We start from the raw sequence: 57,120 nt of genomic DNA on the forward strand, positions 1-57,120 counted from the left end.
CCGGCTGGACTCGGACGAAGACCTCAACGCCGAAGCATTCGAGGGGCACGCATGAGCTACGCCGGAGACCTGACCCCGCCGGATGCGTGGGCCAAGCTGGAGGAGGGCGCCATCCTGGTGGACGTCCGCACCGAGGGCGAGTGGGCGCACATCGGCATTCCGGACACCAAGGCCACGGAGAATGACCCGCTGTTCATCCAGTGGACCTTCCCCGGCGGCATCCCCAACCGCGACTTCATCGAGCAGCTGAAGCAGCAGGCCCCGGAGGACACCAGCGTGGAGCTCGTGTTCCTGTGCCGCTCGGGCCAGCGGTCCATTGCGGCCGCCATTGCCGCCACGCAGGCGGGCTTCACCGCCTACAACGTCCTCGAGGGCTTCGAGGGGGAGCCCGACCGCTACGGCGAGCGCACCGTCAACGGCTGGAAGAACCGCGGCCTGCCAACGAACCTGGGAAAGAACTAAGTGACCTTCAATCAAGACGCCGCAGGCTGGAGCCCGGAGACCCAGGCCGTCCGCGGCGGGCTGGACCGCACCAACTTCCAGGAAACCACGGAGCCCGTGTTCCTGAACTCCGGGTTCGTCTACGAATCCGCTGCCGCCGCCGAGCGTGCCTTCACCGGCGAGGACGAACGCTTTGTCTACTCCCGCTACGGCAACCCGTCCGTGGCCACCTTCCAGGAGCGGCTGCGCCTGCTCGAGGGCACCGAGGCGTGCTTCGCGACGGCGTCCGGCATGTCCGCCGTGTTCACCGCCCTCGGCGCGCTGCTCGCCGCCGGGGACCGCGTGGTTGCCGCCCGTTCCCTGTTCGGTTCCTGCTTCGTGATCCTCAACGAGATCCTGCCGCGCTGGGGCGTGGAGACGGTGTTCGTTGACGGACCGGACCTGGAGCAGTGGCGCGAGGCCCTGTCGGTGCCCACCACGGCGGTCTTCTTCGAGTCGCCGTCGAACCCCATGCAGGAGATCGTGGACATCGCCGCGGTCAGCGAACTGGCACATGCCGCGGGGGCCACTGTCGTCGTCGACAACGTCTTTGCCACCCCGCTGCTGCAGCGCTGCGGCGAGCTCGGCGCGGACGTGATCGTCTACTCCGGCACCAAGCACATCGACGGCCAGGGCCGGGTCTTGGGCGGGGCCATCCTGGGCACCAAGGAATTTATCGACGGGCCGGTCAGGCAGCTCATGCGCCACACGGGGCCGGCCCTGTCTGCGTTCAACGCCTGGGTGCTCACCAAGGGCCTGGAAACCATGGCCCTGCGCGTGAACCACTCGTCGGCCACGGCACTGCGCCTCGCCGAATGGCTTGAGAACCAGCCCGCCGTCAGCTGGGTCAAGTATCCGCTGCTGAAGTCCCACCCGCAGTACGAGCTGGCCGCGAAGCAGATGAAGGCCGGCGGCACCGTGCTCACCCTGGAACTCGCGACGACGGCCGGCCAGTCGGGCAAGGACGCCGCCTTTGCGCTGCTGGATGCCCTGAAGATCATCGACATCTCCAACAACCTGGGGGACGCCAAGTCCCTCATCACCCACCCCGCCACCACGACGCACCGCGCCATGGGCCCGGAAGGCCGTGCGGCCATCGGTCTCAGCGACGGCGTGGTGCGCCTGTCCGTGGGGCTCGAGGACGCCGAGGACCTGATCGGGGACCTGGAACAGGCGCTCAAGCAGATCTGATGTTTCCGGGCTGATTGTTCGGGGTGGCTGTCAGCCGTCATGTTGGAGGGACAATACGACCTCCACCTCATCGCCGGCGCTGATGCGTGCCGCGGTCCTGATGGCCTTCTTGACCGGGAGCACGTAGGACCGGCTCCTGCTCTCGGGGAACAGGGACGTCTGCCACTGGTGGCCGGCAATCGAGGCCGTGACTTTCACCGAGCCGAAGCCCCTCCGGAAGGCGGCCGACTCCTCGCGGATGTCGTCGGCGAGGTCCTCCGGCAGAGTGAGGAAGTGCCAGCCGGAGTCCCCCGGGTAGAGCCACAATTCGGCCCGGAACGCATACGACGTCGTCACGAAATGAGTATGGCACGGCGTAACACCGGGCCGGTCGGTTTTACTTAGGTAAGCCTTAACTAATAAAATCTCCCGGGTGACCACACAGCTTGATTTCGAGCGGGTGTCCTTTGCCTCGGATCTTGCGAGCCACGGGGACAGGCCCGCCATCCTTGCCGACGACTTCGCCCTGACCTACCGGGAACTTGCCGACCGCGTCGACGCCCTCGCGCTCCGGCTCGGCACCGAGCGGCGCCTGGTGGCGCTGGCCGCCGCCAACGACGTCGACTCCCTGGTTGCCTATCTGGCGGCCCTGGTCTCCGGCCACCCGCTGATCCTCGTCCCGGAGGACAAACCCGCCGCCCTGAACTCCATCGTGGCGGCCTACGACCCCGACGTCATTCTGCGCTCCGGGAACGGGCAGGCTGTGCTGGAGGAGCGCCGTCCCGGCACCCGGCACGAGCTGCATCCCGACCTTGCGCTCATGCTCAGCACCTCCGGCTCCACGGGATCCCCCAAGCTGGTGCGCCTGTCCCACGCCAACCTGCAGTCCAACGCCGAGTCCATCGCCGAGTACCTGGACATTGGCCCGGATGACCGCGCGGCCACGACCCTGCCGATGTCCTACTGCTACGGGCTGTCGGTGATCAACAGCCACCTGCTCCGCGGGGCCGGTCTGGTCCTCACCGACCTCTCCGTTGTTGATCCGTGCTTCTGGGAACTGTTCCGCAGCCGCGGGGCAACGGCATTCGCGGCCGTCCCCTACACCTTTGAGCTGCTGGAACGGGTGGGATTCGCGGACATGGAACTCCCCAGCCTGCGCTATGTGACCCAGGCCGGCGGCCGGCTCGCACCCGAGATGGTGCAAAGCTACGCCGGGCTCGGGCGCCGGCGCGGCTGGGAACTCTTTGTGATGTACGGCCAGACCGAGGCCACGGCGCGGATGGCGTACCTGCCGCCCGATCTGGCAGCCACCGTGCCCGGAACCATCGGCATTCCCGTGCCCGGCGGAGCGTTCCGCATCGACCCCGCGCCCGGCCTGGAGCACGGCGAACTGGTATACACGGGCCCCAACGTCATGCTCGGCTACGCCGACCGCCCGGCGGACCTCGCCGCGGGCAGGACCATCAGCGAACTCCGCACGGGCGACCTCGCCCGGAGGCATCCCGCCGGCGTCTACGAGGTGGTGGGCCGGCGCAGCCGGTTCGTCAAGATCGTGGGGCTACGGGTCGACCTCGGGCAGGTGGAACGGATCCTGGCCGACCTTGGCGTGCAGGCGGCGAGCGCCGGCACCGACCAGGGCGTCGTCGTCGCCGTCGAAGGCGACCACGACACGCAGCTGCTGGGCAAGGTCCTCGCGCAGGGAATCGGGCTGCCGCGGGCGGCCCTTGAGCTGCACGCCGTCGAGCATCTCCCCCGCATGGCCACCGGCAAACTGGACTATCCGGCGGTCCTTGCGCTGTCCGGAAACAGCACGTCCGGCCCTGAGGTGTCCGGCCCTCAGCCGGCGGACCGCCCGTCGGCGGACAGCTCTTCGGCGACTGCCGCCGGGCCTGACAACGTCCGCAGGATCTTCCGGGACACGCTGGAGCTCACGGACATCGCGGACGGCGACACGTTCGTCTCGCTGGGCGGGGACTCGCTGTCCTATGTGGCGGCGTCCGTGCGGCTGGAACAGGCCCTCGGCCACCTCCCGCCGGACTGGCACGTCACCCCCGTCCGGGACCTGGAACCGCGCAGGCGGGACGTGCCGGCGCGCAGGATGCGGCGCTTCTTCGCACCGCTCGAAACGAGCATCGTGCTGCGGGCCGTGTCGATCGTGCTGATCGTCAGCACGCACGTCGGGTTCTTCAGCTGGCAGGGCACCGCCCACGTGCTCATGGCGGTGGCCGGATACAATTTCGCCCGCTTCCAGCTCTCCGGGGAACGGCTCCCGAGGCTCCGGCGGCAGCTTGCCAGCCTGGCCAGGGTGGTGGTCCCCAGCATGGCGTTCATCGCGTTCGCCTACCTGATCACCGACAGATACAGCCTCGCCAACGTCGTGCTGCTCAACGCCGTCATCGGGCCTGAGGCGGTGACCACCCAGTGGCACTTCTGGTTCATTGAGGTGCTTGTCTACCTGCTCGTGGGCATGACCGCCCTGCTCGCGATTCCCTGGCTGCACCGCGCCGAGCGGCGCTTCCCGCTGCTCTTCCCGCTCGCCATCACCGGAGCGGGGCTGCTCACCCGCTACGACCTGGTCGATCCCGGCGTGCCGCACACCGCGCCCGCCCTGTGGCTCTTCGCCCTGGGCTGGGCCGTCGCGCGGTCCCGGACCGTGGCCCAGCGGTGCCTCGTGTCTGCCCTCGCCGCCGTGACGGTTCCGGGGTTCTTCGAGAACGCCGCCCGGGAACTGACGGTGGTCGCGGGGATCCTGCTGCTCATCTGGCTACCGACGCTGCCGGTGCCGAGGGTCTTCGGCCGCCTGACCGTGCTGCTGGCCAGCGCCTCGCTCTACGCATACCTGGTCCATTGGGTGGTCTACCCGCCGCTGGCCGGGATCAGCCCCGCGCTGGCCGTGGCGGGATCGCTTGCCGCAGGCATTGGCTACTGGGCGCTGTGCATGCGGGTGATGGGAACAGTGAGCCGGTGGAAGATTGGCCGACGGCGGGAACGTTCCGGCGGCATCCGGCCTCAGACTGCCTGAAGCTCCCGGGGCGCCGGCAGGCCACGCGATGCCACGGCCGAGACCAGCATGGACCCGGCAGCCATGACCGGGTCGATGACCGGAATCCCGAGCCTGCTCCGCAGAACGTCCGCCATGCCGATGCTCGTCAGCCCGGTGCTTGCCTCCACGATGACGTCCGCGCCGGCGTCCACCAGCATGTGGGCGGCGGCCAGGGCGTCGAAGATCCCCGTCGGCATGAGGAACCCCTCGGGGGTCTCCACGCTCTCCGGGCCGTCGATCAACAGCATCCGCTCGCCCAGGGCGTCGGAGATCGGGCCCGGCACCGAGTGCTTGAGGCCGAGCACACCCACGCGCCCTCCGAACGTGAGCGCGGCAGCAGCCGCCGCGGAACCAGCGCCTATCACCGGAATGTTCACGAGGCCGCGCACCTCGGCCAGGCCCGGATCGGCGGCGCAGCTGACGATCAGGGCATCAGCATCGACGGCCATTTCGAGCGCCAGTTCCACGACCTTCGGAACGGCGCGCCGCAGCGACTCCCCGTTGTAGACCCCGGACGGCTGGTCCGGGACGCACCGCGACGTCACGTCGAAGCCAAAGGTTTCCTGCAGCAGCCTTCCGTGGGAGTTCAGCAGACGCCGGTCCGTCGTCGTCAAAACCCGGATGATACCTACGCGCATGGTCCATGCCTTCCCCGAGCGGATCATTTGGTTCCAGAGTAGCCAGCCAATATTTCGGCCGGTTTACCGCCGAATGACCATCGGAAACATCCCCGTCCCTCAGCGCGAACGAACACTTGAGGCCCGCCTCTCCGCGGCACCGCCGCGCGAACTGTCAGATAATGCCCAATTTCCCGCAATTTGGGGGCGTTATCTGCCCGTTCGCGCTGCAGAGGAGGGCTTAAGTGTCAGTTCGCGCTTGCGGGGCGGCGATCAGGACTGGCGGACGCGCAGCAGCTCGGGCACAGGCACAGCGTCCGCGTCGTCCGTGTAGCCCACCGTCCCGCGCAGCGTGGCCCGCACGGCATGCGCGACGACGGCACCCAGCCCGCCGTCGTCGGGCGCCGCCTTTTCCATCACGGTTTCGCGGATGGTGCGCTGCTCGGCAGCGCCGGTACCGCGCGCAATGATCTCTTCGACGCCCTGCCTGGCGAGCTCGAGCTCACCGTTCTCGGCCAGGACCGGCTCGAGGAAGTCGACCAGCGAGCGTGCGACGTCGGCGGCGGGCGCGGGCCTGAAGCTGCCGAAATCCAGCAGTTCGCCGCGCAGGCCGAAGTTGCTCGCCTGCCATGCGGCCATGCGCAGCAGCACCGTGGGGACGGGCGCCGGCTCCACGTCGTCGCGCCATTCCCTGCCCGCGGACTCCACTAGCGCGCGCACCAGGACGGCGATCAGCGCGGCGTCCTCGGCGCGGAGGCAGACGTCCGCCACGCGCACCTCCACAGTCGGATGGTTGCGTGAGAGGCGGGCGTCAAAGTAGATCATGCCTTCGTCAAGCACCACGCCGCTGTCCAGGAGCCGGGTCACCACGCGCCGGTAGGAGGACAGGCTGCCGTAGATGGCGGACGGGCCCGACGACGGCCAGCGGTTCCACGCCTGCGTCCGGTAACTCTCGAACCCGGTCTGCACGCCGTTCCAGAACGGGGAGTTGGCGCTGAGCGCTATCAGGACGGCCAGCTTGTCCCGGATCCGGTCCAGGACCGCCACGCCTTCGTCCGGGGATTCGATGTAGGTGTGGACGTGGAATCCGCAGGTCAGCTGTTCCTGGGCTGTCAGTCCAAAGCGCTCCAGCATTCTGGCGTAGCGCGGGTCCGGTGTGGTGTGGCTGGAGAGGGCCAGCGGCGAGGTGGCCAGCGCGGCCACGCGTGCGCCCTGCCGCTGCGCGGCGTCATCCGCCATGGCCCGGCCCGCGCGGATCTGGCGGAGCAGTTCAGCCTGGTCCAGGCAGGGGCGCGTCTGGGTCTCAATCTGCTCAAGCTTGAGCTCGGCGCTTAAGCCCATTTCGTCGTCGTCGGCCGTTGCAGTGGCCTGCTTCTGCAGCAGGCGAGGTTTGTCCGGAGCGTCGTCGGCCGCGAGTTTGCGGCCGGCCAGCAGCGCATCAGCGAGCGCAAGCGGTTCGCCGCTGTCCGGATGCACGATCAGCAGTTCTTCCTCGACCCCAAAAGTCCGCATGCCTACATTGTGCGCCAGACCGGGCAAATCGTCCCCGACATGACGAAGCGCAAACTGGCAGATAACGCCCTCAAATCCGCCTGGAGGGGTTGTTATCTGCCAGTTCGCGCATCGAGGAGGGGGCTTAAGTGTCCGTTCGCGCTCCTGTTAAGTCCTGGAAGTTAGTCCTGGAAGTACTCGATCTTGGCGCCGATGGTGTTGAGGCGCTCCGCCAGGTCCTCGTAGCCGCGCTCAATCACATAGATGTTGCGCAGTTCGGACACTCCCCGCGCCGCGAGCATGGCCAGGAGCAGGCAGGCTGCCGGGCGGAGGGCCGGCGGGCAGCCCACCTCGGCGGCCCGCCACCGGGTGGGGCCGTTGACGTAGATCCGGTGCGGATCCAGCAGCTGCACGCGGGCGCCCAGCTTGTTCAGCTCCGTGAGGTAGATGGCGCGGTTCTCGTAGACCCAGTCGTGGATCATGGTCTGGCCCTCGGCGTTGCCCGCAATGACGGCGAAGAACGGCAGGTTGTCGATGTTCAGCCCCGGGAACGGCATGGGGTGGATCTTGTCCTCCGGCGCGCGCAGTTCGGAGGGCTTGGTGGTCACGTCCACCAGCCGGGTGCGTCCGTTGCGGGCCATATACTCCCCGGAAACCTCCAGCTGCTGGCCCATCTGCTCAAGGGTGGCGAGCTCGATCTCCATGAACTCGATGGGCACGCGGCGGATGGTCACCTCGGAATTGGTCACGATGCCGGCGGTGATGAGGCTCATCGCCTCGATCGGGTCCTCGGACGGGAAGTACTCGATGTCGACGTCGATGGACGGCTTGCCGGTGATCTTCAGCGTTGTGGTGCCCACGCCGTCGATCTCCACGCCCAGCCTCTGCAGGTAGAAGCAGAGGTCCTGCACCATGTAGTTGGGGCTGGCGTTCCGGATGATGGTGGTGCCGCAGCGGTGGGCGGCGGCCATGATGGCATTTTCCGTGACAGTGTCCCCGCGCTCGGTCAGCACGAAGGAACGGTCAAAGCTGTCCGACGGCGGCGCCTGCACCGTGTAGAAGCCGGCGGTGGCCTCCACCGACAGTCCGAACTGGCGCAGCGCCTGCATGTGCGGTTCCACCGTGCGGGTGCCCAGGTCACAGCCGCCGGCGTAGGGAAGCCGGTACTCGGCGGTCTCGTCCAGCAGCGGCCCAAGGAGCATGATCACGCTGCGGGTCCGGCGTGCGGCCTCGACGTCCATGGACGCGAGGTCCAGGACTGCGGGGCGGCGGAGCCGGAGATCGTTGTCGTTGAGCCAGGTGCATTCGACGCCGATGCTGGTGAGCACCTCGACGATCCGGTTGACTTCCTCAATCCGGGCCAGCCGGCGCAGCGTCGTGGTGCCGCGGTTGATGAGGCTGGCGCAGAGCAGCGCCACGCCGGCGTTCTTGCTCGTGTTGACGTCAACCGAGCCGGAAAGCGTCCGGCCGCCTTCCACGCGGAGGTGGGTCATCTGCGACTTGCCGAGTTGGACGATGCTCCGGCCAAAGATCGCCTCGAGGCGCTGGATCATTTTCAGGCTCAGATTCTGTTTGCCCTGCTCCATCCGGGCCACGGCGCTTTGGCTGGTCCCGAGCTCGGCGGCAAGCTGCCCCTGGGTCCACCCGTTCTGCCCGCGGGCGTCGCGGAGCATCAGGCCGACTTGTTCAGCAGTCTGTTGTGTCATGGTCAAAAAATATCACTAATGATGTATTGCCGCCGGGCGAAACGCCGGAAGTGCCTTAAATGTCACATTCATACCCGTTTCATGCGATAAAAGTGATCCTCTCGTTACCTCGCCCGCGCCGGCAGCAGCGCGCCCCGGCTCCTGTGTGCCCCGGGTTCGCCGCGCCGGAAGGCCTTGACCGGGGAAGGCATCGGGAGCAAGCTAGCGCTACCGGCTGGGGGGCGTTTATCGGAACGGGAGGCCGCATTGTCCATCTTCGGCTCGGCGGTGTTCAGCAGGAAACGCCCTCCCCGGCAGCAGGCGTCCGTGATGCTGTCCCTCGTGATTACGACCGTCCTGGGCCTGGTGCCCGGACCCCGCGTGGACGGCGCCCCGCCGCCGGAACCGGAGTCGTCCGCCGCCCAGCCCTCCCCGGCATCGACCGCCACATCCTCGCCTGGCGTCCCGCCGTCGTCATCTCGCTCCACCCTCGCCCAGCCGTCGGGCGCCCAGCCGGCCGGAGGCGGCGGGGTCCTGCTGGGCAACGACGTGTCCTGGCCGCAGTGCAACAAGGACCTGCCCGAGGACCCGGCGTTCGTAATCGTCGGCGTCAATAACGGTCTGGCCAACACCACCAACCCGTGCCTGCATCAAGAGCTCGACTGGGCGGAGGACTCGCTCGGCGGGACCGGCCAGCCCACTGTGGCCCTCTACGTCAACACCGCCAACCCCGGCACGGCCGGAACCTGGTGGCCTACGAGCAACGAGTATGGGGGCAAGACAGTAGCGAACCCGTACGGCGAGTGCAGGGAGGACCAGACGGACGCGCCCTGCGCCTACATGTACGGGTACGCCAAGGCCTTCGACGACGCCTACCTCCGCAGCATCACCGACCCCGACGACTACCTGTGGTGGCTGGACGTCGAAACCGGGAACACATGGTCCGGCGACAAAACCGCCAACCGGGCGGACCTCGAGGGCATGACAGATTTCTTCCACAGCATCGGGGCCAGGGTGGGCATCTACTCCACCGGCTCCCAGTGGGGACAGATCGTCGGCCAGGTGGACTCCGGCAGCAGCCTGTATGGCCTGCCGACCTGGCTCGCCGGCGCCCGCACGGTTACCGGGGCCAAGGACAACTGCGCCGCCGCGCCCCTCACCGCCGGCGGAAAAGTGGTCCTCACCCAGTTCGTCTCCAAGGGCTTTGACTACGACTACTCCTGCATCTAGCTGAGCACCGGCCGCTAGAATCTGGCCATGCATACCATCGACGCCCTGAAACCGCAGGGCAGGGCCTAGGACCCCTCGAGCCACACCATGTGCCACGTGCCCGCCCACAGCGCGGCGGCCACGGCTCCCCCGGCGATCAGGACGCCGCCCAGCAGCACCCAGATGTCCAGCGCGCTGTACGTCGATTCGCGGGCCCAGGTCCGGCTGGCGCCGCCGAAGCCGCGGGCCTCCATGGTGACGGCGAGGCGGGTTGCCCGGCGGATGGCCTGCACCAGCAGCCCGAAACTCTGCCCCAGGGTGGCGCGGAGCCGCTGCCACGGGTTGCCGCGGGATCCCACGCCGCGGGCGCGGCGGGCCATGCCGATGGTCTGCCATTCCTCCGCCATCAGCCCCACCAGCCGCATCGCGGCGAGCGTGCCGAGCACAAAGCGGTGCGGCAGCCTCGCCTTCTGCGCCAGCGCATCGGCGAGGTCGGTGGGATCGGTGCAGCTCATCAGCAGCACCGCCGGCAGCGCGATGGCAAGGCCCCGCAGCAGGAAACCCATCCCCAGCTCAAGGGAACCTTCGCTCATGGACCAGAGGCCGACGTCGAGCAGCACCTTGCCGCTGTCCGGCGCCAGGATGGAGGTGCTCCAGCCGCCCACTGCCGCGGCAAGGATCAGCGGCCAGCCGCGCTGCCAGAGCAGCGTAAAGGTCAGCCCGGCCAGCGGGAACAGCAGGAGCTCGCACACCAGGGCCACGGAGGCGGACATCCAGTCAATGGACAGCGCCAGGACCAGCGTGATGAGGAAGACGGCCGCGAATTTGGCCAGCGGGTTGGCCCGGGTCAGCACGGCCTGGTTGCCGGAGAGGGTCAGCGCGTCCCTCATGACGCGGCCTGCCCTGTTGCATCGAATCCGGGAACGGCCTGTCCGGAGGCGTCGAGGCCCGACGCATTGAGGCCCGACGCATTGAGTCCGGAAGCGTCACGTTCGGGAGCCCTGCGCTCACGGCTGCCCAGGCGGAGCTCGGTGCCGCCCAGGACGTGCGTGAACTCCTCGTCGTGCGTCACGGACACCACGGCGGTGCCGGCGTCGAGCAGTTCGGACAGGAAGGAGGCGAGCTCGGCCCAGGTGTTGGCGTCCTGGCCGAACGTCGGCTCGTCGAGGACCAGGACCTGCGGGTGCGCCGCCAGGACGGTGGCCACGGACAGCCGGCGCTTCTCCCCGCCGGAGAGGGTGTACGGGTTGGCGTCCACGAGCTCGGTCAGCCGGAGCCGTTCCAGCAGCTCGTCGACGCGTTCCTCGCCGTGGCCCAGGTGCTTCGGGCCGAACTGGAGTTCGTCCAGGACCCGGCCCGTGACGAACTGGTGCTCGGGTTCCTGGAACACCGTTCCGATCCTGGCAATCAGCTGCTCGGCCTTCCATTTGTAGGGGTCGATCCCGGCCCCGCGGCTCAGTTCCGGCGCGGCGGATACCTTGCCGTTCACGGGCGGAAGCAGTCCGGCGAGGGTCAGCGCGAACGTGGATTTGCCCACGCCGTTTGGTCCGGTGACGGTCAGCGCCTCGCCCGCCCGGACCTGTGCCGCGACGTCCCGCAGGACGGGGACGGGCGGGACGGACTTGAAGCCCCGGCGGCGGGGACGCTCGCGGGAAACCGCAAGTCCTTCGGCGGCGAGCAGCAGCTGGCCGGGGGCAAGAGCCGGCTCCCCGTTGGTGGCAGCCGCACGGTCCCCGGCTGGGGAAAAGCCGCCGACGGTCCGCCGCCGCGTGGCCGGCACGTAGCCCGGCACCCAGACGCCGGCGGCGGTGAGCATCCCGCGCGCCTGCTCCAGGACCTGGTCCGGGGGGCCGTCGATCAGCACGGCCGGCTGCGTGCCGGATCCCGGCTGGAGGACCACGATCCTGTCCACGAGGTCCTTCCACACCGCAACCCGGTGCTCCACGACCACCAGCGTGGCGCCCGTCTTGTCGAGGCAGCGCCCCACGGCGTCCCGGACTTCCAGCACGCCGGCCGGATCAAGGTTGGCCGTGGGCTCGTCCAGCAGGATCAGCCCGGGCCGCATCGCCAGGATGCCGGCCAGCGCAAGGCGCTGCTTCTGCCCGCCGGACAGCACCGACGTCGGGTGGTCCAGCGGAAGGTGCGCCAGCCCGACGTCGTCCAGCGCCTCGTGCACGCGCGCCCAGATCGCGTCGCGGGGAACGGAGAGGTTCTCCGCGCCGAAGGCGACGTCGTCGCCGAGGCGGGAGAGCACCACCTGGGTTTCGGGGTCCTGCTGCATGAGGCCGGCGCGGCCGCGCCGGGCGCGCGGCGGCTCACCGTCGATCAGGAGGCTGCCGGATTCGTCCGCGTCGTCGCTGTCGGGAGGGCCGCCGTCGCCCGCTGGACCGTTTCCCGAGGTGCTGTCGCCGAGCACGCCGGCGAGGGCGTGCAACAGCGTGGATTTACCGGCGCCAGAAGGCCCCAGGAGCAGCACGCGCTCCCCGGGACGGATGTCCAGGTCCAGCCCGTTGACCGCGGGTTTCGTGCGGCCGGCGTGGCGCCAGCCCCAGCCGCGGGCGGTGACCGCGGCGGGGCGGACACCGCCGTCGTGAGTTGTGGGCATCAGGAGAAGACGGGCTCCGTGGCTGCCTTGCGGGACGCGAACGAGCTCAGCACGCCGGTCTTGGCCAGGCCGCGGGTGGCGATCCAGGACAGGGCGCCGGCGATAATGGCGGCGGAGACGGACATGAAGATGATGTACGCGAGCTTGTCGACGGCTTCGTAGGCGATGTTCCAGCCCCACGGTGCAAAGGAGTCGTTCAGGGCGCCGAACAGTCCGGCGCCGGCTCCGGCCAGCAGCGATGCGGGCAGGTTGAATTTCTTGTACATGAAGGCGGCGAACACGAGCTCCGCACCGAGACCCTGCAGGACGCCTGAGATGAGCACCGTGGTGCCGTACTGGGATCCCATGATCAGTTCACCGGTGGCGGCAACGGTCTCGCAGAACAGCGCCGCGCCCGGCTTGCGGATGATGAGCATGCCCAGCACGGCCGGGATCATCCAGCCGCCGGCGTAGAGCCCGGAAAGGGGCGGGTAGACCGCGTTGACCGGGGCGGAAATGAGGTTGGCGCCCTGGGACCAGGCCCAGAAGATCACACCGCCGGCAACGGCGATCAGTGCCGCCACCACGATGTCCGCCACGCGCCAGTTGTAGCCGGTCTTCTTGAATGCTGCAGTTGTCATAATCGTCCTCCTGAGGAACAGGAGGGGAAAGCGCTCCCCGGCTGCGGGTGGTTGGGCCGCCAGCTGCCGGACACTTTGAGAACTCGACTCCCTTACGCCGGTACTAGCCGGATCAGGTTCGAGGGTCTGCGGCTGTCCGCACTCTCAGCGCCCATCCAAGGTTCGGCTGGCAGTTGCCAGTGATCCCCGACGGCGGCGCTCCCCTGTCGTAATAAATCTGCCCTTGTGGGCTGGTCCAGTTTACACCTGGACGGCCCCGGAAAACCGGGGCCCGCTGTCACAACCCGGGTGGTTTCCGGCGGCCTTCTGGCAGCGGTCCGGAGTACATTGGGGCCATGACGCATCAGGATTCCGGCAGCGGCGCCGCGACCGATTACGACCCCGACTCCCCCGACGAACAGCCCGCAGGTTCCCTGGAGGCACTGATCGCAGAGATCGAGACGCAGATCGCCGCGCTGCAGTTTCCCGCCTTCAGCAAGGACGACGCCCTCAACCTGGGCCTCCTGCTGGTTGAACTCGGCAAGAAGGGCAACCTGCCCATCGCCATCGACATCACCAAGGGCGAACAGGTCCTGTTCCACGTGGCGCTGGAAGGCGCCACGCCGGACAACGAGGGCTGGGTCAAGGCCAAGCAGCGGACCGCCGCACGCTATGAGGAACCGTCGCTGCTGGTGGGCCTGCGCGGCAAGGTGGGCGGCGGCCGGATCGAGGACAACGCCTGGTTCGACCAGTCCACCTATGCGGCCCACGGCGGCGCCTTCCCCGTCTATGTGCGCGGCGTGGGTGCGGTCGCCGTCGTCACGGTGTCCGGGCTGCCGCAGAAGGCCGACCACGACCTGGTGGTTCAGGCACTGACGGAAATCCACCAATCCATGCGGCTAGGCTAGGGGAAGTCCAGAATTCAACACGCAAGGAGTCCCGGAATGAGTTTCTTCATCAAGCTGCTTGGCACCGGCATCAGCCTGCTGGCCGGGTTCGCCGGCACCAAGGCCGTGGATACCATCTGGGAAAAGACCACCGGCCGCAAGCCGCCGAAGGGCGGGAAGGACGACGTCCCCACGACGCTGCGTTCGGCGCTGACGTTCGCGCTCATTTCCGCCTCCGTGAGCGCCGTCATCCAGGTGCTGACCAACCGCGGCACGCAGCGGGCCATCACGCGCTTCGCCAAGTCCCAGGACATCGTCTAGCCGGCCTGGGCCTGCCGCTGGTTGAGCCCGTCGAAACCTGCCGCCCGGCCTCGAACCACTCAGCGACCCGTGCTGCCGGATACTGGACGTTCCCGCTGGATCCGCCGATCATTCCTCGACCCACTCGAGCAGGTCACCGGGCTGGCATTCGAGTACCCGGCACATGGCCTCCAAGGTGCTAAAACGGACAGCCTTGGCGCGGCCATTTTTCAACACTGCCACGTTTGCCGGCGTGAGCCCGACCCGTTCGGCAAACTTCCCCACACTCATCTTGCGCTTAGCCAGCTCGACGTCGATCCGCACCACGATGGGCATCAGATCACCACCTCCATATCGGTCCGCAGCCCCGTGGCCTGCAGCAGCAGTGCGCGCATCACGAGCATCAACAGCCCCAGAACAGCGCCGCCCACCAGCATCAACAGCAGCAGTAGCGGCAACCCCGGATCACCAGAGTTGATAGCCAGATAGAGAAAGAGGCCGAGCAGCAGCACCCAAGCGGCAGCGATCGCCCACACGATCGCATCCACCCACGCCAACGCGGCCTTGCTGAAGATGCGGTCGTGGTTGACCATGGTGAGCAATTTCCAGGTGCTCACGATCACGACCTGGACGCACATCAGTTCCAGCACCGAGAGCGCCGTCAACGGCCACCGCAAATACGCCAGCTCCGGAGTCACCTCGGCCATGTGCGCAAACTGCCCGGGAAAGGACAGGGTCTGAAACACGATCAAGAGCGCGAAGGCCATCACCAACAGGATTCGGAGTGCCGTTACCGCCAGACGTGTCTTTTGCATGCATCGAGTGTCAATTGCATCCTATCGAATGTCAATATGCCTTTTACTCCCCGTCAGCCGCGCTCGGACGCTTCCCGGACCTTTTCATGCGTCATCGCGGCCTGTTGCCTGCAACATATCCGGAGCCTAGGCTTGATCTCGGGGGCCGCAGCGTAGCGGTGTTGGGATCGGAGAAGTATCGTGACAGCCAAGCTCAAAGTTCATCTCGATTGCGCGCAGGCGCAGGTCTCGGGCCATATCACAGCGCCAAGCGCCCAGGCTTGTACGCCGTAATGCACCGCGCTAACTCCCTTGTAAAGGCTTGGTCATGGAACTGGCTAGGAGCCACGCCAGGATCGGCCCGGGTGCCCCTGCACAACTCCAGCGGAGTGCCTGGTCCCACCAACTGCCGTCCGGCATCGATCCTCTTCAACGGGACTGAAGGTTCAGGAGCCTGAAGCCGCAAGGAACATTCCGCGCTACGCCGCGGACGCGGCCCTGACGAGGGCTGCGCCACGCGCATACTCCGGCAGACCCGGAAACCTACCGAGTTCAACTCACATCAGGAAGTTGATCAGAATGCACATCAAGGACTATTGGAACCGCATCGATCACACCACGCAGAAGTGGCTCATCGATAATCCCGGATGCCAGATCCTGCCCCGCACCATCACGGCTGTGATCCGCAAGGAGACCGGCGAGACCGATGAGGGGGACCAGCACGGCGAGGCCGCCCTGTCCCAGGAAGACCGCGACTTCATTCGCGCTAGGGCGAATGACCACCCGCCTTATGAATACCGGTTCTTTGACTCAACCCAACCCTGAGGGCGGCAGTCAGGCCTCAGTCAACGGTCGATCGTGTCTGATGCCCCGCCGTCGGGCTCGGCGTCCTTGGCCGCTTCGGCGGCCTTCAGCACCACGGCTTCCAGCTCATCGGTGCTGAGCAGCTCCTTGTGGAGGTGCTTGGTGCGGTAGCCGGCACGGCCCACCATATGTGCGGAAACCGGCACCGTCAGCAGCTGGAAGATCCAGGCCACCGCCAGCACCGGCCACACCCACCAGGTGCGCAGCTGCAGCCCCACCGCGGCCAGCAGCAGGAACAGTCCAAGCACCTGCGGCTTGGTGGCCGAGTGCATGCGGCTCATGAGGTCGGGGAAGCGCAGCAGGCCAATGGCTGCGCCCAGCGACATCACCGCCCCGACGATCATGAAGACGGACGACACCGCGTCGATCACGGTGTCCACGGTGCTGGCATCAGGATTCATTGGTCTGCCCCCGCCGGTCCGCCACGAAGCGGGCCACCGTGACCGAGCCGATGAAGCCGATGATGGACACGGCAACGAGCAGCATCAGGTTGTTGAGGTGCCGGTTCACGGCCATGTCGATGCTCAGCGCCGCTCCGAGGATGGCCAGCAGCACGTCGGCCGCCAGCACCCGGTCCAGGAGGGACGGGCCGCGGGCGATTCGCACGATCGCCCCTGCGGCGGCGAGGGACAGCACCACGGCCGTGACGGTCAGGACCAGCTCCATCATGCGCCAGCCTCCTGGTTCAGGGCGGCAAGTTCTTCCTTGGTTCCCATGACCCGGATGAGGCCTGCCTCGGTGTCCCGGACCTCCTTGCGGAGCTTCAGCACGTCGTCGGCGTTCCGGACGTTCAGCCCGTGGATGTACAGCGTGGAGGTGGACCTGTCCACCTCCACCACCAGTGATCCGGGGATCAGGGAGATGACGTGCCCGGTGGCGGTCACCATGAGGTCCGAATGGCTCCGCAACGGCACGGCGACGACGGCGTTGGTCACCTTGGGCCCTTGAGCCACCGCCAGGTAGAAGACCTGGAAACTGGCGGCCACCACCCTGCCGATGAACATGACGGTGAACGGAACCGCCCGGAGGACGTTGAACCGGCCGCTCAGCTCCACCGGCGGCAGGTAAAAGAGGCGCGCCACTGCGGCGGCCAGCAAGGCCCCGAACAGAAGGTTGCCGGGGCTGAAGTCCTGCCACAGGGCGCCCCAGACGATCACCAGCCAAAAGAGCAGCGGCAATTCCTGCCGCAGGGAGATCCGCTTCCGGCTCATTTCCCACCGCCGCCCAGGGCAAGTTCCGGAACAGGAACGTTCTCGCCCAGCACCGACTGAATGTAGGCGGACCGGTCCAGCATGACCGCGGCCGACTGGTTCGCCAGTGCAAAAAGCGGGCCGGCGAAGACGGTCAGCGCGACGCCGAGCACCACGAGGCCCAGGGTGGAGCCCACCATGGTCCGGGGCAGCAGGGTCACGTTCGCCTTGCCCGCCCGCTGGCCGGTCGCTGAGTCCTTGGGCTCGGAGAGCAGCACGGGGTCCGGGTGCTCGGCGTCCTCGGGTTTCCGCCAGAACGCGCGGTTCCACACGCGGGCCACCGCCAGCAGCGTCAGAAGGCTGGTCAGCACCCCTCCGATGACCAGAGTGTAGGCCAGCGGCGTGCCCAGCCCGATGCCTGCCTGCATCAGCCCGAGTTTGCCCAGGAATCCTGAGAACGGCGGAATGCCTGCCAGGTTCATGGCGGGCACGAAGAACAGGAGGCCCAGGAGCGGGGACAGCTTGGCCAACCCGGCCAGCCGGTCCACGGAGGAGCTGCCGCCGCGCCGTTCAATCAGGCCGGTGACGAGGAAGAGGCTGGTCTGGATGGTGATGTGGTGTGCCACGTAATACACGGCCGCACCGAGCCCGGCCACGGAGGACAGGGCCAGTCCGAACACCATGTAGCCGATGTGGCTGACCAGCGTGAACGAGAGCAGACGCTTGATGTCGCTCTGGGCGAGGGCGCCCAGGATTCCCACCACCATGGTGAGCAGCGCAGCCACCATGAGCGGCGAATTGAGGCTGTCTCCGGGGAAGAGGAGCGTCTCGGTGCGCACCATGGCATAGACGCCCACCTTGGTCAGCAGGCCCGCGAACACGGCGGTCACCGGTGCGGGCGCGGTGGGGTACGAGTCAGGCAGCCAGAAGGACAGCGGGAAGACGGCGGCCTTGATGCCGAAGGCGACCAGCAGCATGACGTGCAGGAGGGTCTTGGTGCCCTGGTCGAGCTCCGCGAGCTTAATGGCCAGATCGGCCATATTGATGGTGCCAGTGGCGCCGTAGACCATGGCAATGGCGATGAGGAACAGCACGGAGGAGACCACGGAGACCACCACATACGTGACGCCGGCGCGGATTCGCGGGCCTGTGCCGCCCAGGGTCATCAGCACATAACTTGCCGTCAGCAGGATCTCGAAGCCGACGTAAAGGTTGAACAGGTCGCCGGAGAGGAACGCGTTGGAGACGCCCGCCACGAGGATGAGGTAGGTGGGGTGGAAGATCGAGACGGGCGCATCCCGGTCGCCGTCGGCCATGCCCTGGCCGGTGGCGTACACCAGGACCGCAAGGCTCACCGCGGAGGAGACCACCAGCATGAGCGAGGAGAACTGGTCCACCACCAGGACGATTCCCCAGGGCGGCAGCCAGCCGCCGATGTTCACGGCCTCGGTGCCGCCGCCCCAGACGGACGCCAGCAGCCAGCACTCCAGCAGCAGTGTGAGTGACAAAAGGGCGATGCTGACGGCCCGCTGCGCGTGGGAATGCCGGATCAGGAGGAACGTCAGCGCCGCTCCCAGGATGGGAAGTACGACGGCGAGCGGGGCAAAGCTTGCGATGCTCACTTCACACCTCCTTCCGGGCCGGGGTGGACGTTGGCAGAGCCGGGTTTTTCCTCGAGGGCGGCGTCCTCGGCGAGCATGGTCTTCGCGCCCGCCTTGACCTTGGCTGCCGAGTCGGTGGCTGCCGCGTCGGTAACCGAATCTGTCACGTCGGTTCCGTCGGAGCCGAGCATGGTCAGCGGGAACTCCGAGGTTTCCACGGGGATGACGGCGTCGTCTTCCGCGTCGAAACTCGGCGTTTCCGCCACGCGGCGGTCCTCGACGTCGTCCTGGATCTCATCCTGGCGCGCCAGCACCCAGGCCCGGTAAATGATGCCGAGCATGAAGGCGGTGACGGCGAAGGAAATCACGATGGACGTCAGGATCAGGGCCTGCGGCAGGGGGTCGTTGTAGGCATGCGGGTCCGTGTCCTTGCTGAAGAACGGGGCCAGGCCCGCGTAGCCGCCGGTGGCGAGGATCAGCAGGTTGGTGGCGTTGGCCAGGAGCATCAGGCCCAGAAGCACACGCGTGAGGCTGCGTTCCAAAATGAGGTAGATGCCGCACGCGTAGAGCGCGCCCATGACCGTCAGCAGGGTCAGGTTGACGCTCATGCCTTGCCCCTTGCCGTGGTTTCGGCCGGGACGACGCCGAGCTCCCGGTCGTCGGACGGCTGGTCCTCTGGTTCCTCCGCCCGGCCGGGCTGGTCCTCTGGTTCCTCCGCCTGGCCGGGCTGGTGCGGCTGTCCCTCAAAGTGCTCGTCGATCTCCGCGCCCAGGCTCCGCAGCACGTCGAGCACCAGCCCGATCACCACGATGTAGACGCCGGTGTCGAAGATGGTGGACGTGACGAACTTGATGTCGCCGAAGACCGGCAGCCAGAACTGGAGGATGGCGCTCTGGAACACCTGGCCGCCCAGGAGGACCGGGGCCACGCCGGAGGCAGCCGCCGTCGCCAGGCCGATCCCCAGCAGCGTTCCCGCGCTGATGGGCGTGGCCTCCCGCAGCTCAAAGCGGCCGCCCGCGAGGTATCTCAGGGTCAGCGCCAGGCCCGCCATGAGTCCGCCGGCGAAGCCGCCGCCGGGAAGGTTGTGGCCCGCAAGCAGCAGGTACAGGGAAAAGATGATCATCGAGTGGAAGATCAGCCGCGTGACCACCTCGAAGATGATGGAGCGCCGCTCCGGCGCCAGGGTGCGGCCGGCAACCAGCCAGGCGTCCCGCGTGGAGGCGGCGAACTTCCGGGTCAGGGCCAGGGCCGCGCCGTCCCGGGACGATTTGTCGACGCCGGTCCGGCGGCCGACGGTGCCCTCGGCAACCGTCGACGAGGTGCGGATGCGATCGCCCCGGCCCTTGACGAAGATCAGGCTGGCGACGCCGGTGGCGGCCAGCGCCAGCACGGAAATTTCGCCGAACGTGTCCCACACCCGGATGTCGACGAGGGTGACGTTGACGATGTTCAGCCCGCCGCCGCCCTCATAGGCGAGTTTCGGGAACTCGAGGGAACCCGGAGCGGCGATACGGGCGCCCATGGCGTGGATGGCGACGAAGATCATGGTGACGCCGAAGGCGAGCCCGATGATCACGCGGACCACCCTGTACTTGCCGCCGGTGCGGTCCCGCAGTTCGGCAGGAAGGCTGCGCATGGCCAGCACGAAGGCCACGAGGATGATGGTTTCCACGAGCATCTGGGTCAGCGCGAGGTCCGGCGCACCCTGCAGCGCGAACATCAGGGCGATGCCGTAGCCGGTCACCGAGACCATGAGCACGGCAAGGAACCGCTTGTTGGCCCGGACGGCGGCCAGCGCCCCGATCACGATCCCGGCTCCCGCCACCAGCTGCAGCGGAGAGTTGGGGTCCACGAAGTACAGACCCTCCGGCAGCGGCTTGTTCGCGGCGATCAGGGCGGTCAGCGGCAGCACGAAGGCGACGCTGAGGATCACGGCGAGGTAGAAGTACAGCGAACCGCGCTGCGTGCGTCCGGTGATCCAGACGGCGACGTCGTCCAGGGCGCCGATGGTCATTTGGTAGCCGCGGTCGGCGTCGATCCACGCCGGGACGGCGCCCTGTGCGCGGTCCACCAGGCCGCGGCCGTAGAACATTGCCACGCCGAGCGCGAACGTCACGGCAGTCAGCCCCAGCGCGGGAGTGAGTCCGTGCCACGGCGCCAGGTGCCCCGCGGCGGCTGCCGCAGTGCCGGCGTCGGACGCTCCCTCGGCGAACAGGGCCGCATACGGCTGGACCCAGCCGTCCACCGGCGTGGGCCAGAAGCCGTAGACGATGGTGAGGACGCTCAGGAAGGCAGGCGCCGCCAGGAATGAGGGCTTGATGGCCTTGAATGGTGTGCGGTCCACTCCCGGCTTCACGGCGAAGGCACCCCACATGAACCGCGCGCTGTAGGCGAAAGTGAGCACCGAACCGGCCACCACGCCCGCGAGCACCACCGTGCCCCACGGCCCGTACTCCCGGTCGCCGGCGAAGTGGACGAACGCCTCGAGCACTGACTCCTTGGCCACGAAGCCGCCCAGCAAGGGTACGCCGGCCATGGACGCGGCACCGATCCCGGCCACCACGGCGAGGGCACGGGAGGACCGGAAAACACCCGAGAGCTCGCGGATGTCGCGCGTGCCCGCCTGGTGGTCGATGATTCCGACCACGAGGAACAGCGTGGCTTTGAAGAGTCCGTGGGCGAGCAGCATGGCGAGGCCGGCGAGCGCAGCGTCGGGTTTTCCGAGCCCGACGACCATGGTGAGGAAGCCTAGCTGGCTGACGGTGCCGTAGGCCAGGATCAGCTTGATGTCCGTCTGGCGCAGGGCCCTGTAGCCGCCCACCAGCATGGTGGCCAGGCCCAGCCCCAGGACCATGGGCAGCCAGTACGCGGTGTCGGTGAACCCCGGGGCCAGGCGCGCCACGATGTAGACGCCGGCTTTCACCATCGCGGCGGCGTGCAGGTAGGCGCTCACGGGTGTGGGTGCCGCCATGGCTCCCGGGAGCCAGAAGTGGAAGGGAACCAGCGCGGATTTGGTCACCGCACCGATCAGGATCAGTACGACGGCGGCGCCCACGGCTCCCGCTGCCTCCCCGGTCACGAGCTCCGGCGCCCGCGCCAGGATGGCCGAAATCCGGTAGGTCCCCGCGCTGGTGCCGAGCATGATCAGCCCGACGAGCATCGCCAGCCCGCCGGCAGTGGTGACCATGAGCGCCTGCAGGGCGGAGCGGCGGGCCGCCAGCCGCGTGCGTGCGTACCCGATCAGGAGGTAGGACAGGACGGTGGTGAGTTCCCAGAAGATGAAGAGCATCAGCAGGTCATCCGCCGTGACCAGCCCGAACATGGCGCCGGCGAAGGCCAGGAGCTGCGCGCCGAATCCGCCCAGGTAGCTGTCCTTGTTCTTGAAATAGCGGGCGCAGTACACCAGCACCAGGGCGCCCACGCCGAGCACCAGCAGGGACATGACCCAGGCGAGGGCGTCCATGCGGAAAGCGAACTCAATCCCGAGGCCCGGGATCCAGGGGACGGTTTCGGCAGACTGGCCCTGGCCCGCTCCGGCGGACTCCGCGGCGGGCCCGTAGACGGCGCCGTGCTGAAGAAGCAGCCACACGAACGAACCGGCAGGCACGGCGGCCAGCGCGTAAAACGAACTCCGGCGGAATTTCCGGAAGATGAACGGCGCCACAGCAGCCACTGCAAAGTGCACGGCAAGGACTGTGATCACTGGTGTCTCCGCAAAGTCAGAAATTCGATTGTCAAAAGTTGGAGCAGGCGGTCATTCGTTGGGTTCGGTCCCGACAGTTTATCAAGGGGGCACTGACAGTTTTCCCGCCGCGGCGCGGAGTTTGCCCATGTTTCGCCAGCCCGCGGGAGCGTTTCCGAGCCGTGTTCGCCGCGGGCGGATAGCATCGCCGTATGAACTCCGCCGCCGCTCCCGAAGCCACGCAGCCGTCCTCGGAACTCGAGGCCGGAAACCAGTTGTCCAACAAGGGACGCATCCTGGCCTGGGCGGCGTGGGACTGGGGGTCCGCCGCGTTCAACGCGGTCATGACCACGTTCGTCTTCACCGTGTACCTGACCTCCAAGGCGTTCGGCGGCGAAGACCAGGCCTCGGCGGTGCTCGGCGGGGCGCTGGCCGTCGCGGGGGCGGCGATCGCCTTGCTCGCACCCGTCACAGGCCAGCGCTCGGACACCGGCGGACGGCGCAAGCTGTGGCTGGGAGTCAACACGGCCGCCGTCGCGCTCCTGACCGCCCTGTGCTTTTTCGTGTTTCCCCGCCCGGAGTTCCTCCTCCTGGGGGTTTCACTGATCGCCCTGGCCAACGTGTTCTTCGAGTTCGCGGGCGTCAACTACAACGCCATGCTGGCGCAAATTTCCACGCCGCGGAACATCGGCAAGATCAGCGGCTTCGGCTGGGGCATGGGGTACCTGGGCGGCATCGTGGCCCTGCTGATTGTGCTCCAGCTCTTCGTCCAGCCCCGCTTCGAATGGTTTGGCGCCTCAACTGAGGACAGCCTCAACATCCGGCTCGTGGCAGTGTTCTCTGCCCTGTGGTTCTTCGTCTTCGCGCTGCCCGTGCTGTTCGCGGTCCCGGAGCTGCCCAAGCCCCGGCGCGGTGCCCGTCTCGGGTTCCTGGCGTCCTACGGGCTGCTGGTCCGCCGGATCAAGGCGATCTACCGGACCAGCCCGCACACCATCTTCTTCCTGCTGGCCAGCGCCATCTTCCGCGACGGGCTGGCCGCAGTGTTCACGTTCGGCGGGATCATCGCCGCGGGAACCTTCGACTTCGAACTGTCGCAGGTCATTTTCTTCGCCATCTTCGGCAATATCGTGGCGGCCGTGGGAGCCATTATCGGCGGCTTCCTGGACGACAGGGTGGGCCCGAAGACGGTGATCCTTGGCTCGTTGGTGGGGCTGCTGGCCGCCGGTAGCGTGATCCTGGCGCTGGGCAACGGCGATTACGTCTTCTTCGGGATGAGCTGGGCAGGCAGCACCACCTTCTGGGTGTTCGGGCTCTTCCTCTGTCTGTTCGTGGGCCCGGCCCAGGCGTCCTCCCGCGCCTACCTGGCCCGGCTGGCTCCGCAGGGCGAATCCGGCGAGCTGTTTGGCCTGTACGCAACGACCGGCCGCGCCGTCAGCTTCCTGGCGCCGACGCTGTTCACGCTCTGCATCGCCGTGGCAACTCCCCTGGTGGCCGAAGGGGAGGCCCAGCGCTGGGGCATTCTGGGCATCATGGTGGTGATCCTGGCCGGGTTCCTGGTCCTCCTCCCGGTGAAGCCGCCCAGCGAAACCGAGATCGCCATCGTCCCCCAGTCCTAGCGCGAACGAACACTTCAGCCCCCGGCGCGAACGAACACTTCAGCCCCCGTTTCCCGCGCGAATCAGGGCCGTAAATGTCCGTTCGCGGACTAGGCTGATGCTATGAACGTGGAAGAGACGGATCTCCCGGGCCTCGGCAGGCGCAAGGACTTCATGACAGCCTCCGGCCGGAGGATCGGCGTGGTGGAGCTGCGCGAGGGCCAGACAGAATTGTTCGTTTCCACCTGGGACGATCCCGACACGTGCCAGGCCTCGATTCCGCTGACCGGCGATGAAGCCGCTACGTTGGGCAACCTGCTGGGCGGCCAGCACCTGGCCATGAAGCTGACCGAGGAACACCGGGAGGTCCCGGGCATCGTCACCCGGCAGTTCTCTATCGCCCCGGATTCGCCCTTCCAGAACCAGCCCATGGGCAAGGCCTGCATCCGCACCCGTTGCGGCGTTTCGATTGTGGCGATCATGCGGGAAGGCGAGGTGGTTCCATCGCCGGGACCCGACGTCGTCCTTCACTCAGGCGACCTCCTCGTCGCCGTCGGCACGCAAGAAGGCCTTGATTCAGCGGCCGATATCCTGCGCAACGGCTGAGCGTCATGGACCGTCTGGCCCTGACTCTCATCGAAGTGGGGGCGGTCGTGTTCTGCCTCGGCCTGCTGGCCAGGCTGGCCGGCCGGATCGGAATGTCCCCCATCCCCCTCTATCTGGTGGGTGGCCTGTGCTTCGGGGCCGGCGGCCTGGTGGAGCTGAGCGGCATGAAGGAGTTCGCGCACCTTTCCGGCGAAATCGGCGTCATCCTTCTGCTACTTATGCTCGGTTTGGAATATACGGCGACCGAACTCGTGACCGGGCTGCGGCGGTCCTGGCAGGCCGGCGTCCTGGACCTGGTCCTGAACTTCCTCCCCGGCGCGGGCCTGGCCGTATTGCTCGGCTGGGGCCTGGTGGGAGCCATGGTGATGGGCGGGGTCACGTATATTTCCTCGTCCGGCATTGCGGCCAAGGTCATCACCGACCTTGGCCGTATCGGCAACAGGGAAACCCCCGTGGTCCTCTCAATCCTGGTGTTCGAGGACCTGGCCATGGCGGTTTACCTGCCGATCCTCACAGCCACCCTCGCCGGCGTCAGTTTCCTGGGCGGACTGCAGACCGTGGGCATTTCGCTGGCCGTCGTCACGGTGGTGCTGCTGGTTGCGCTGCGGCACGGGCATCGTGTGTCGAAGGCCGTGCACAGTGAAAATTCCGAGGTTTTCCTGCTCAACCTGCTCGGCGCGGCGCTCCTGGTCGCCGGCGTGGCCGCGGCCCTGCAGGTGTCCGCCGCAGTGGGTGCGTTCATGCTCGGCATTGCAATTTCCGGCGCCACGGCGCACAGCGCGACGCAGATCCTTGAGCCGCTGCGCGATCTGTTCGCGGCGATCTTTTTCGTGGCCTTCGGGCTCAACACGGACCCCGCGTCCATTCCGCCGGTACTCGGCTGGGCGCTGATCCTGGCCGTCATCACCGCCGCTACGAAGATCATCACGGGGGTCTGGGCGGCCAAGCGGGTCGGGATTGCACGGCCCGGCCGGTTCCGCGCCGGGGCGGCGCTGATTGCACGCGGCGAATTCTCGATCGTCATCGCTGGCCTTGCGGTGACGTCGGGAGTGGTTGAGGCGGAGTTGGCGGCCCTTGCCACGGCGTACGTCCTGCTCATGGCGATCTCCGGCCCGCTGGCCGCCCGCTACATCGAACCTGTGGTCAAGAAGTTCACTCGACGCGTACGTCCGGAGCCGGTCCCCGCCTGAGCCTGAACCCGGAGCCTGGCGCCCTGCGGCCCCCGCCCTGTCCTCGCTCATCGATGCGTGAGATCTCGGGACTTACGCGGAGTCGAAGTGCCGGGATCTCACTTGTCGTTGCGCCAGCCCCTCCGGACCAGGGCGTCCAGAACCCGGTGCGCGCATCCGTCAAAGCCCCACGTCTTCACCTGGGCCGCGGTCACTGTCACCGAGGTCCAGCCGGTCGCCGCTATGGACTCGTCCCGCCGGATGTCCAACTCGCGCTGGCGAGGCTCCAGATGGTGCCGCCCATCGTAATTCACGGCGACCTTGAACTCCGGGAAAGCCATGTCCGGCCAGGCCAGCTCCCAATCCGTGGAATCCGTGATCACGTAGCCCAGGGCTGGTTCGGGGAGACCGAGCCTGCCGATGGCCAAGCGGAGTTTCGTCTCAGGTGCGGAGTCTGCCCCTGGGCGAGCCAGCTCAAGCGCAGACCTCGCCCTCCTGATGCCTCTGGCACCAGGGTTGTTGTCCACCTGACGCCGGAGATCGGCCACCGAACAGAGCGCCAGCCGGTTGCGGCCGAAGCTCCGGGACTGGCTGCAGATGAAAAAGTCCGCGGCGACAACGAGGTCATCCACGTCCAGCACCGAAGCCAGGTCGAGCCAGGTCCTTGCCGGGCTGGTGAGGGGAACGCCGTCGAGCACTGTAAGGTCGATGGCCCGCAGCTCCAGGCGGTGGCCGGCCACTCCTTTCCGCACGGGACGCGTTCCGCCGTCCACACGAGCCAGGTGCACGCGAAGATCATTTTGGACATTCCACGGCAGCGGGCATCGCAGGAGCTGGCCTGCTGTGCCGAAGCAGCACGCGGTGGACGGACAGATTCCCGTGAGCAGGCGGCACGTGTGCAGGAGGCTCTGCTCTGCTGCCCATGGCACGCGAACTCCCCGGCTCGCCACGCGGAGATCGCCGCTCCAGGCGCGGTGCGGCGCAACGCCGGCGGCAAGCTGCTCGGCCAACGTGAATGACTTGCCTGAGAGCTCAACGGGCAGGGGTCGCGGCTTCCTCATGGCCCATTGTGGGCACATTCAGACAGGCGGGTTTCGGTTATCCACAGCGGGGAGGAGGAGTGCCACCGTCGGCGTCTCATCGAGGCGTGAGGTCTCGGGACTTACACCGAGCCTAAGTGCCGAGACCTCACGCCTCGGCAACAAAGAGGGCCCAAGGGGAGCTAGATGTCCGTGCGGTGGAAGTTCAGGTGGCTGCGGCTGGCGGTGGGCCCGCGCTGGCCCTGGTAGCGGTTGCCGTATTCGCCGGAACCGTAGGGGAATTCGGCGGCGGAGGACAGGCGGAAGAAGCAGAGCTGGCCGATCTTCATGCCGGGCCACAGTTTGATGGGCAGCGTGGCCATGTTGGACAGCTCCAGCGTGACGTGGCCGGAAAATCCGGGGTCGATGAAGCCGGCGGTGGAGTGCGTCAGCAGGCCCAGCCGGCCGAGCGAGGACTTGCCCTCGAGGCGCGCGGCGATGTCGTCCGGCAGCGTCACGGTCTCATACGTTGAGCCGAGCACGAACTCGCCGGGGTGCAGGATGAACGGTTCGCCCTCTTCCACTTCCACCAGGCGGGTCAGCTCAGGCTGTTCTTCCGCGGGGTCGATGTGAGCGTACTTGTGGTTGTCGAACAGCCGGAAAAACCGGTCGATCCGGACGTCCACCGAGGACGGCTGCACCATCGCGGAGTCGTAGGGGTCCAGGACGATCCGTTCGGAATCAATTTCGGCACGAATGTCGCGGTCAGAGATCAGCACGCCTTCCAAAATAGCATTGCTGGCGCCTGCGGCTCCCATTAGTGTTGCCAGAACAATCCGGCCGACGGTCTCACGTCACACGGCCAAAATAGAGCTGGGGATATTTTGAAGAAGATCGCGGCCCAGGCCGTCGTGGCGATTATGTGCGCCCTCGCACTGGCTGCACCGGCGGCAGGCGGGCATCCGGCGCCTGCGGCAGTGAGCCCGGCGCAGGCAGGCAGTCCGGCGCCTGCAACTGCCGGAGCGCCGGGGAGGCCACTCACGCCCGGCGCTTCCCCAGCGATGTCCGACGACGGCGGAGCGGCCGCCGCGGCTCCCCCACCCCAGCAGCCGCCCGCCGATGCGGCCGGCACTGGGGTGGCGCCCGCCGCCGCAGTGCAACCAGCCGTGTCCCCGGAACCGGCAAGCACAGGGTCACCCGCAGGCGATGTATCAGGCGCCGCCACCGGTCCGCCCGAGCCGGCATCCATTCCGCCGCTGTCAGCTCCTGACGGCGCACTCCCCTCCCCGCGGGAGCCAGCCCAGCCAGAGCCAGCCCTACCAGAGCCGACCGGCTCGGCGCCGCGTGCGTTGACTCCCGAGGCACTGGTACCGGACAGCAACGCGGCCCAGGTTGCCGCCGTCTTCAACGCGATCAACACGTACCGGGCATCCCTGGGCCTGCCCGCCGTGATGTACCACGCCACGGTTGCGGGCATGGCGCAGGAGTGGTCCGACAGCATCGCCTCCCGCGAGGTCATCGAGCACCGGGCCAGCTTCTGGACGGATGCGAGGGCGCTTAGCCCGACCAACGGCGCGGGCGAGGTCATCGCCGTCCGCTGGGACCGGGACGCTGCGCAGCTGGTGGAGTGGTGGAAGGGCTCCCCGGCCCACAACGCCATCCTCACGGACCCCCGGTTCAACGTGGTGGGCATCGGCATCACCTTTACCGACGGCGACTGGCAGACCACCCCCGGCCGCTACACCATGTGGGGCGTGGTGGATTTCTTCGGCTACAGCGCCCTTCCGTCCGGGACCACCGCCAGCCCGGACGGCAGCACCACCGGCCCGGTCCAGCCAGCCGATGTGTGCGAACCCCTGGTCAAGCACATGCCGCCGACCCTCGACCTGGCCACGGCCGCCATCAGGAGTGCCGGTGACCTGCTGTCCGTGGACGCGGCGGGCCAGTTGATCAACCGCCCGTCGCTCGGGAACGGGCTGTTTGGTCCGGCTGAAGTCGCCGGTTCGGGATTTGCCGCCGCCCAGGCCGTTTATGTCACGGACTGGGAGCGCGACGGCATCTTTGACGTGCTGGCGCAGTGGGCGGACGGCCGGCTGACGCTGCATTCGGGCATACTGGCGGGCGGTTTCCTGGCACCTGTCACGCTCGGCCAGTCCGGATGGGCGGGACTGACGCTGGCAGTCGGCGGGTGGTGCTCGGCCAACCGTCTTCCCCAGATCCTGGCCCTGGACTTCGCGGCAAACCTGTGGCTGTACCCCAATCGGGGCAGCGGCGATCTGGTTCAGCGCACGCTGATCGCGTCCGGCGTTTCGGCGACGCGCCTGGCCATGGTGGATTTCGACGGCGACGGTTTCCAGGATCTGCTGGCCCGCCAGGGCGACGGGAACGTTCTCCTGTACCGGGGATCCGGCACGCCGTGGCCGGCGGCCGAGGCCAGGGCCGCGGTGGCCAGCGGCTGGGGCGATGTGTCGGCCATCCGTTCCCTGAGGGACGTGACGGGGTCCTATTCCTCCGGGCTGGCCCTGCAGAGGGCCGGCAATTCTGTTCAATACCTGGGCCTCAGCGGCGGAATCCTGAGCCCGCCGTCCACAGTTCCAGGAATCTGGACCGGCCAGCGGCTCGCCCAGTAACCCCTGGAAATCCCCGCAGAGCGCCCCATTCCTCCGGCACGGCAGAGGAACCGCACCGCACCGGAACCGCAGCCCCGCCGCAGAGTCCTAGTCCGCCGTCGGACGCTCTTCGATCACTGCCTTGAGCCGCTCGAGCTGCGCGACCCGCGCCTGCAGCCTCCGCTGGACCGCCGGACGGGCGAGACTTCGGAGTCCTTTGAGCGGGGCTTCGAGGGCGAAGCGCACGCGCGTTGCGGCGCCTTCCGTGCTGAGGTAGAACCCGCCGTTCGGCAAAGAGGGCCCGGCCACCACCTGGAACCGGATTTCGGCGCCCGGCCGTGCGTGCGTGATCTCAAAATCCTCCGCGACCGGACGGCCCCGCGGCCCCGTGAGTGTCACCTGGTAGCGGGCGCCGGCACTCCCCGCGCTGCCCGAACTCAGGCTGATGCTGCGGATGCCCTGCTGCCACGCCGGGAGGTTCAGCCCGTTCAGCAGGTAGGTGTAGACCGTCATCGCATCGCGCTGCACGAGGACCTCGTGTTGTGCAAATGCCATCGGATCCTTTTCCAGCGTCGGGCGGTTCGCGTAGCCCGTTCCCCCGATCTGCAGCTAACTGAACTCAGGATAGCCAGCGGCGCGAAGCCGCGGTGAAGGCTGACCGGGCCTTTACCGAAGAGTTACGGGAGGCGCCTACAGTGCACGCCCGGAGGACGTTCGAAGGGCACGGAGCGCCGGTGACCTGGCCTACCACGCAACTGCGCTAAGCTAGGTTCTGCACCGGCGCTATCCGGGGCAATGCGGCTGTAGCTCAATGGTAGAGCGCTAGCTTCCCAAGCTCGACACGCGGGTTCGATTCCCGTCAGCCGCTCCATTTTTCCCGGCCCCCGCCGGTTCCCCGCACGCCGGCCCGGGGCGGCCCGGAACCGGACCCTTCGCGCAGCCCATTAGGCAGCTACCTGTATCGTCAGAAGTCAGGAACCTCTTCGGTTCCGCTACAGGAGCAACCATGGCTGACAAGTCCCCCCGTCAAGCAGCATCCAAAAAATCCGGCAAATCCATCAAGGAAAAGCGCGCCGACAAGAGAGCCGCCGCAGCACCGGCCAGCTCACTGGACAAGACCAGCGCCAAGCCGGTGACGGCAAAGAAGAAGTGACCGGCTCGCCGAACAATCTCACCCTCGGGGTTGTCTCTTCATCACGCAAACCGGATGAACGCCGCCTGCCCCTGCACCCCCTCCACCTTGAGCGCATCGCTCCGGAGCTGCGCCAGCGCATGATCCTCGAGCGCGGCTACGGCGAGCGCTTCGGGTTTTCCGACGCCCAGCTCGCCCCGCTCGTGGGCAGCCTGGCCAGCCGCGAAGAGCTGCTGGCGAAGGCCGACGTCGTCCTGCTGCCCAAACCGCAGCCGCAGGACCTCGCCGAACTGCGCGACGGCCAGATCCTCTGGGGCTGGCCGCACTGTGTCCAGGACCGCGCCATCACCCAGCTGGCCATCGACAAGAAGCTCACGCTGATCGCCTTCGAGGCCATGAACCACTGGGCCAGCGACGGCGGCTTCGGCCTGCACGTGTTCCACAAGAACAACGAACTCGCCGGCTACTGCTCGGTGATCCACGCCCTGGCCCTCACCGGCTCCACGGGCGATTACGGCCGGCGGCTCAGCGCCGTCGTCATCGGTTTCGGAGCCACCGCACGCGGTGCGGTGACGGCCCTGAACGCCCACGGCATCCATGACGTGCAGGTGCTGACCAACAGGGGCGTGGCCGCGGTGGGCTCCCCCATCCACTCGGTGCGGATCGCGCAGTTCGACCACGATGACAAGGCGCCGTTCCTCAGCCAGGTCATCACCGAACGCGGCCGCGTCCCGTTGGCCCCGTTCCTGGCCGAAAGCGACATTGTGGTCAACTGCACCCTGCAGGACCCCAACAATCCGCTGACGTACCTGCGGACGGAGGACCTGGGCGCATTCCGGTCGGGAAGCCTGATCGTTGACGTCTCCTGCGACGAGGGCATGGGGTTCAGCTGGGCCAGGACCACCACCTTCGCCGAGCCGATGTTCACCGTGGGCGACCACATCGACTATTACGCGGTGGACCACAGCCCGTCCTACCTGTGGAACTCCTCCAGCTGGGAAATTAGCGAGGCTCTCCTGCCGTTCCTGGAGACGGTCATGTCCGGCCCCGCGGCGTGGGAGGACAGCGACACCATCGCCCGCGCCATCGAGATCCGCGACGGCGTCATCGTCAACAAGGACGTGCTGGAGTTCCAGTGCAGGGAAGCCGATTACCCGCACGCGGTGCTGGCGGAAAGCTAAGGCTTAGGCGGCCCGCTGCACCACCCGCAGCAGGCGCCGGCGGTCCCGGAAGTCCACCTTGAGCTTCAGCTCACCCTTGCGGGCGAGTACGACGGCGACCGTCGCCGCTGCGAGCGCCGGCACCCCGCCTGCCACCAGGAGGGCGGTGTGCGGATCCAGGTGCTCGGCGATGGACCCGATCATGGGACCGCCGATCGCCTGGCCGCCGATCAGCACCATGATGTAGAGGCTCATCACCCGGCCGCGGATCCCCATGTTGGAGCTGATCTGGACCAGCTGGTTGGATGCCGTCAGGAACATCAGGCACCAGAAGCCGGACAGCACCATGGCAGCGCCGAACCAGGCCAGGGACGGCGCGAAGGCGGACAGGCACAGCATGAGCCCGTACATCCCCGCGCCCAGGACCACGGACCGCAGCCGCAGCTGGCGGCGCCGGGTGGACGCGACGGCGCCGGCCAGCGCGCCCAATGCCACGAGCGCGTTCAGCATCCCGTACCCGCCGGCGCCGATGCCGTAGACGCGGTCCGCAAACGCGGCGAGCAGCACCGGCAGGCTCATGGCGAACACCGCGATGAAGCCCGCCATCAGCCACGGCCAATAGATGGTGGGCTTGCTGAGGGCGTACCGCAGCCCTTCCCGCAGCATGCCCTTGCGCTTCGGCGCCGGGGCGCTGACAAACAGCTGGTCCTTGCGCAGAAGCAGCAGCATGGCCACCGTGGAGCAGCACGCCATGGCGTTGGCGGCGAAGGCCCAGCCAGCCCCGACCGCGGTGAGCAGCACACCGGCGAGCGCCGGGCCGATGAGCCCGCCCAGCTGGAACGTCGTGGAGTTCACGCTGATGGCATTGCGCAGGTACTGCGGCCCCACGAGCTCATGGACGAACACCTGCCGCGCCGGCTGGTCCAGCACCGTGACCAGGCCTAAAACGAACGCAATGACGTACACGTGCCAGACCTCGATTCCGCCACCCAGCGCGAGTACGGCAAGGGCAGCCGCCAATACAGCGGCGACGGACTGGCAGATGATCAGGATCCTGCGCTTCGCAAACCGGTCCGCAATCATGCCGCCCCACGGGCCGAGCACCAGCGACGGCGTGAACTGCAGCGCCACGGTGATACCGACCGCAGCGACGGATCCGGAGAGCTGAAGCACCAGCCAGTCCTGGGCGATGCGCTGCATCCAGAGGGCGATGACGGCCACGAAATGGCCGACCGCGAAGATGCGGAAGTTGGGGACTCGGAGGGAAATGAAGGTGTGGCGCCACGGAAGGCGTTCACTGACGACGGCGACGGGCTGGGTGACGGTGGCCGTTGACGGCGGTGGGGGTGTCACGGGAGTTCCTCAGGAAGCGGGCTGGCGGGGACGCCTCTAACGCTAGGGTGGCGGGGAAGGATTGTGGAAGACTATTGGTCGTATAACTAGCATTGCGGATCGTAATGTCAGCTCCGCGGCCCGCCGCCCGCCGCAGCCCGCCTGCTGGTGGCGGACGCAACCCAGGAGGACGCATGTTTGAACCGGCACAGCTCCGATCGTTCCTCGCCGTCGCCGAAACGCTGAGCTTCACCAAGGCCGCGGACCGCCTGGGTCTCGCCCAGCCGACCGTCAGCCAGCATGTGCGCAAGCTGGAGACCGCGGCCAAGCGGATGCTGATCACCCGCGACACGAGGGACGTCCGGCTGACGGACAACGGCGATGCGATGGCCGGGTTCGCCCGGAGCATCCTCGCGGCCCACGATGCCGCCGCGCGCTACTTCTCTGGTTCTGCCATGCGCGGCCGCCTGCGGTTCGGCACGGCGGACGATCTGGCCATCACGGGGCTTCCGCGCATCCTGCGGGAGTTCCGGCAGATCTATCCGCAGATCAACCTGGAGCTCACGGTCGGGCAGAGCGACCAGCTGTACAAGCGGCTCAATTCCGGTCAGCTGGACCTGGTCTTCGTCAAATGGGTGGCGGGGGCAAAGGACGGCACCGTTGTCCAGCACGATTCCTTTTCCTGGGTGGGGCTCGAGCAGACCGCCCTGGAGCCCGGCCATCCGGTGCCGCTGATCGCCTACCCGTCGCCCAGCCTGAGCCGGAAACTCGCCATCGACGCCCTCGAATCCGTGGGCCGGACGTGGCGCATCACGTGCACCACCAAGCAGATCAGCGGCGTGCTGGCGGCCGTCCGCGCCGGCATCGGCGTGGCGGTCATGCCCTCCTCGCTGGTGCCGGAGGACCTGAAAATCATCACGCGGCGCTTCGAGCTGCCGCCGGTGGGGGACGTCGATTTCACGCTGATTCGGAACCCGCTGGCCAACGCCGAGGTCATCGATGCACTCACCCAGGCCATCATGGGAAGGACGCTCAAGAAGCCGGTTTGAGCCGCGTCAGTCCGGGGGTGCGGATGAAAAATGATTGATAACCGTTTGCAGCGGGCCTATGCTGGCTCTGTTGGAGGTCATGCAGCGGCTGATAACAATAAGGTTTCGATGACGAACGTGCCCGGCAACGACGCCCGCACCGTTCGGGATAGGTACGCCGTGACCACAGCCGCAAACCACCGCCACATCCCGCACCACTCTACGACGCACCGCTCTATGACGCACCACTCTACGACCGTCGACACGGAATATGTCGGCAAGCCCAACTGCGAAAAGTGCGGAACAGACGAGTTCATTTACCTCGAGTCGTTCATTCCGCCGAAGTACCGCCATGACGGCACCGTCAGGACGCTGGGCGAAGTCGCCTACACCTGCACGCGGTGCGAGGACTTTTCCGCCCACAGCGTCCCTGCGTCCTGGGCTCCGCCCGGCTGGTACCTGGGCTAAAACTGCACGATAAACTGCACGAGCAGATTCCGCCAGCAAACTAACGGGCGGGCACCGGATGGTGCCCGCCCGTTGCTCTGCCTGCCTTAGGCGCGCGTGAAGGCTAGATCAGCGAATCGGACAGGTGGTTCGGCGTTCCGAAGCGGTGCGCCGTGATGCTGACGGCCTGCTCGTGCAGGAACGGCAGCATCTCGATGCGGCCGGCTTCCGTCACCTCGTGCGCGTAGATGGCCAGGTCCGGGCGGCCGCCCGTCGCCTCGGCCAGTGCCGCCGCCGAGCCGCCGATCAGGCGGATGCGGGCGCCGGACAGTTTGCCGGCGGCCGCGAGCCTGCCCGCCGAGGCCAGCCACGCGGCGTCGTCCTCCGCCGTGACGGCGATGTCCAGACCGGTCAGTACGGCACGCAGCTGCGCCGGAAGTTCGACGCCGGTGGAGACCGTCAGCCGCGATCCGGCAAGTACGCCGGCGGCTACTGTCCGGACGAGCGCGGGGAGGGATCCGCCGTCGGACAGCCGGACGGTGACCGGCAGGGCACGGTAACGGAAGACGTTCCGCTCGGCGCCCAGCCCGGAGACGTCCTTGGCCGCGCCGAATTCGTCCGCCCAGGCAAGGGCGTCGGAGCCCAGCGCCCGCTGCAGCTTGTCCAGCTCCGCGGCCTCGAACTCGCCCTTCACGGAATCCACGAGGCGCCGCACGCCCGGGCTGGAGATGCGCGCCGTTGAGCCCTGCGTACTTTCCTTGCCGGTCCAGTCGCCGAGGCCGGCGAGGTAGTTGGGGCCGCCGGCCTTGGTTCCGGCGCCGACTGCCGACTTCTTCCAGCCGCCGAACGGCTGGCGCTGCACGATGGCCCCGGTGATGCCGCGGTTGACGTAGAGGTTTCCGGCCTGGATGGTGTCCAGCCACAGGCCGAGCTCTTCAGTGTTGAGGGAGTGCAGGCCGGCGGTGAGGCCGTATTCGGTCTGGTTCTGGATGGCGATGGCTTCTTCGAGGGTCTCGGCGGTCATGACTCCCAGGACCGGGCCGAAGAATTCGGTCAGGTGGAAGTAGGACCCGCGCCGCACGCCGTGGCGGACGCCGGGACTCCACAGCCGGCCGGTGCCGTCCAGCTTCCGCGGCTCAACGGCCCAGTTCTCGCCTTCACCGAGCGTGGTGAGGGCATTGAGCAGCTTGCCGCTGGCGGGCTCGATGATCGGGCCCATCTGGCTCGTGGGGTCTTCCGGGTAGCCCACCTTGAGGGATGTCACGGCGTCGATCAGCTGGTTGTGGAACCGCTTGGACTTGGCCACGGAGCCCACCAGGATCACCAGCGACGCGGCTGAGCACTTCTGCCCGGCGTGCCCGAACGCGGAGTAGGCCACGTCCTTGGCTGCCAGGTCCAGGTCCGCGCTGGGGGTCACGATGATGGCGTTCTTGCCGCTGGTCTCGGCCAGGAGCGGCAGGTCCTTGCGGAAGGACCGGAACAGCTCGGCCGTCTCGTAGCCGCCGGTAAGGATCACGCGGTCCACGGACGAGTGTGAGATCAGCTGCTGGCCGAGCTCACGTTCGCCGAGCTGCACCATGGTCAGCACGTCGCGGGGCACGCCGGCCTCCCACAGGGCCTCGATCATCACGGCACCGCTGCGGCGCGCCTGCTTGGCGGGCTTGATGACGACGGCGGAACCGGCGGCGAGCGCCGCGAGGGTGGAACCGGCGGGGATGGCCACCGGGAAGTTCCACGGCGGGGTCACCACGGTGAGCTTCGCCGGAACGAACGTGGCGCCGTCGACGTCGTCGAGCTTGCGTGCCGACTCGGCGTAGTAGTGGGCGAAGTCGACAGCCTCGCTGACCTCGGGGTCGCCCTGGTCGATGGTCTTGCCGGTCTCGCTGGCCATGACCTCGAGCAGGTCCGCGCGGCGGGCCTCAAGGGTTTCACCGGCGCGGTGCAGGATCTCGGCGCGTTCGGCGCCGGAGAGTGCGCCCCAGGCCTTGCCCTTTTCGACGGCGGTTTCGATCACCGTGTTGAGCGTTTCTGCGTCCGAGATGGTGGCGGCCTCCACGGAGGCGTTGCCCAGGGTCGACGCCGGAACGCGGTCCAGGATGGCGCGGCCCCAGTCGCGGTTGGCGGGCAGGGACGGGTCAGTGTCCGGGGTGTTCCGGAAGCCGTCGTGCGGCATCGGCCCTGCCGGGAGGCTGCGGTTCTGCCGGCGGTTCGGCGCCGGAACCTCGCTGTCGAGTTCTGCCAGGGAGGACAGGAAGCGCTGCTTTTCGCGCTCGAACAGTGCCTCGTTCTCGCTGAGTTCAAAGACGGCGGACATGAAGTTGTCGTGGCTGGCGCCCTCTTCGAGGCGGCGGATCAGGTAGGCGATGGCGACGTCGAACTCCGCCGGGTGCACCACGGGGGTGTAGAGAAGGAGCGAGCCGACGTCCTTCTTCACGGCTTCAGCCTGGCCCTGCGCCATGCCGAGGAGCATCTCAAACTCGATGCCGGATTCCACGCCGCGCTGCTTGGCGAGCAGCCAGGCGAAGGCGATGTCGAACAGGTTGTGGCCGGCCACGCCGATCCGGATGTTCTCGATCCGGTCCGGGTGCAGCGAGTAGTTGATGACCCGCTTGTAGTTGGTGTCCGAGTCCTGCTTGGTGCCCCACGTGGCCAGCGGCCAGTCGTGCAGCGAGGACTCGACATGCTCCATGGGCAGGTTGGCACCCTTGACCACGCGGACCTTGATGGCGGCGCCGCCGTCGGCACGGCGGGCGGCGGCCCAGTCCTGCAGGCGGATCATGGCGGACAGCGCATCCGGGAGGTAGGCCTGGAGCACGATGCCGGCCTCGAGGTTCTTGAACTCGGGCTTGTCCAGGATCCTGGTGAAGACCGCGATGGTCATGTCCAGGTCCTTGTACTCCTCCATGTCCAGGTTGATGAACTTCGCCTCGGGGAAGGAGACTGCGCGGGCGAACAGCGGGGTGAGCTTTTCGACGACGTGCTCCACGGCTTCGTCGAAGGCCCAGGCCGAATGCGGCGCCACTGTGGAGGACACCTTGATGGACACGTAGTCCACGTCCGGGCGGGCCAGCAGCGTGTGCGTGCCCTCGAGCCGGCGGGATGCCTCGTGCTCGCCCAGGACTGCCTCGCCGAGGAGGTTCACATTGAGCTTGATGCCGTCCTTGCGGATCTTGGCGATGGCCGGACCCAGCTTGGCGTCGGTGGCATCGACGATGAGGTGGCCCACCATTTCACGGAGGACGCGGCGGGCGATGGGAATGACCACCTGCGGCAGGACCGGAGCCATGGTGCCGCCGAGCCGGACGGCGCTGCGCATGTGCCACGGCAGGAAGGCCGGAACCTTCGGGGCAAGGGCAGCCAGGTTGCGGGCGGCCACGTGCACGTCTTCGGGGCGGACCACGCCGTCCACGAACCCGACCGTGAACTCCAGGCCGTTCGGGTCCTTGAGGACGCCGGCGAGCTGCTGGGCGGAGGCGTCCACCGGGACCTTGGCGGCCTCCGTCAGCCAGTGGCGCACCAATGCGATGGCTTCGGAGGACAGGGCGGTGGCCTCGGCGACGTCGGAGCCTGCCGGGCGGGCGGCCACGGCGCCGGTCTCGGCGGCGTCCTTGCCTGCGGAAACGCGGTGATCCGTTGCGGTGTTGGTCATGGCTTTACTCGTTCTTTCAGTGGGTGGGGACCGTCTTACTCATCAGTATGAGCCTGCACTCACATAAGATAAAGCGATGTTTCCTGAGCAATACAGGTTAGAAAAACCGAACGCTCAAAATCCCGTCCGAACGTTCGGAAATCCCGGGAAAATCCCCCCTTAAAAGCAATCGCCACCCGGCGAAAACCGGGTGGCGACGGCCGACTACGCGCGGTGACGGTTCATCCGCGTAGCTTGCGTCTAAGCGAGGAACGAGCGAGCAAGCGGCGGATGGGCCGCTACCGTGCGCGCCTCGTGAAGACGGCGGCGGGTTACACGGGGGTGTGCATCTCCACGGCCTCTTCATGCCGCGGGCTGTTCGGGTTCATCAGCGAGTGTTTGCGGCCGTAGCCGAAATAGATGACCAGCCCGATGACAAGCCAGATGACGAAGCGGAGCCAGGTCTCCCAGTGCAGCTGGAACATCAGGAAGGCTGAGGCGAAGACACCAAAGGCGGGAACCAGCGGCATGAGCGGCAGACGGAACGTCCGCGGCGCGTCCGGCTTCTTGTAGCGGAAGATGATCACAGAAACGCACACCACCACGAACGCGGCCAGGATGCCGATGTTGGTGAGGTCGGCTACGGCCTTGATGGGGAACACGCCGGCGAGCAGGGCGGAGGCGATGCCGCCGATCCAGGTGACGCGCTGCGGGGTTCCGTGCCGGTCCGTTTTCGAGAACCAGCCCGGCAGGAGTCCGTCGCGGCTCATGGAGAACCACACGCGGGTGACGCCCAGGAGGAAGGTGAGCATCACGGTGAGGATGGACAGCACGGCGAAGACGGAGATGATGGTTGCGATGACAGGCAGGCCGACGCTGGTGAACGCCGAGGCGAACCCGGCCGCGGGGTCGATGTCCTTGTAATTCTGCATGCCGGTGAGCACCAGGGTTGCCGCGACGTAGAGCAGCATGGCGATGATGAGGGACAGGATGATCGCCTTGGGCATGTGCTTCTTGCCATCGGTTGCTTCTTCGGCCGCGGTGCTCATGGCGTCATACCCGAAGACCGCGAAGAACACCGTTGCGGACCCGGCCACAACGGGGCCGAAGCCGCTGGGCATGAACGGGTTGAAGTTTTCGGCGTTGATGTAGAAGACGCCGAGGCCGATGATGAACAGGATCAGGACCACCTTGATGGCCACCGCTATGAGCTCGAAACGGCCGAAGGTCTTGGTGCCGCGGGAAAGGATCCAGGTGACGATCAGGCAGACGACGATGGCCGGGATGTTGACGATGCCGCCCGTGCCCTCGTCCGGGGTGGACGTCATCCACACGGGCATATGGATGCCGATTCCGGACAGGAACGCATCAAAGTAGCCGGAAATGCCGATGGCCACCACCGCCACGATGGCGATGTATTCGAGCAGCAGGTCCCAGCCGATGAACCAGCCGATGATTTCACCCAGCGCCACGTAGCCGTACGTGTAGGCGGAGCCTGCGCGCGGGATCATGCCGGCGAACTCCGCGTAAGAGAGCGCCGCGGCCGCGGAGGCGAGGCCCGCGATCAGGAAGGAAATCAGCACGGCCGGGCCCACACCCGGAGTGCCCTCGCTGCCGTGGGCCACCAGCCCGGCCAACGAGAAGATGCCGACGCCGATGATGCCGCCGACGCCGATGGCGGTGAGCTGCCACAGCCCGAGGGACTTGAACAGGCCGCTGTGCTTGTTCTCTATCTCGATGTCGTCAATCGGCTTGCGGCGCAAGACGGACTGCGTGGGATCGTTTGTACTCATCAGGGACTCCTGGTTAGATGCGGCCCCATCAATCAGCCCTGTGATGGGGATAACTCAGTCTGATCAGTATGCAAGCAACGTTGCATTAGATAAAGTGAATACTCCTAACCATTATTCGTTAGTTCAGCCATTCAATTTTGATTCAACCAAAGGAACAGCCCGTGCTCGATGTTCGAAGGTTGAGGCTGCTCCGCGAGCTGAAGATCCGGGGCACGCTCGCCGAGGTGGCCGCAGCCCTGCAGTACAGTCCGTCCTCAGTTTCCCAGCAATTGGCCCTCCTTGAGAAGGAAGTGGGGGTCGAATTGCTCAGGAAAACCGGCCGCCGGGTTCAGCTGACGCCCCAGGCCGAGGTCCTAGTGGCCCACACCGCGCAGCTTCTTGAGACGCTCGAGCAGGCCGAGGCGGATCTGGCTGCGTCACTCACCACGGTCTCCGGAACGGTCCGGATCGCGGTTTTCCAGTCCGCGGCCCTGGCCCTCATGCCGGACACCCTGACCCGGATGTCGGGAACCTATCCGGAGGTCCGCATCGAAATGACTCAGCGCGAACCCGAAACGGCACTGCATGAGACGTGGGCGCGGGACTTCGACCTCGTTATTGCCGAGCAGTATCCGGGCCACGCAGCGCCCCGCTATCCGGAACTGGACCGCGTCCGCCTGACGAGTGATGCCATCAGGCTCGCGGTGCCGCCTGAGGCAGAGGGCAGGGCCAAGGTCACGTCCCTCGCGGACACGGCGGAGATGCCGTGGGTCATGGAGCCGCGCGGCGCGGCCTCGCGCCACTGGGCCGAACAGGCCTGCAGGAGCGCCGGCTTCGAACCCGACGTGCGCTTCGAAACGGCAGACCTTCAGGCCCAGATCCGCCTGATCGAGTCGGGAAACGCCGTGGCCCTGATGCCGGACCTCGTCTGGACCGGCCGCGGCACCACCGCCCAACTGATGGAGCTGCCGGGAAAGCCCCGCCGGACGGTCTTCACCTCGGTGCGCCGCTCCAGCGCCCAGCGGCCGGCCATCCTCGCAGCACGCGAGATCCTGGCGGCGACCGCCGCCTCCATCGCGGCGGCCCAGGAAGAATCGGACGCGGGAGCAGGTTAGCGGCCGGGGTGTTCCGGCTCACAGCCATACGGCTAGCCCGGCGTTAGACTGTTGAGGTTATGAATCGCACAATGTTTAAGTCCAAGATCCACCGCGCCACTGTCACGCACGCGGACCTGCACTACGTGGGCTCGGTCACCGTAGACCTGGACCTGCTGGATGCTGCCGACATCATGCCGGGCGAGCTCGTGGCCATTGTGGATGTCACCAACGGCGCCCGTCTGGAGACGTACACCATCGCCGGCGAGCGCGGTTCCGGCGTCATCGGGATCAACGGCGCGGCCGCGCACCTGATGCACGAAAACGACATCGTCATTCTGATCACCTACGCCCAGATGACCACGGAAGAGGCCAAGGCCTACACTCCCAAGGTGGTCCACGTGGACAAGGACAACAAGATTGTCCAGATCGGCAACGATCCCGCGGAGGGCCACACCGCCGGTCTCATGCGCCCGCCGTTCGCGTTGAACAACGCCACGTGCAGCTGACTTCGCCCCTCAACTGACCCCGGGCACCTGGCTGCCCGAATAGCGAGATCCCTGCCACAAGCTCATCCTTCGCCGAATAAATCTGATTAGGCTGGGATGGTGGACGCCCCCGCCTGTATACCCGAGCCTTCAGAGACACCAGGATGCTAGGCGTCCTCGCGGGCTTTTTCGTCGTCTGGTGCATCATCCTCGTGGGCATGTTCGTCGGCAGGAAAGGCATCCTGGGCGACAACGCACGCCAGGTCCTGAGCGGGCTGACCTTCTTTGTGGCCAGCCCCGCCCTGCTCTTTGAGACCCTGAGCAAGGCCCGGCTCCACGATGTCTTCGCCGCTCCCCTGCTGGTGACGGCGGTGGGCGCCGTTGCCACAGCTGCCCTGTTCTTCATCATTGTCAGGTTCCTGCTCAAGCGCAGCGTGCCCGAATCGCTCATGTCGTCCATGAGTGCCTCCCTGGCGAACTCGGCCAACCTGGGCATTCCGATCGCCGTGTACGTCCTCGGCGACGCCAGCTATGTGGCTCCCCTGCTGATCTTCCAGCTCGCGTTCTTCACGCCGCTGTTCCTCATGGCCCTCGACTCGACCACGAGCTCGCACCGCACCACCCCGCTCCGCTTCGTCGTGATGATCCTCAAGAACCCGATGATCGTGGGCTCGGCGCTGGGCCTGCTTGTGGCCGGGACGGGCTGGCAGGTCCCGGCGCTGGTCCTGCAGCCCATCCACCTGATCGGCGGCGCCGCCATTCCGGCCATGCTGATGGCCTTCGGGATGAGCCTGAACGGCTCGAGGCCGCTCCAGGCAGTTCAAGGACGCCGGGTTGATGCCCTGCTGGCGAGCGCCTTCAAGCTCATAGTCCACCCGGGGATCGCCTATGTGTTTGCCCGCTTCGCCCTGGGCCTTGAGGGCCAGGCGCTGTTCGCCGTCGTGGTGACGTCCGCCCTGCCCACTGCCCAGAACGTCTTTGTGGCGGCGAGCCGGTACAAAACCGGCCTCACGGTCGCCAAGGACACCGTGCTCGTCACCACCGTCGTAGCTGTCCCCGCCATGATCGGCGTGGCACTGCTCCTGACGTGAGAACCCACCTGGATCCGGAGGAACCGTGAACCCAACCCTGGACACCGTAGTCATCGGAGGCGGCGCCATGGGCTCCGCCGCGGCGTGGGCGCTGGCCCGGCGCGGCCGGGACGTGACCCTGCTGGAGCAGTTCGGCCCGGGGCACCGCATCGGGGCCTCCCACGGGGCAACGCGGAACCTCAGCCTGGCCTACTCCGAGCCCGAGTACGTCGCCATGCTGGCCGAGGCGCTCAGGCTCTGGGGCGAGCTCGAAAACGAGAGCGGCGAGCAGCTGCTGGCGCGCACCGGCGTCGTAAACCACGGCCCCGACCCGCAGCTCAGTGACATTCACGCGGCGCTGACCGGCGCCGGACTGCAGGCGGACTTTGTGCCGCTGGCCGAAGCCGGCGAGCGCTGGCGGGGCATCCGGTTTGATCAGCAGGTCCTGTACATGCCTGACGGCGGGCAGCTCAATCCCGAAGCGGCGCTGCCTGCCTTCCAGCGCCTGGCCGCCGCAAACGGGGCCGCGATCCGCCACCATGCGAAGGTTCTGGAACTGAAGATTCTCGACGACGGCGTCCGGCTCACTGTGGACGACGGCGGCCGCACCGAGGTGCTGACCGCCCGCCAGGCTGTGGTCACCGCCGGCGGCTGGACGTCAAAGCTGCTCGCGGGAGCGGTGGCCACGCCGAGGCTCACGGTGACCCAGGAGCAGCCGGCGCACTTCGGCATCTCCGACGGCGGCGCCGAATGGCCCGGGTTCAACCACTTCCCGGGACCCGGGGAGGGCTACGCCGGCTGGTACTCGCCCGTCTACGGCATGCTCACCCCGGGCGAGGGCGTCAAGGCAGGCTGGCACGGAGTGGGGCCCGTTGTGGATCCGGACCGGCGGTCCTTCCAGCCCGAGCCCCGGCAGCGGGCCGCGCTCCAGCGCTACGCCAGAGACTGGCTGCCCGGCGTTGATGCCGATTCCATGGCCGACATCAGCTGCACCTACACCACCGCCGCGGACCACAACTTCGTCCTGGACCGCATCGGCCCGGTGGTCATCGGGGCGGGTTTTGCCGGCCACGGCTTCAAGTTCACGCCTGTCGTGGGCAGGATCCTGGCCGACCTCGCCGGCGGGGACGGCCCGGCTCCGGCCATGTTCTCGGCCACCCGCGCCGGCCTCCGCTAGCGTGTAGCAGCCGGAACGGCAGCCGTCCTCCGCGTTCGTCCCGGGCCTAGCTCCGCTGGTGCTGGTCCAGGAGCCGGGCGCAGCGGATGAAGCCGAGGTGCGAGTAGGCCTGCGGGTGGTTCCCCAGGTGCGTCTCGGTGCCGGGATCGTATTCCTCCGGCAGCAGTCCAGTCGGTCCGAACAGGTTGACCAGCTGGTCGAACAGGACCCAAGCCTCCGAAATGCGGCCCACCGCCACGTACGCCTCAATCAGCCACGTGGTGCAGATGTGGAAGCCGCCCTCCAGGCCCGGCAGGCCGTCGTCGTACCGGTACCGGAAAACGGTGGGCCCGACGCGGAGCTCCCGTTCCACCGCGGTGACGGTGTCCAGGAACCGCTGGTCGTTGACGTCCAGCAGGCCGGAGAGGCCGATGTGCAGGACTGCGGCGTCCAGGTCCGGGCTGTCGTAGGCCACGGTGTAGGAGGAGGCGGTGTCATCCCAGCCCTCGCGGAGCACCTCGTCCCGGATGGTGGCGGCAGTGGAAGCCCAGGACGGCTCGGGATCACGGCCGTGCCGGGCGGCGGTGCGGAGGGCCCGGTCGAGCGTGACCCAGCACATCACCTTGGTGTAGACGTGGTGCCGCGGTGCGCGGCGGGCCTCCCAGATGCCGTGGTCGGCCTCGTGCCAGCGTGCCAGCACGGCACTCGCCATCTGCACCATCAGGTCCCAGTGCGTGGCCGCCAGGGATCCCTGCGACTCGCTCAGCGCGTGGATCAGCTCGGCGATGGGCCCGAAGACGTCCAGCTGGACCTGGTGGTCCGCGGCGTTGCCGATCCGCACCGGCCGTGAGCCCGCGTACCCGGGCAGGCTTTCGATGATGGCCTCCGTGGAAAGTGGCGCGCCGGTGACCGAATAGAGCGGGTGCAGCCATTCCGGGCCCGGCGCGTTCGCCAGGATCCGGCTCAGCCAGCTGAGGAATCCCTCGGCCTCCGCCGTTGACCCGAGGTCCACCAGCGCATTGACGGTCATGGACCCGTCCCGCAGCCAGCAGTAGCGGTAGTCCCAGTTGCGGGTGCCGCCGATTCCCTCGGGCAGGGAGGTGGTGGGCGCCGCGAGCACGGCGCCGGTGGGCTCGTGCACCAGTGCGCGCAGCACCAGCGCCGAGCGCCGCACCAGGGAGGGCTTCACGGACGGCAGGGACAGGCTCTGCACCCAGCGGCGGGAGTGATGCGCGACGGCGGAACGGCGGTCGGCCTCGTCGGTTCCGTGGGCGTGCCGGGATTCCGTGTCACCGCACCGGAGGTTGAGGACCACGGGTCCGTTCTTCAGGTTGACGTCGGCCGTCGCCGTCGCGTGCCGCCCGTCCGAGGTGATGGAGAAGCTGACGCCGGGGGCCAGCAGGACGATGGGATCGGACGTGCCGACGACGTGAAGCTCGCCGCCGCGGGCTTCCATGCTGAACGGTGCGTTGGCGTAGTCCGGCCGGGGCGCAAACACGATCCGCGCCGACCCTGTTCCGGACAGCACCCGGACCAGGCTGGTGATCCCGTCAGGGGCAGGCTCGAGATAGTCGGTCACGGTGACGTCCGCCCACCGGGTCTCCACGATCATGGTGCTGTCCACATACCTCTGGCCGAGCACCTGCGAGGCCTTGACCGGTTCAACCGAGAAATGGCCCGCGGCGTCCCCGCCCAGGATGTGTGCGAAGAGCGAGCCCGAGTCCGGCAGGGGATGGCTCATCCAGCAGATCTTGGCCTCGGGCGTAAGCAGCGCCGTGGAGGAGCCGTTGCCGATCATGGAGTGCCGCTCCAGGCCCACGGCATCCTCGCCGAACAGCCAGGCGCGCCGCAGCTCGAACAGGATCGCCAGCACGCGGGCAAACGACTCGGGGTCCTTCAGCCGGTGCTTGGCCGGACTCGGCAGGTCCCCTACCCACAGCCCCATGTCCGGCCCGCGGAGCGTGGCCATGGCCAGTTCGTCGCTCACGGCGTCCCCCGCGTACAGCGCCGCGCTGACCCCGAGCCTTGACCGCAGGTGCTCAAGGGCGGCGGCTTTGGAGGGCTCCACCACGGACAGGTCCAGAACCGATCCGTCCACGATGAAGAACAGCCCCAGGGCCCGGGCCACCTCCTCTGCCTTCTTCGCCGCCTTGGCCGCAATGGCGGGGGACGCCGGCCGGGTGTGCACCGAAACCGCCACCGGCTTCCGCTCGATGCTGATCCCCTTGTAGGCTCCCACCGATTCGATCAGGGCCTGGTTGGCCTGCTGCAGGACGGACTCGGTGGCCAGGGACAGTCCGTGGGCGAAACCCATGTCGAATTCAGCCCCGTGGGAGCCCACCAGATGCACCTCGGCGGGCAGCCTGGACACCGCCGCCAGATCGCGCAGCGACCGCCCGGAGATGACGGCCGCATGCGTATTGGGCAGGGCGGCCAGGGCGCGGAGGGCGATCGCGGCACCGCCCAGGGGCAGTGTTTCGGTGGAAATTCCCTCCGCGGCACACAGGGTTCCGCCGTAGTTGCAGGCCACCAGCAGCCCGGGCGTGCGGGCCAGGATCTTCAGTTCGGCGAGCAGCTGGGGAGTCAGGCCGTCGTCGGCCGCTTCCGACTGGACGAAGGCCCGCAGCAGGCCCAGCGGCAGGGACTTCGTCAGCAGTGCGGAATCGGCCACCGTCTGGTTGAGCGGAGTTGGCATGCGCGGAAATCCTTCGGATCATCCCCAATCGGTTCTGGACTCCTTCAGTGTCCGCCCCAGCCGTTTCCCCTGAATATCCCGGTCGTTGCGGTCGTGTAACTTCGGCGGAGCTACGGTTCATCGGCTCTACCGCCGCATGAGCGTGGTGGCGGTGAAACCGCCGGCGGCAGCAAATGGTCCGCCCGGGTCACGGCGAGCGCGACCCGGGCGGACCCGAAACTACGTGGTGCGTTTTGGCGTGGCGCTAGCAGGCCGGCGAATCGAACTCGTAGGCGCCCGAATCGGCAGCGGCGGTTCCGGCGCAGTCGCCGTTCTGCGTGGCAGGGGCCCCGGCCAGGTCCAGGGTGTAAGCACTGGCTCCGGCCCGGTCGATCGCCGGGCTGCTGCTCGTCAGGCGGAGATCGGTAGGTGCGCTGACAAATCCTGCAGGTGCCGTGGTGGAGGTGCTGTTCGGCGTGATGTTCGTCGGGCCGTTGAGGACGTTTTGCTTCTCGGTCCAGCCCGAACCGTTCATGTACAGCGAGTTCTTGACGCCCACCAGGATGTTGGCCCGGACCACCGTTGAGGACGGGCAGGTCGCGTGGCAAACAACAGCCTGGGACACCGCGCCGGTCAGGTACACCGTGTTGAACTCAAAGACCGTGCCGTTCGTGGGTCCGAAGGAAGTGCCGGTTCCGCGGGCGATCAGCCCCTTGGCCTCGGAGCAGTTGGCCCCGCAGGTTGAGCGGATCAGGTTGTAGCGGTAAGTGTTGCCGTCCGCAGTGCCCGAGGACTTTCCGAGCTCGGAGAAGTTGTTATTGTCCACGGACACATTGTGGTGAATGTTGTTGCGGTTGCCGTTGTAGATTTCGAAGGCGCCGCCGTCCTGGTTGTAATCGTAGGACTTTCCGGTGGAACCGCTGATGGTGTTGCCGGAAAACTCATTGTCGTTGCCGTTGATCAGAACACCAAAGGCGCCGGAGTCATCGCTGCAGTTCACTGCGGACGCTGTTCCGCAATTTGCGCCGGGGGTATTCACATTCATGACGTTGTTGTTCGTCAGTGAATTCCCGGTGTACTTGCCGAAATCAGAGCCGGCACCGATCTTGAGGCCAACAGCATTGTTGGAGGCACTGGAGTTCCGCACAAGATCACGGTCGCCGGTGACGCTGATGCCCGCATAGCCGCAGGACACGGCGCGCAGCCCGTCAACCGTGGTATAGCTGCCATTGATCCTGATGCAGTTTCCCGACTTGCCGCCGGTCACCGTGGGCGCATTGCCGGTTCCGTAGCTGTTCAGGGTGATCGGGGCCGTGGAGGTGCCGCTCTGGGCGGTCACGATGCCGCCGGTCCAGGTGTCGCCCCTGCGGAAACTGACGGTGTCTCCGGGATTGAGGACGGCCTGGCCGACTTTCGTCAGGGACTTCCAGGGGGCTGCGCTGGACGTGCCCGCATTGCTGTCACTGCCGGCAGCACTGACATAGTAGGTGGTGCCCGCGGCGGAAGTCGGGGCCGAGATGCCTGCAACCAGCCCGCTGACCACGAGGAAGGTCATGAGGACTGCTGCGGCGGTGGACTTGATCTTCATGTTTTTCACCTGGGTCTGATTGTGAACGGAGCTGATCGCATTCCATCCCGTGGATTTATGAATCAGGCGCGCCGAAAAGGCCTCACCCGCGCGGGGTTGAGGTCGTCAGGTGTAGTGATTTTGAGACCGCTACATTGGACCAGCTAGCCACAGCATCTGCGGTTGCGTTGCAGAAGCTTATAAGCACCCGGAATTACGGGCGGGGTAACGCCCATTACCGAAGCAAATTGAAACCTTGCGGAGTTAAGGCTAAGTTCCGGTCGCCGTAGAAGTCAAAAGATATCGGTTGTATAACGGCAATTTGAACCGTCATTTATCCAGGGCCAAATCCAGCCCAAGGCACGCTGACCTGCAGGTTCACGTCTCGTGCGCCCCGCGGAGGGCCTAAAAAACGTTTTTTATCGGGAGGCTAAACGCGCGCCAGCCCGGCCGTCTCGGCCAGCAGCTCCACGGACCGGAGCCGCGTCTCCGTCCCTGTGCTCTGGTGGGCAACGATGAGCTCGTCGGCGTCGGCGTGCTGAGCGAATCCGTCCACGTACTCCATCACGGCGTCCGGCGTTCCGACCGCCGAATACTTCATCATCTGGGACACATGCTGCCCCTGCGGGGAGTCGAGGATCATGTCCGCTTCGTCGTTCGTGAATTCCCTCCCGCCGCCGAAGAACAGCGAGACACGGGCGCGCAGGGTGTCCCGGAATATCTCCTGAGCTTCCGGCGCCGAATCGGCGGCGATCACGTTGACGCCGGCGATGACGTGGGGAGAAGCCTGCTGCTCGGACGGCTTGAATTCCCGGCGGTAGACGGCCACGGCGTCCTGGAGCGCATTCGGTGCGAAGTGGGAGGCGAAGGCGAAGGGCAGGCCCAGCTGGGCGGCGAGCCGGGCGCCAAACAGGGAGGAACCCAGGATGTACAGCGGCACGTTGGTGCCCCTGCCCGGCGTTGCCTCAACCCCCGGGATACGGGTGGGACCGCTCAGGTAGCCCTGCAGTTCCAGGACGTCCTGCGGGAAGCTGTCCGCCGACATCGGATCGCGGCGGAGGGCGCGCATGGTGTTCTGATCGCTGCCCGGGGCGCGGCCAAGCCCGAGGTCGATGCGTCCCGGATGCAGGGTCTCCAGGGTGCCGAACTGTTCGGCGATGGTCAGCGGGGAGTGGTTGGGCAGCATCACGCCGCCCGCGCCCAGCCGGATGCTCTCCGTGTTCGCGGCGACGTGCGCGATCAGGACGCTCGTGGCCGAGGACGCAATGGAGGACATGTTGTGGTGTTCGGCGTACCAGACCCGCCGGTAACCGAGTTTCTCGGCAAGCTGGGCCATGGCGACGCTTCCGGCAAAGCTGTCCGCCGCCGTCTGGCCCTTGCCGATGGTCGCAAGGTCAAGGATGGAGAGGGGAACAGTCACGGTGGAACCGGCCTTTCGTTGCGGTGCGCTGGCGGGCCGGGCACGTAAATGCTCCTCGGCACGCTTTTGACAACGACGGCGGCGGTCGGGATATTTCTGGATGTCGCCGTGGCGTCGGACACGGAGGAAGGGGGCCACCGTTTCCGGCGACCCCCTTCCTCCGTATTAGCCCAGGCGCGCTACTTGCCTGTCCAAGTCCGCAGCGGAGCTACTTCAGCTTGAAGTTGGCATCGATGTGGGACCCGTCGGCTGACGTCATGCTGAGCTGGAAGCAGACTCCTGGCATGTTCGGCGTCTTCCAGTTGTAGATGTATTGGCCACCCGTCGAGTCGTACCTCAAGGAGGTATTTCCGGTGGTCGTGATCTCGATTCCGTCCTGGATTGCCAGCGGGCTGCACGTGATCTGCCGGACTCCCATCTTCACGATGCTGGTGTCCGTCAGCTCTGTGGTGCCGGTGAACACTTCGAATTTGGCAGGTACGGTGCTTCCCGCCTTCACCGTGTTGAGGACGCCGCCCATGTCGATGGGCTGGTAGAACCCCTTGGGCTCCCAGGCTTTCACCGTGTAGGTCTGTGTAGTGACGGACGTGCGCCCCGCATTGTCGGTGGCCGTGGCCGTCAACGTGTGGGTGCCCACCTCCGCAGAGTAGCCGGTCACGGCGCAACTGGCCGGACCTGAACCTGCGTCAGTGGCGCTGCACGTGGGCTGAGTGCCCAGGGACCTGAAGTATGCGTCGGCCAGAACTGAGTCGAATTTGGCAACCGGATCCGTCAGATCCACCTTGAAGGCGGCGCTGGACACTTCGCCGGCAGGCGTTGTGTTGTCCGCGTCATCCGTGAACGCCGGGCTGGCCAGGACCATGCCGGTGCCTTCTCCACTGGACACCGTCGTCTTGACCGCAGAGTCCGGACCCGAGAGTGCATCCGTCCCGGTAAACGTCGCCGTGACCGGGCCGGTGTACCAGCCGTTCGCGCCCTCCGTGCCGCTGAGCTTCGTGAACGAAACGGACGGCGCCGTGAGGTCGATCTTGTAGCTTGCGGACGGCGTGCCGGCCTCCGAGGCATTGCCGGCAAGGTCCGTGAAGGCCGGGCTGCCAACCACGACGGAGGCTCCTTCTCCTGCGGATGTTGCGGTCTGGGTCGCTACGGCCGGCCCCGAAACTGCATCAGTTCCGGTGAACGTCGCCGTGACGGGGGCGTTGTACCAGCCCTTGGCATTCGGCTCCCTGTCAGCTTCCGAGTACGCCACCACTGGCGCCGTGCCGTCGATCTTGAAGCTTTGGGTTACCGCTCCAAGGGCCGAGGCGTTGCCTGCGGTGTCACTGAACACTGGGCTCCTGACCTCTATGGCCGCTCCTTCGGCGCCCGCGGCTGTTGTTTCGCTCGCGGTTTGGGCGGCGGGGCCGGATGTTGCGTCGACGCCGGTGAACGTAGCCGTAACCGGCCCCCGGAACCAGCCGTTGTTGCCGACGGGTCCTTCTGCCCCTGTGTAGCTCACTTCGGGAGCGGTGGCGTCAAGGCCCACGGGCACAGTGTCCTTGGAGGTGGAGCCTCCGGCGCTGGTTGCGGAGCAGCTGTACGCGATTTTCACCTGGTCCGCCGAAATGGCCTGGTCCTCGCAGCCGGTAGTGGTCAACGAGGCTGGCGACTCGGAGTCGGTGACCGTCCAGCTGAGGATCAGCGGCACGGTGAACCACTCACTGAGTCCGTTGGGCGTCCCCGGGTTCAGGGTGTAGCTGATCTGCGGACCGCTGGGGTCCACGATGTTGTAGGTGGCTGAACCGCTGGCGGTGAGCCCGCCGCCGTCCGTGTAGCTGCAGCTCGCTGTCCGCTGGCCGATGCCGTCCGCCGCGTAAGGACCAGTGATGCCGCTGAGTGTTGCAGCGACGGTGCTGTTCCCGTCTTCGGCGTCCACGATGTTGCAGGACGCTGCGGGGACGGCGCCCTTGGCATAGGACTCGCCGGTCATTACACCCGCCATTGTGACGGACGGGGCAGTGTTCGCCGGCGCGGGGGCCACCACATTAACGGTGAATGTGGCCGGCGAAAGGTTGAAGGTACCACCTGTGGTGTTGACGGACTGGGTGGCGCTCACGGTCGCGGTGCCGGCCGACAAAGGGGTAACAGTCAGCACCTTGGTATCGCCGCAACTCGAGAAGGTCACGGAGGACGGGCTGACGGTGGCCACGGCCGCGTTGCTCGAGGCCAGGCCCAGGGTCAGGACACTGCTACCTGTGAGGTTGCAGCCGTTCTTGCCATCGCCGTTGGCCGCGGAAATGGCAAGCGTTGTGGTGCCAGTGACGCCGCCCGCATTCAATGGCATATCTTCGGCCACGGCATCCACGCTCACATCAAGGTTGTTGTAAACCACGTCGGCATGGGCCACACCGGCCGCGGACAGCAGCAGTCCGCCCACCGTGACGGCAGCCAGGAAGGTCCTGCCGGAGCCTCCCGCGGACGTGGCGGACCACCACCCCGCTCCGGGCCGGTCCTTCGTTCTCTGCCCGGGACTCTTTCGGTCTGAATAGTTCACTGCAGCGCCTCCCTCGCAAGAATGCGGCCACCATTGACCGCAAATGTAGTCTCGAGGCTAGGGGCGCACGCCCAGAAAAACACCAGTGGATTCCACTCGACTTTGGGTATTTCCGTACCTGCTTTATGGGCGCAGTACTCGATTTTTCACTGAGGCTGACTTGAGTTGAATCAGCTCATTTCTGCCGGACACCGAATTCCAGCTGGACTTGGAGCAGCTGGACCACCTGTTTCAGGGTGCGAGCCGCAGTTCGAACTGCCTGCCGATCCCGAGAACCATCAAATTCCTGGCTTTCACGAAAGATCTGGATACCCGCGGCTAAGCTGTCGGCATGGCCATCAAATCCACCGCAGATAAAGTCGCCACGATCCAAAAAGGCTATGTCCTGGAGGGCGCCACCATCGAGCTGGGAGCCGCCATCGTCGACGGTGAGCTCCACAGGGATGCTCCCGTCCGGCTGCCCCTGGCCATGATGAACCGGCACGGGCTCGTGGCGGGCGCGACGGGCACGGGCAAGACCGTCACGCTGCACATGATGGCCGAGCAGCTTTCCACCGCGGGCGTGCCGGTCTTCCTGGCCGACATCAAGGGCGACCTGTCCGGGTTGGCCACCGCCGCCACCGGCAGCGAGAAACTGAAGGCGCGCACGGAAAGCATCGGCCAGGCCTGGGCGGCCAAGACGTTCCCGGTGGAGTTCCTTGCCCTCGGAGGGGACGGCAACGGCATCCCGGTGCGGGCCACCATCACATCATTCGGGCCCATCCTGCTCTCCCGCATCATGGAGCTCAACGACACCCAGGAGTCCAGCCTCCAACTGGTGTTCCATTTCGCCGACAAGAACGACCTCGAACTGATCGACCTGAAGGACCTCCGCTCCGTCATCCAATTCCTCACCTCAGATGAAGGCAAGGAGTCGCTCCAGGAGCTGGGCGGCCTGTCCAAGGCCACTGCCGGCGTCATCCTCCGCGAGCTGGTCACCCTCGAGGCGCAGGGCATGGAGCGCTTCTTCGGCGAGCCCGAGTTCGACACCGCTGAGCTCCTCCGCACGGCCCCGGACGGGCGCGGTGTCATCAGCTGCCTTGAGCTGCCCACCTTGCAGACCAAGCCCATGGTCTTCTCCACCTTCCTGATGTGGCTGCTGGCGGATCTCTTTGAAGACCTGCCCGAGGCCGGCGACCTCGACAAGCCCAGGCTGGTGTTTTTCCTCGACGAGGCCCACCTGCTGTTCAACGACGCGTCAAAGGCCTTCCTGGAAGCCATCATCACCACGGTCCGGCTCATCCGTTCCAAGGGCGTGGGCATCTTCTTTGTCACGCAGACGCCGAAGGACGTTCCCGCCGACGTCCTTGGCCAGCTCGCCAACCGCGTACAGCACGCGCTGAGGGCGTTCACGCCGGAGGACGCCAAAGCGCTCAAAGCCACTGTCTCCACGTTCCCGCTCAGCGACTACGACCTCGAGGAGACGCTCACCTCCGCCGGCATTGGCGAGGCGGTGGTCACCGTGATGAACGAGAAGGGCGCGCCCACTCCCGTGGCATTGACCCGCCTGCGCGCCCCGGAGTCCGTCATGGGACCCAGCGCGGATGAGCTGATCAAGAGCACGGTGGCGGGGTCGGCATTGCTTGCCAAGTACGGCACCGCCGTGGACAACGTCTCCGCATACGAGAAACTTGCCGGCAAAGCCGCAGCCTCCACGGGCGCCGCGGCACCGGGCCAGCCGCCCGTTCCCTCCGCGGGGGTCTTCGTTCCAGGCAGCCTGGACACGCAAGCAGTCGACGCCGATGCCCGCCGCATCGAAGAGGAGATCCTGGGGCGCCCCAGCAGCAGGCCCGCACCCGAGCGGCGCGAGCCGTCCGCGCCCGCACCGCGCTCCGCTCCCCCGGCCGGCGGCGGCATGATGGAGGACATCACCGGCGCCTTGGGCGGGGCCCTCGGCGGAGGGCTGAAAAGCATGGTCCGGTCGATGGGAACCCAGCTGGGCCGGGAACTTCTGCGGGGCGTTTTTGGCACGTCGTCCCGGCGCCGCCGTTAGGGCAGCCGAGCGCCGGCCGACGGCGGTGACACCCCGCCGTCGGGCGCTTTTTCACGCCCGCCCGGCGTCATGGCGGCGCCTGTTACTCCTGCGTTCGCGGCACTTGCAGGTAACGTAAGGTGCGTGCAGATGAGTCAAGCGTTGGTGAGGACCGCGGCCGGGTGGCTGCTGGGCCTGATGCTTGCCGTGGTCGGAGCCATCGTTTCGGTCAACCTTGTGAACAGCTCGGTGGCCAGTCCGCAGCAGCCTGTGCGCGAATATCTCGAGGCCATGCAGAAGGGTGAGGGCGAGCGCGCCCTGGGCCTGCTCCGCGCTTCCGTACCGGATGCCGACCCTGCCATGCTCGACGGCACGGCGCTGCAGACGTCCGCCTCACGCATCACCAACGTGAAGCTCGGCGATGCCCAAGCCCGCACCGGCAACCGGGTCATGGTGCCCATGGACTACACCATCGACGGTAGCCAGCTGCACACCGAGTTCCTGCTGGAAAGCACCGGCACCGAATGGCTGTTCTTCCATAAATGGGCATTCGTGCCTGCAGCGCTGCCCACGGTGGATGTCACTGTGGTGAACTCTACTGAGGCCACAGTCAATGGCGTGCCGGTGAACATGCCCGGCGGCCGCAACACCTTCGCCGTGTTCTACCCCGGCGAGTACGAGGCATCCCTGAACGGGCAGTTTTTCTCGGCGCCCCAGACCAGCGCCACCGTATCCGGCCGGGACGCCGCCACGGCACCGCTGAACCTCCTGACCCAGGCAACGGAGGAGCTGAACCAGGCTGTGGGCACCCGGGTCAAGGAATTCCTGGATAAGTGCGCCGCGGAGGCGGACAAGCAGCAAAGGCTTCAGCCTGACTGCCCGTTCTACCACGCCACCAACAACCGCGTGGTGGACGGGACCATCAAGTGGAGCATCACCGAGTACCCGAAGATCAGCATTGAGCCGTTCGACGGCAAATGGGTGGTGGCACCGCTGGACGGCAAGGCCAGGATCACCGCCCAGCAGGTAGACCTCTTCACGGGTGGAGTTTCCACCCTGAACGAGGTCCACGACTTCAGCTTCACCACGCGCCTGGACATCAACGGCGACACCATCAAGGTCACCCCGCTCCTGAGCTTCTAAGCCGGCCGGACTGCTCCGCCTTGCCGCTTGGCTCCGCCTTGCCGGACTGGCCCAGTTTTCAGGCCTCCTCGACGGGATCACAGCCACGGCAGGCGGCTGTAGGCTCCATAACCGGGCTGGTCCGGCTGCGGCCAGCGGAGCGAGCCGCGGGCCAAGACCTCCCGCACCTGGGCGAGCATGGACTCGGGGGCATGCACCACGTCGTCATAGAAGAAACGCAGGACGGGCAGCCCGCGGACTGTTGCCGAATTGTCCCGCCGCCGGTCCTTCTTGAACTGACGCGGCTCCAGGTGGAACGCGATTCCGTCTAGCTCAACAATCAGGAAGCCCTCCAGCAGGAAGTCCACCATGCCTATCCCGTCGAGCCACACCTGAGTTTCCGTCGCGATCCCGGCATCCCTGAACAACACGCGGGCAAGGGTCTCCAACAACGAGTCTGCGCCTCGCTCCACGCGGGCCAGGACGTCGCGGGCCTTCCCGCACCGATTACCTGCAAGGTGCCGGCGCAGGAATGAAGGTTCGATGTCTCCCCGGTTGTATGCGCATTCCACCATCACCAGCGCTTCCAGCGGCGGCAGGCACAGCAGCCCGTGGAGCAGGACATCCGGAAGCGCGGCAAGGGTTCCGTGGAATGCGGGCTGGGTAAGCGCCAGCCGATGGCTGATGCAACGTGCCGTGGCCCTGCCGTTGCTGTGCCAATAGTGTGGCTGGACGGCAGGACGCAGCTGCCAGAGCGCGAATCTCGGAGCGGCCGAGGCGCACGTGAGCAGGCCCCGTGACCGCCCGGCGGCCACGAGTTCCGGATCGGCTCCGGTAACGGCCAGCAGCCCCCGCTCCACCCTGACCACGTCGCCGTGCCGGATGGCGCGGCGGATGCCCGCCTCGGAGGAGCCTCTGGCCAGCACGTCCCGGGTGAGCAGCACGCCGCCGGCTGAGGTGATGATGTCCGCTGGATCCATGGGCCCACAATGCCTGTAGCCGGGACACCCGGACAGGCCAGACACCGGCTATGTGGACAAGCCCGGCGCGGGATCAATGCGCAACTGGCCCGGCTTTGACGCCGTTCTCCACGCCAATGGCCCGGTTCTCAGCCAGTGGGGGCGGAAAACCGGGCCATTCCAGCGGGTCACAGGCGGCAGCCCTTCGCTAGTGGCGGGGGATTAGTCCATGCCGCGGAGGTCCAGCACCAGCTCGGTGTCGCCGTCGGCCTGCAGCACCACCGGGATGCCCCAGTCCTGCTGGTACAGGTGGCACGCCGCGTGGTCGGGGATCTCCCCGTCCTCGGTTTCGGGGCCGTCGCAGGCTGCGGCGCGGGCCGTAATGTGCAGCACGCCCTCGGGAACGTCGGAGGCCAGCTCCAGCGTGCGAAGCAGACCCACGGAGGTTCCGCCGCCGGACACTAGCAACTCCGGCGGGGTGGAGGAGATCTTCAGCTGCGTGGGATCGCCCCAGCGGTCGTCCAGCTTCTGGCCCGTGGGCGCCGTGAAGCGGACGGTCAGCTCCAGGGGTCCCGCGGCCACGGGGCTCTTGGGCCGGTGCGTCTGCACCGCTCCCTCGTCCACCTGCTGCGCCTCCTTGGGGATGGGCACGTAGACCAACTGGTGCTTGTTGGCCTCGACCACCACCAGCAGCGGTTCCTTACCTGCAACCTGCGTGTGGTCCACAATCACGTCGGAGGGCTCGGACAGGCCCCGCGCTAGGGTGGACACGGTCTTTGTGGCGGGGTCGTAGCGGCGAACCGCACCGTTGTAGGTGTCTGCGATAGCCACGGAACCGTCCGGCAGCACAGTGACCCCGAGCGGGTGCTGCAGGCGCGCCCCGGAGGCCTCGCCGTCGCGGAAGCCGAAGTCGAAAAGCCCCTTGCCCACGGCGGATTCAACGGTGACGGTTCCGTCGTCGTCGATCACAAGCTTGCGGACGGCGGATGTCTCCGAGTCCGCCACCCAAATGTTGCCATCCGCATCTTCGGCAAGGCCGGACGGCTGCGCGAACCATGCCTCGTGGGCGGGTCCGTCCAGCAGCCCTTCCAGGCCGTTGCCGGCGATGATCGACACGGCTCCGGTCAGCGGATCGAAGCTGAAGATCTGGTGCACGCCGGCCATGGCAACCACCACGGCGTTGAGCTTGGCGGACCACACAACGTCCCAGGGCGAGCTGAGGGAAACCTCCAGCGGGTGCTCGCTGAGGCGGCCGGTAAAGCCGGCGGCGTCCTCGTCCACGCGGGCCGGTCCGGTCTCCAGCAGGCGCTGC

49 protein-coding genes, 1 tRNA gene and 1 riboswitch (2 of these 51 only partly in view) are annotated in these 57,120 nt (G+C 67.1%); of the genes, 23 read left to right on the forward strand and 27 right to left on the reverse strand.

The genetic code is table 11. The features are described 5' to 3' along the window. The 3 genes in view from ASG92_RS05315 to ASG92_RS05325 are tightly spaced (each overlapping or abutting the next) and all read left to right on the forward strand, a layout consistent with a single transcriptional unit that may run on beyond the window. Positions 1–55 carry the end of a DUF1737 domain-containing protein gene (locus ASG92_RS05315; RefSeq protein ID WP_056625484.1) on the forward strand. Its footprint begins 254 nt before the window's first position, so only the last 55 of its 309 coding nucleotides appear in the window; its start codon lies beyond the left edge, outside the window; its stop codon occupies positions 53–55. After that, on the forward strand, positions 52–462 hold the full coding sequence (locus tag ASG92_RS05320; protein ID WP_056625487.1) for a rhodanese-like domain-containing protein: 411 nt from the start codon (positions 52–54) through the stop codon (positions 460–462). The genes ASG92_RS05315 and ASG92_RS05320 overlap by 4 nt, the downstream gene beginning before the upstream one ends. Continuing rightward, positions 463–1,671, forward strand: coding sequence for an O-succinylhomoserine sulfhydrylase (locus tag ASG92_RS05325; protein ID WP_056625490.1), 1,209 nt, complete (start codon positions 463–465; stop codon positions 1,669–1,671). Between the two features lie 30 nt (positions 1,672–1,701). Here ASG92_RS05325 and ASG92_RS05330 read toward each other — a convergent pair whose 3' ends face one another. After that, positions 1,702–2,007: a DUF1905 domain-containing protein gene (locus ASG92_RS05330; protein WP_056625619.1), complete on the reverse strand. Its 306-nt coding sequence runs from the start codon at positions 2,005–2,007 to the stop codon at positions 1,702–1,704. 76 nt (positions 2,008–2,083) lie between these two features. On the opposite strand from ASG92_RS05330, the gene ASG92_RS05335 reads away from it, so the two are divergent. After that, positions 2,084–4,672, forward strand: coding sequence for an AMP-binding protein (locus ASG92_RS05335; protein ID WP_056625493.1), 2,589 nt, complete (start codon positions 2,084–2,086; stop codon positions 4,670–4,672). Here ASG92_RS05335 and ASG92_RS05340 read toward each other — a convergent pair. The 3 genes from ASG92_RS05340 to ASG92_RS05350 all read right to left on the reverse strand — a co-directional run bounded on the left by ASG92_RS05340 (position 4,660) and on the right by ASG92_RS05350 (position 8,507). Then, the gene (locus tag ASG92_RS05340; RefSeq protein ID WP_056625622.1) at positions 4,660–5,331 is read right to left on the reverse strand and encodes an aspartate/glutamate racemase family protein; all 672 of its coding nucleotides are present in this window, start codon (positions 5,329–5,331) and stop codon (positions 4,660–4,662) included. The two genes, ASG92_RS05335 and ASG92_RS05340, sit on opposite strands and share 13 nt — an antisense overlap. A 252-nt stretch (positions 5,332–5,583) precedes the next feature. Next, the gene (locus tag ASG92_RS05345; RefSeq protein ID WP_056625496.1) at positions 5,584–6,822 is read right to left on the reverse strand and encodes a glutamate--cysteine ligase; all 1,239 of its coding nucleotides are present in this window, start codon (positions 6,820–6,822) and stop codon (positions 5,584–5,586) included. 161 nt (positions 6,823–6,983) lie between these two features. Further along, entirely contained in the window at positions 6,984–8,507 is a 1,524-nt protein-coding gene (locus tag ASG92_RS05350) for a UDP-N-acetylglucosamine 1-carboxyvinyltransferase (protein WP_056625500.1), read from the reverse strand. A gap of 246 nt (positions 8,508–8,753) precedes the next feature. Between ASG92_RS05350 and ASG92_RS05355 the strand changes: the two genes are divergently transcribed. Then, on the forward strand, positions 8,754–9,716 hold the full coding sequence (locus ASG92_RS05355; protein ID WP_056625503.1) for a hypothetical protein: 963 nt from the start codon (positions 8,754–8,756) through the stop codon (positions 9,714–9,716). A 65-nt stretch (positions 9,717–9,781) separates the two neighbouring features. On the opposite strand, the gene ASG92_RS05360 is transcribed toward ASG92_RS05355, so the two are convergent. From ASG92_RS05360 to ASG92_RS05370, 3 genes are read right to left on the reverse strand one after another with little or no spacing between them, the layout of a single operon-like run. Then, positions 9,782–10,585 carry an energy-coupling factor transporter transmembrane component T gene (locus ASG92_RS05360; protein WP_056625506.1) on the reverse strand — a complete coding sequence of 268 codons (804 nt, stop codon included), beginning with the start codon at positions 10,583–10,585 and terminating at the stop codon, positions 9,782–9,784. Continuing rightward, positions 10,582–12,300 (reverse strand): ABC transporter ATP-binding protein, encoded by a 1,719-nt coding sequence (locus tag ASG92_RS05365; protein WP_082579319.1) that lies wholly within the window; start codon positions 12,298–12,300, stop codon positions 10,582–10,584. Before ASG92_RS05365 ends, ASG92_RS05360 begins: the two co-directional genes overlap by 4 nt. Then, entirely contained in the window at positions 12,300–12,920 is a 621-nt protein-coding gene (locus ASG92_RS05370) for an ECF transporter S component (RefSeq protein WP_056625509.1), read from the reverse strand. Before ASG92_RS05370 ends, ASG92_RS05365 begins: the two co-directional genes overlap by 1 nt. Before the next feature lie 71 nt (positions 12,921–12,991). Then, a riboswitch (TPP riboswitch) is annotated at positions 12,992–13,135 on the reverse strand. A 120-nt stretch (positions 13,136–13,255) separates the two neighbouring features. Here ASG92_RS05370 and ASG92_RS05375 point away from each other — a divergent pair. After that, entirely contained in the window at positions 13,256–13,807 is a 552-nt protein-coding gene (locus tag ASG92_RS05375; RefSeq protein ID WP_056625512.1) for a heme-degrading domain-containing protein, read from the forward strand. Between the two features lie 36 nt (positions 13,808–13,843). Beyond that, a complete protein-coding gene (locus ASG92_RS05380; RefSeq protein ID WP_056625514.1) occupies positions 13,844–14,107 on the forward strand; it encodes a DUF4235 domain-containing protein in 264 nt (87 codons plus the stop codon). 108 nt (positions 14,108–14,215) lie between these two features. Here the strand turns inward: ASG92_RS05380 and ASG92_RS05385 are convergent, their stop codons facing one another. Beyond that, on the reverse strand, positions 14,216–14,422 hold the full coding sequence (locus ASG92_RS05385) for a helix-turn-helix transcriptional regulator (protein WP_056625517.1): 207 nt from the start codon (positions 14,420–14,422) through the stop codon (positions 14,216–14,218). Next, complete coding sequence (locus ASG92_RS05390) at positions 14,422–14,901, reverse strand: DUF2975 domain-containing protein (RefSeq protein ID WP_056625520.1); 480 nt, start codon at positions 14,899–14,901, stop codon at positions 14,422–14,424. Before ASG92_RS05390 ends, ASG92_RS05385 begins: the two co-directional genes overlap by 1 nt. 558 nt (positions 14,902–15,459) lie before the next feature. Between ASG92_RS05390 and ASG92_RS05395 the strand changes: the two genes are divergently transcribed. Further along, complete coding sequence (locus ASG92_RS05395) at positions 15,460–15,705, forward strand: hypothetical protein (protein WP_056625524.1); 246 nt, start codon at positions 15,460–15,462, stop codon at positions 15,703–15,705. Between the two features lie 20 nt (positions 15,706–15,725). On the opposite strand, the gene mnhG is transcribed toward ASG92_RS05395, so the two are convergent. Genes mnhG through ASG92_RS05425 form a run of 6 tightly spaced genes read right to left on the reverse strand, consistent with a single transcriptional unit; the run spans position 15,726 to position 22,238 of the window. Further along, a complete protein-coding gene (gene mnhG, locus ASG92_RS05400) occupies positions 15,726–16,145 on the reverse strand; it encodes a monovalent cation/H(+) antiporter subunit G (protein WP_056625527.1) in 420 nt (139 codons plus the stop codon). Beyond that, entirely contained in the window at positions 16,135–16,413 is a 279-nt protein-coding gene (locus ASG92_RS05405) for a monovalent cation/H+ antiporter complex subunit F (protein ID WP_056625530.1), read from the reverse strand. Before ASG92_RS05405 ends, mnhG begins: the two co-directional genes overlap by 11 nt. Continuing rightward, positions 16,410–16,955 carry a Na+/H+ antiporter subunit E gene (locus ASG92_RS05410; RefSeq protein ID WP_056625534.1) on the reverse strand — a complete coding sequence of 182 codons (546 nt, stop codon included), beginning with the start codon at positions 16,953–16,955 and terminating at the stop codon, positions 16,410–16,412. Before ASG92_RS05410 ends, ASG92_RS05405 begins: the two co-directional genes overlap by 4 nt. Next, positions 16,952–18,556: a Na+/H+ antiporter subunit D gene (locus ASG92_RS05415; RefSeq protein ID WP_056625537.1), complete on the reverse strand. Its 1,605-nt coding sequence runs from the start codon at positions 18,554–18,556 to the stop codon at positions 16,952–16,954. The genes ASG92_RS05410 and ASG92_RS05415 overlap by 4 nt, the downstream gene beginning before the upstream one ends. Beyond that, positions 18,553–19,143 (reverse strand): Na(+)/H(+) antiporter subunit C, encoded by a 591-nt coding sequence (locus tag ASG92_RS05420; RefSeq protein WP_056625539.1) that lies wholly within the window; start codon positions 19,141–19,143, stop codon positions 18,553–18,555. The genes ASG92_RS05415 and ASG92_RS05420 overlap by 4 nt, the downstream gene beginning before the upstream one ends. Then, complete coding sequence (locus tag ASG92_RS05425; protein ID WP_056625544.1) at positions 19,140–22,238, reverse strand: Na+/H+ antiporter subunit A; 3,099 nt, start codon at positions 22,236–22,238, stop codon at positions 19,140–19,142. The genes ASG92_RS05420 and ASG92_RS05425 overlap by 4 nt, the downstream gene beginning before the upstream one ends. A 191-nt stretch (positions 22,239–22,429) precedes the next feature. Here ASG92_RS05425 and ASG92_RS05430 point away from each other — a divergent pair, with 191 nt between their 5' ends. The 3 genes from ASG92_RS05430 (at position 22,430) to ASG92_RS05440 (ending at position 25,608) form a co-directional block, all read left to right on the forward strand. After that, positions 22,430–23,833, forward strand: a complete 1,404-nt coding sequence (locus ASG92_RS05430) for an MFS transporter (protein ID WP_056625547.1) — start codon at positions 22,430–22,432, stop codon at positions 23,831–23,833. Between the two features lie 102 nt (positions 23,834–23,935). Further along, the gene (locus tag ASG92_RS05435) at positions 23,936–24,418 is read left to right on the forward strand and encodes a cation:proton antiporter regulatory subunit (protein ID WP_056625551.1); all 483 of its coding nucleotides are present in this window, start codon (positions 23,936–23,938) and stop codon (positions 24,416–24,418) included. A 5-nt stretch (positions 24,419–24,423) separates the two neighbouring features. Then, positions 24,424–25,608, forward strand: coding sequence for a cation:proton antiporter (locus tag ASG92_RS05440; RefSeq protein ID WP_056625554.1), 1,185 nt, complete (start codon positions 24,424–24,426; stop codon positions 25,606–25,608). Positions 25,609–25,706: 98 nt separating this feature from the next. On the opposite strand, the gene ASG92_RS05445 is transcribed toward ASG92_RS05440, so the two are convergent. Both ASG92_RS05445 and dcd read right to left on the reverse strand, forming a co-directional pair. After that, the gene (locus ASG92_RS05445) at positions 25,707–26,648 is read right to left on the reverse strand and encodes a hypothetical protein (RefSeq protein ID WP_056625557.1); all 942 of its coding nucleotides are present in this window, start codon (positions 26,646–26,648) and stop codon (positions 25,707–25,709) included. Between the two features lie 161 nt (positions 26,649–26,809). Then, the gene (gene dcd / locus ASG92_RS05450) at positions 26,810–27,385 is read right to left on the reverse strand and encodes a dCTP deaminase (RefSeq protein WP_056625625.1); all 576 of its coding nucleotides are present in this window, start codon (positions 27,383–27,385) and stop codon (positions 26,810–26,812) included. Between the two features lie 105 nt (positions 27,386–27,490). Between dcd and ASG92_RS05455 the strand changes: the two genes are divergently transcribed. Then, the gene (locus tag ASG92_RS05455; RefSeq protein ID WP_240987016.1) at positions 27,491–29,236 is read left to right on the forward strand and encodes a CAP domain-containing protein; all 1,746 of its coding nucleotides are present in this window, start codon (positions 27,491–27,493) and stop codon (positions 29,234–29,236) included. 87 nt (positions 29,237–29,323) lie between these two features. Here ASG92_RS05455 and ASG92_RS05460 read toward each other — a convergent pair whose 3' ends face one another. Continuing rightward, positions 29,324–29,770, reverse strand: coding sequence for an SRPBCC family protein (locus ASG92_RS05460; protein ID WP_056625559.1), 447 nt, complete (start codon positions 29,768–29,770; stop codon positions 29,324–29,326). 242 nt (positions 29,771–30,012) lie between these two features. Here ASG92_RS05460 and ASG92_RS05465 point away from each other — a divergent pair. The 3 genes from ASG92_RS05465 (at position 30,013) to ASG92_RS05470 (ending at position 31,528) form a co-directional block, all read left to right on the forward strand. Beyond that, positions 30,013–30,086: transfer RNA gene (locus tag ASG92_RS05465), tRNA-Gly, on the forward strand. 135 nt (positions 30,087–30,221) lie between these two features. Continuing rightward, complete coding sequence (locus ASG92_RS29150) at positions 30,222–30,368, forward strand: hypothetical protein (RefSeq protein ID WP_181038455.1); 147 nt, start codon at positions 30,222–30,224, stop codon at positions 30,366–30,368. Beyond that, positions 30,365–31,528 carry a N(5)-(carboxyethyl)ornithine synthase gene (locus tag ASG92_RS05470; protein ID WP_056625562.1) on the forward strand — a complete coding sequence of 388 codons (1,164 nt, stop codon included), beginning with the start codon at positions 30,365–30,367 and terminating at the stop codon, positions 31,526–31,528. The genes ASG92_RS29150 and ASG92_RS05470 overlap by 4 nt, the downstream gene beginning before the upstream one ends. 3 nt (positions 31,529–31,531) lie before the next feature. On the opposite strand, the gene ASG92_RS05475 is transcribed toward ASG92_RS05470, so the two are convergent. Beyond that, positions 31,532–32,860 (reverse strand): MFS transporter, encoded by a 1,329-nt coding sequence (locus ASG92_RS05475; protein ID WP_056625565.1) that lies wholly within the window; start codon positions 32,858–32,860, stop codon positions 31,532–31,534. Between the two features lie 173 nt (positions 32,861–33,033). Here ASG92_RS05475 and ASG92_RS05480 point away from each other — a divergent pair, with 173 nt between their 5' ends. Both ASG92_RS05480 and ASG92_RS29570 read left to right on the forward strand, forming a co-directional pair. Next, positions 33,034–33,888 carry a LysR substrate-binding domain-containing protein gene (locus tag ASG92_RS05480; protein ID WP_056625568.1) on the forward strand — a complete coding sequence of 285 codons (855 nt, stop codon included), beginning with the start codon at positions 33,034–33,036 and terminating at the stop codon, positions 33,886–33,888. 108 nt (positions 33,889–33,996) lie between these two features. Then, entirely contained in the window at positions 33,997–34,335 is a 339-nt protein-coding gene (locus tag ASG92_RS29570) for a hypothetical protein (RefSeq protein ID WP_240987017.1), read from the forward strand. 103 nt (positions 34,336–34,438) lie between these two features. On the opposite strand, the gene ASG92_RS05490 is transcribed toward ASG92_RS29570, so the two are convergent. Both ASG92_RS05490 and ASG92_RS05495 read right to left on the reverse strand, forming a co-directional pair. Beyond that, on the reverse strand, positions 34,439–37,963 hold the full coding sequence (locus ASG92_RS05490; RefSeq protein WP_200951888.1) for a bifunctional proline dehydrogenase/L-glutamate gamma-semialdehyde dehydrogenase: 3,525 nt from the start codon (positions 37,961–37,963) through the stop codon (positions 34,439–34,441). 311 nt (positions 37,964–38,274) lie between these two features. Then, a complete protein-coding gene (locus ASG92_RS05495) occupies positions 38,275–39,735 on the reverse strand; it encodes an amino acid permease (protein WP_056625572.1) in 1,461 nt (486 codons plus the stop codon). A gap of 161 nt (positions 39,736–39,896) precedes the next feature. Between ASG92_RS05495 and ASG92_RS05500 the strand changes: the two genes are divergently transcribed. The 4 genes from ASG92_RS05500 to ASG92_RS05515 all read left to right on the forward strand — a co-directional run bounded on the left by ASG92_RS05500 (position 39,897) and on the right by ASG92_RS05515 (position 43,543). After that, complete coding sequence (locus tag ASG92_RS05500; RefSeq protein WP_056625575.1) at positions 39,897–40,829, forward strand: LysR substrate-binding domain-containing protein; 933 nt, start codon at positions 39,897–39,899, stop codon at positions 40,827–40,829. Between the two features lie 59 nt (positions 40,830–40,888). Continuing rightward, the gene (gene panD, locus ASG92_RS05505; protein ID WP_180987411.1) at positions 40,889–41,317 is read left to right on the forward strand and encodes an aspartate 1-decarboxylase; all 429 of its coding nucleotides are present in this window, start codon (positions 40,889–40,891) and stop codon (positions 41,315–41,317) included. 143 nt (positions 41,318–41,460) lie between these two features. Further along, the gene (locus ASG92_RS05510; RefSeq protein ID WP_056625580.1) at positions 41,461–42,387 is read left to right on the forward strand and encodes an AEC family transporter; all 927 of its coding nucleotides are present in this window, start codon (positions 41,461–41,463) and stop codon (positions 42,385–42,387) included. A 25-nt stretch (positions 42,388–42,412) separates the two neighbouring features. After that, positions 42,413–43,543: an FAD-dependent oxidoreductase gene (locus ASG92_RS05515; RefSeq protein WP_082579320.1), complete on the forward strand. Its 1,131-nt coding sequence runs from the start codon at positions 42,413–42,415 to the stop codon at positions 43,541–43,543. 46 nt (positions 43,544–43,589) lie between these two features. Here ASG92_RS05515 and ASG92_RS05520 read toward each other — a convergent pair whose 3' ends face one another. From ASG92_RS05520 to ASG92_RS05535, 4 genes are all read right to left on the reverse strand, one after another. Continuing rightward, on the reverse strand, positions 43,590–46,217 hold the full coding sequence (locus tag ASG92_RS05520; protein ID WP_056625583.1) for a trehalase-like domain-containing protein: 2,628 nt from the start codon (positions 46,215–46,217) through the stop codon (positions 43,590–43,592). Positions 46,218–46,461: 244 nt separating this feature from the next. Further along, the gene (locus ASG92_RS05525; protein WP_056625640.1) at positions 46,462–47,784 is read right to left on the reverse strand and encodes a hypothetical protein; all 1,323 of its coding nucleotides are present in this window, start codon (positions 47,782–47,784) and stop codon (positions 46,462–46,464) included. Positions 47,785–48,193: 409 nt separating this feature from the next. Next, the gene (locus ASG92_RS05530; protein ID WP_056625585.1) at positions 48,194–49,183 is read right to left on the reverse strand and encodes an LLM class flavin-dependent oxidoreductase; all 990 of its coding nucleotides are present in this window, start codon (positions 49,181–49,183) and stop codon (positions 48,194–48,196) included. Positions 49,184–49,391: 208 nt separating this feature from the next. Beyond that, positions 49,392–51,716 (reverse strand): PxKF domain-containing protein, encoded by a 2,325-nt coding sequence (locus ASG92_RS05535; RefSeq protein WP_056625587.1) that lies wholly within the window; start codon positions 51,714–51,716, stop codon positions 49,392–49,394. A gap of 331 nt (positions 51,717–52,047) precedes the next feature. Between ASG92_RS05535 and ASG92_RS05540 the strand changes: the two genes are divergently transcribed. Further along, entirely contained in the window at positions 52,048–53,748 is a 1,701-nt protein-coding gene (locus ASG92_RS05540) for a helicase HerA-like domain-containing protein (RefSeq protein WP_056625589.1), read from the forward strand. 129 nt (positions 53,749–53,877) lie between these two features. Next, entirely contained in the window at positions 53,878–54,870 is a 993-nt protein-coding gene (locus tag ASG92_RS05545; RefSeq protein ID WP_200951889.1) for a hypothetical protein, read from the forward strand. A gap of 77 nt (positions 54,871–54,947) precedes the next feature. Here the strand turns inward: ASG92_RS05545 and ASG92_RS05550 are convergent, their stop codons facing one another. Continuing rightward, a complete protein-coding gene (locus ASG92_RS05550; RefSeq protein WP_056625592.1) occupies positions 54,948–55,829 on the reverse strand; it encodes a type IV toxin-antitoxin system AbiEi family antitoxin domain-containing protein in 882 nt (293 codons plus the stop codon). A gap of 201 nt (positions 55,830–56,030) precedes the next feature. Beyond that, positions 56,031–57,120 carry the 3' portion of an NHL domain-containing thioredoxin family protein gene (locus ASG92_RS05555; protein ID WP_056625595.1) on the reverse strand. Its footprint extends 920 nt past the window's final position, so the window shows 1,090 of its 2,010 coding nt (coding positions 921–2,010); its start codon lies off the right edge, out of view; the stop codon is at positions 56,031–56,033.

Source organism: Arthrobacter sp. Soil736 (assembly GCF_001428005.1).
GTDB lineage: Bacteria > Actinomycetota > Actinomycetes > Actinomycetales > Micrococcaceae > Arthrobacter.

What these genes read in the sequence shown, in the direction of transcription:
- ASG92_RS05320 (WP_056625487.1), top strand. Translation starts at nt 52, where the DNA reads ATGAGCTACGCCGGAGACCTGACCCCGCCGGATGCGTGGGCCAAGCTG.
- ASG92_RS05340 (WP_056625622.1), bottom strand. Translation starts at nt 5,331, where the DNA reads ATGCGCGTAGGTATCATCCGGGTTTTGACGACGACGGACCGGCGTCTG.
- ASG92_RS05345 (WP_056625496.1), bottom strand. Translation starts at nt 6,822, where the DNA reads ATGCGGACTTTTGGGGTCGAGGAAGAACTGCTGATCGTGCATCCGGAC.
- ASG92_RS05350 (WP_056625500.1), bottom strand. Translation starts at nt 8,507, where the DNA reads ATGACACAACAGACTGCTGAACAAGTCGGCCTGATGCTCCGCGACGCC.
- ASG92_RS05360 (WP_056625506.1), bottom strand. Translation starts at nt 10,585, where the DNA reads ATGAGGGACGCGCTGACCCTCTCCGGCAACCAGGCCGTGCTGACCCGG.
- ASG92_RS05365 (WP_082579319.1), bottom strand. Translation starts at nt 12,300, where the DNA reads ATGCCCACAACTCACGACGGCGGTGTCCGCCCCGCCGCGGTCACCGCC.
- ASG92_RS05370 (WP_056625509.1), bottom strand. Translation starts at nt 12,920, where the DNA reads ATGACAACTGCAGCATTCAAGAAGACCGGCTACAACTGGCGCGTGGCG.
- ASG92_RS05375 (WP_056625512.1), top strand. Translation starts at nt 13,256, where the DNA reads ATGACGCATCAGGATTCCGGCAGCGGCGCCGCGACCGATTACGACCCC.
- ASG92_RS05380 (WP_056625514.1), top strand. Translation starts at nt 13,844, where the DNA reads ATGAGTTTCTTCATCAAGCTGCTTGGCACCGGCATCAGCCTGCTGGCC.
- ASG92_RS05385 (WP_056625517.1), bottom strand. Translation starts at nt 14,422, where the DNA reads ATGCCCATCGTGGTGCGGATCGACGTCGAGCTGGCTAAGCGCAAGATG.
- ASG92_RS05390 (WP_056625520.1), bottom strand. Translation starts at nt 14,901, where the DNA reads ATGCAAAAGACACGTCTGGCGGTAACGGCACTCCGAATCCTGTTGGTG.
- ASG92_RS05395 (WP_056625524.1), top strand. Translation starts at nt 15,460, where the DNA reads ATGCACATCAAGGACTATTGGAACCGCATCGATCACACCACGCAGAAG.
- mnhG (WP_056625527.1), bottom strand. Translation starts at nt 16,145, where the DNA reads ATGAATCCTGATGCCAGCACCGTGGACACCGTGATCGACGCGGTGTCG.
- ASG92_RS05405 (WP_056625530.1), bottom strand. Translation starts at nt 16,413, where the DNA reads ATGATGGAGCTGGTCCTGACCGTCACGGCCGTGGTGCTGTCCCTCGCC.
- ASG92_RS05410 (WP_056625534.1), bottom strand. Translation starts at nt 16,955, where the DNA reads ATGAGCCGGAAGCGGATCTCCCTGCGGCAGGAATTGCCGCTGCTCTTT.
- ASG92_RS05420 (WP_056625539.1), bottom strand. Translation starts at nt 19,143, where the DNA reads ATGAGCGTCAACCTGACCCTGCTGACGGTCATGGGCGCGCTCTACGCG.
- ASG92_RS05430 (WP_056625547.1), top strand. Translation starts at nt 22,430, where the DNA reads ATGAACTCCGCCGCCGCTCCCGAAGCCACGCAGCCGTCCTCGGAACTC.
- ASG92_RS05435 (WP_056625551.1), top strand. Translation starts at nt 23,936, where the DNA reads ATGAACGTGGAAGAGACGGATCTCCCGGGCCTCGGCAGGCGCAAGGAC.
- ASG92_RS05440 (WP_056625554.1), top strand. Translation starts at nt 24,424, where the DNA reads ATGGACCGTCTGGCCCTGACTCTCATCGAAGTGGGGGCGGTCGTGTTC.
- ASG92_RS05445 (WP_056625557.1), bottom strand. Translation starts at nt 26,648, where the DNA reads ATGAGGAAGCCGCGACCCCTGCCCGTTGAGCTCTCAGGCAAGTCATTC.
- ASG92_RS05460 (WP_056625559.1), bottom strand. Translation starts at nt 29,770, where the DNA reads ATGGCATTTGCACAACACGAGGTCCTCGTGCAGCGCGATGCGATGACG.
- ASG92_RS29150 (WP_181038455.1), top strand. Translation starts at nt 30,222, where the DNA reads ATGGCTGACAAGTCCCCCCGTCAAGCAGCATCCAAAAAATCCGGCAAA.
- ASG92_RS05480 (WP_056625568.1), top strand. Translation starts at nt 33,034, where the DNA reads ATGTTTGAACCGGCACAGCTCCGATCGTTCCTCGCCGTCGCCGAAACG.
- ASG92_RS29570 (WP_240987017.1), top strand. Translation starts at nt 33,997, where the DNA reads ATGACGAACGTGCCCGGCAACGACGCCCGCACCGTTCGGGATAGGTAC.
- ASG92_RS05490 (WP_200951888.1), bottom strand. Translation starts at nt 37,963, where the DNA reads ATGACCAACACCGCAACGGATCACCGCGTTTCCGCAGGCAAGGACGCC.
- ASG92_RS05495 (WP_056625572.1), bottom strand. Translation starts at nt 39,735, where the DNA reads ATGAGTACAAACGATCCCACGCAGTCCGTCTTGCGCCGCAAGCCGATT.
- panD (WP_180987411.1), top strand. Translation starts at nt 40,889, where the DNA reads ATGAATCGCACAATGTTTAAGTCCAAGATCCACCGCGCCACTGTCACG.
- ASG92_RS05510 (WP_056625580.1), top strand. Translation starts at nt 41,461, where the DNA reads ATGCTAGGCGTCCTCGCGGGCTTTTTCGTCGTCTGGTGCATCATCCTC.
- ASG92_RS05520 (WP_056625583.1), bottom strand. Translation starts at nt 46,217, where the DNA reads ATGCCAACTCCGCTCAACCAGACGGTGGCCGATTCCGCACTGCTGACG.
- ASG92_RS05525 (WP_056625640.1), bottom strand. Translation starts at nt 47,784, where the DNA reads ATGAAGATCAAGTCCACCGCCGCAGCAGTCCTCATGACCTTCCTCGTG.
- ASG92_RS05540 (WP_056625589.1), top strand. Translation starts at nt 52,048, where the DNA reads ATGGCCATCAAATCCACCGCAGATAAAGTCGCCACGATCCAAAAAGGC.
- ASG92_RS05545 (WP_200951889.1), top strand. Translation starts at nt 53,878, where the DNA reads ATGAGTCAAGCGTTGGTGAGGACCGCGGCCGGGTGGCTGCTGGGCCTG.
- ASG92_RS05550 (WP_056625592.1), bottom strand. Translation starts at nt 55,829, where the DNA reads ATGGATCCAGCGGACATCATCACCTCAGCCGGCGGCGTGCTGCTCACC.